Source organism: Ruegeria sp. YTSA135, from assembly GCF_059610165.1.
Window position 1 is genome coordinate 226,877 of sequence record NZ_JBXWNC010000001.1, and the last position, 55,504, is coordinate 282,380.

Sequence of the window (55,504 nt, forward strand, 5' to 3'; positions counted from 1 at the left end):
CATCACCCGGCAAAATGTAAACCGGATATGTTACCGCTAACACAGATAAATACGAGGGTTTAGGGCTAACAGTTTATCGTTTTTGTCTGCCTGTGGCGATCCATCAGACCACGGTCGCAAGCTCACGGGCCAACTTGCGCTCTCTCATGAAGGTGTACATGCCCGACCCCATGATCAACGTGGCACCGGCCAGTGTCATCAGATCAGGACGCTCGCCAAACATCAGCATCCCCGCCGCAATCGAAAAGACCAACCGCGTGTAGCGAAACGGGGTCAGCGCCGAAGCCTCACCAATCCGCATGGCGGTGACGATCCCATAGTAAGCGACGACACCAAACAAAATGGCACCCAAATACGGACCGATTTGGGCCGTTTGTAGTGGCACCACGGGTTGCGCGGTAAAAACCTTTAAAACGAGGCCGGCAAGCGCAATTGCAAGATAGGCCTGAAGCGCCACAACGGAAGAGGCCACCCTGACATCCAGCTTACGCGTGATCAGGTCGCGCGCGGCAATCGCGATAACAGTGGCCACAACAAAGAGCGACTCGGGCTGAAAACCCTGAAGTCCCGGGCGGATAATCATCAAGACACCGATGAAACCCACGCCAATCGCGCTCCAACGTCGCCAGCCAACATGCTCGCCCAGAAACAGGGCAGCTCCCATAGTGACAGCCAGCGGCATTGCCTGAAACACGGCGGCCACGGTGGACAGCTCCACCAAGGACAGCGCGGTTACAAAAGTCAGCGCGCCAACCGCTTCGGCACCGGCACGTACCAAGGGAAGTGGACGCCATGCAAACGGATCAAAGATACGTTTTCGCGTGACCACCGACATCACGGCAAAAACCAGCCCGCAGACCAAGCCTAGAACAAGCATGATTTGGCCGGTCGGCACTGTGGACGACAGGTGTTTGATGAACATGTCCTCAAGAGTGAAGGCCGCCATCGCACCGACGACCAGCAATATGCCGTTTACGTTGTTCATGATCATGTCCGTTGAAACCTGCGGCCCGACTCACGGCCGCATTGTTCACCAAAAGCGCAACCAAGCCTTACGGGCAAGCGGTATCGTGCTGGAAAAGCATGAATTCCCGTGCGCCTGCCGTTCGCGAACCGTGATGGTTCAGTCCTGTTTGAGCGGAACGCCGTACAGTTCCAGCCGGTGGCCTTTCAGCTTGTAACCCAGCTTGGCGGCGATCTTTTCCTGCAAAACCTCTATTTCAGGGTCGACGAATTCGATCACTTCGCCTGACTGCATGTCGATCAGGTGGTCGTGGTGATCACGTTCGGCATCTTCATAACGCGCCCGTCCGTCTCCGAACTCCAGCCGGTCGAGAATCCCCGCCTCTTCGAACAGTTTGACGGTACGATAGACCGTAGCGATCGAGATACCCGAATCCACCTTGGACGCGCGGGCATAAAGCTCCTCGACATCGGGGTGATCGTCGCTTTGTTGCAGCACCTGGGCAATTGTGCGGCGCTGGCCCGTCATACGCAGTCCTTTTGCTTCGCATCGGGCGATAATCGTATCGGTCATGTGTGACCCTCAGAGTAATTCGGGCTTATGTCTTAATACGTCTGTGCGGATGGTGCCACAGGGGATTTGCATCTTGGGTCACACGGCGCAGGTCAGCCCAGATCGGCAAGTGATCCGAGGCGATATGCGCCGGTCGAGCATCATGCACGCCGTGCAACACAGCCTCTAGCCCCCCGCCCAGCGCGATCCGATCCAGCGCGCCCAGCGGTTGAGCAGCCGGAAAACTGGGAACCGGCGGCAGAAATCGCATATCAGGGGCCAGATGATCCAGTACCGGCTGACGTGACCATTCGTTGAAATCCCCGGCCCAGACGGTCGGTATATCGTTCAGCTTCTTGTCAAATCGGCGGATATGGGTGATCTGCTGCCGTCTGGATGCAGGCAACAGACCCAAATGCATGCCAATCACACGCAACGGCCCGATATGCGTGTCGAACTCGACCTGAACCATACCTCGCGGTTCTAGCCCCGGCAGGTCGTGGTGGCCTTTTTGGCGTACGCGGATCGCGTCTCCGCGCCAAATCACGGCATTGCCATGCCAACCCAGGCTGCCTGCCCCGCCCAGATCAACAATCTGCCACCCTGCCTCATCCAGCATGAAATGCGGTAAGGCAGCAGGGCGCGGCGGCAGCCGTTTATCGGCCTCTTGCAGCACCACGATATCTGCTTTCATGCTGTCGATAACCTGCATGATGCGCTGGGGCTGCCGTCGGAAATCAAGGCCGACGCATTTCTGAATATTGTAGCTGGCAATGCGCAGCGTCGACTGGTGTTTCATAGAGCTCTGATAAAACGGTTAAGGATAAAGTGCCACGCTTTACGCCGGGTGCAACCCCCTGAGTCCCGTCGCGCGGGGCGAACCCCGATACCCTGCCCAATAAATGGGCTGAAAAAGACGGCCAATCTTGGTCGTCGCCCCGTCGACGCTCTATGCAACATCGACAAGAATACCCGGCGGCATGATGTGGGGATTGTATTGGATACCGGTGTGTTGCTTTTGTGACCTCAAGCTTGCCGGATGATTTCTGCCCTGACGTCGCAAGCCGTGACCCTCGCATGGTGCTGCGCCTCGCCTCTGCCGCGTTGCTGTCGGATGGACCGGTTTTCCTGTGCAAAGCGTTAGGCACCGCCCTTATCGTCGGTGCCGCGATTTTAAAGATTTTGCGGGATGAAATGCCATCTTTCTACCGACCGAGCCTGAAAGAGTTCAGATCAACCCTACGGCATCCTTACGTCCCGCAGAATGTCGCGTGGACCACTTCCCTTTCGGTCGGAGGCCGCGCTAAATCACTCGCATCGGGCTGATCCTCAAAGGGGTGTGCAAGCACAGCGTTGAGCCGGTGGAACGGGGCATAGTCCCCTTGAACAGCCGCCTGGATCATCTGCTCGACTCTGTGATTGCGCGGGATAAAAGCGGGGTTGGCAGCATTCATCAACGCCTGAGGGTTCTCCTCTCGCTTCAGCCGTTCCCGCCATCCCTTTGCCCAGTCATCGAATGCGTCGGGGGCAAGGAACTGTTCGCGAGCCTTCCCACTGCTTAACGCCCGGAAGGTATTGGTGAAATCGGCCGAGTTCTGCGCCATCCGGGTCAGCAGGTCAGCGATCAGCGTCTCATCGCCTTTGTCTTCCAATGACAGGCCGATCTTGGCGCGGAACTCGGCCAGCCATTCCTGCTGTATCAGACCGGGCATCGCATGCACGATCTCGGTCGCCTCTTCTACGGCGCGCTCGGGGTCCTCGAATTGCTGGATCAAAGCCGTGGCAAGCTGCGCCAGGTTCCACACGGCAATGTCGGGTTGATTGGAATACGCATAGCGCCCCATCCGATCAATCGAGCTGTAAACCGTATTGGGGTGGTAGCTATCCATAAAAGCGCAGGGACCATAATCAATCGTCTCTCCGGCGATTGAGAAGTTGTCGGTGTTCATCACCCCGTGGATAAAGCCCACACTCATCCAAAGTGCAATCAGCCGAGCCTGAGCGTCGCGCACCGCGCGCAACAGGTCCATCGGCCCCGATGCGTTTGGATAGTGTCGGGCGATGGCGTAGTCGGTCAGCCGCTTCAGGCTGTCAATCTGTCCCCGTCCGGCAAAAACCTGAAACGTTCCCACACGTAGATGACTTTGTGCGATGCGTGTCAGAACCGCCCCGGGCATCGGACCTTCGCGCAGAACAACCTCACCGGTTTCAACCGCGGCCAGCGCTCGGGTCGTGGGAATGCCCAGCGCGTGCATCGCCTCAGACACTACATATTCGCGCAGTACCGGGCCCAGCCACGCACGACCATCGCCCCGGCGGCTGAACGGGGTCTGGCCCGATCCCTTCAACTGAATGTCACGGCGCACGCCATCTGTACCAATAGTCTCACCCAGAAGCACGGCACGTCCATCTCCAAGCTGAGGGTTGTAGTTCCCGAACTGATGCCCCGAATACAGCTGCGCAATCGGTTCGGCACCTTCAGGAACAACATTCCCCGCAAAAGTCTGGGCCATGTCTTCAACTTCGCCGGGGGTTACACGCAGGATTTGCGCCAAGCCCTCATTGAATGCGACAAGGCGCGGCGCGCGCACGGGAACCGGCGCCTGCCGGGCGAAGAAGGTGTTCGGCAGCCGGGCGTAGCTGTTGTCAAAAGGGATATTCAAGGTCATGCCGCAAACATATTGTCGAAACGCCCAAATACCATAGCGGATCGCACACCCGCATGCATATTAACCCCAACACCCCCGAGGACACCATGACCGCGCAACAGATCATCGACCACCTGCGCCTCCAACCCCACCCCGAAGGCGGCTGGTTCCGCGAAACCTGGCGGGCCGACAACGCCGGTCGCGCTACAGGCACCTGCATCTATTTTCTTTTGCAAGCAGGTGAACGCAGCCACTGGCACCGCGTTGACGCAACCGAAATATGGTTGTTCCACTCTGGTGCGCCGCTGACCCTAACCCTCAGCCCTACGGATGATGGCCCAGCAACCGACCACGTGCTAACCCCTGACCTGACCAAAGGCGCGCCGCAAGTGATCGTGCCCAAGAACCACTGGCAGTCTGCGCGCACGACCGGCGACTATACTCTGGTCAGTTGCACCGTTTCGCCGGGTTTCGAGTTTGAGGGCTTCGTGTTGGCCGAGCCGGGATTTGATATACCGCGCGGTTGAAAGGTAATCTGTTGCGCGTTCAATACCGTCGATCCCGGTTTTCAAGCTTTGGCAATCGTCTGGTTTCGCCCCGGAACCATGCTCACGACCCCGCCGCCAACAAGCGCTTTGACCCCTGTTGTTCCGAGGCACGAGGTTGGCAGGCCGCGCGCAACGCGGACGGCCAGATAGGCAAAGGCTTGCGCCTCAAGCATGTCACCGTCCAGACCCACCGCCTCGACCGGTTCGACCGGACAGTCAAGTGAGACACGCAGCATTTCCATCAGCACCGGGTTGTGCCGGCCACCCCCGGTTACCAAGACGCGCGCAGGCGGTTTCGGGCAATGCTCCATCCCCTGCGCCACGCCTGCCGCACACATGGCGGTCAACGTGGCTACGGCATCGGCATCGTCCAGTTCCTTCACCAGCTTGATCATCTCGGCAAAATCGTTTCGGTCCAGAGACTTGGGCGGCATTCGGTTAAAATACGCCTCAGCCAGAAATAATTCGAGCGCGCCGGTCTCAACCGTGCCGCCTTTGGCCATTGCTCCATCGCGATCCATCGGCAGGCCGAAACGCGCTTGCATGAGGTCATCCACCGGAGCGTTGGCTGGACCGGTGTCAAATGCCAACAAGGCTCCGGGCCTCTCTGGCGCGTCAAAGCTGGGGTCTACATAGGTAAGGTTCCCCACGCCGCCCAAATTCAGGAAACACAGCGGCTGAGTCGCGCCGATCCATTTGGCGCAAGCGAAGTGAAAGAAAGGCGCCAGAGGCGCACCCTCACCACCCATCGCGATATCATCACTTCGGAAATCCCATACAACCGGCACGCCCAGCGCCTGCGCCAGCCCTTTGCCATCGCCCACCTGCAGGGTACCCCGCCCCCGCGGCTCGTGCGCCAGGGTCTGTCCGTGGAATCCGATCAGGTCAACCGCATCGAATTCCGAGAGCGCTTCGGCATGAGCAATCGTCACCAACTCAGCCGCCTTATCCACCATCGGCCCGTGCCAATGGCCCAGTGCGGCGCGCAGATCAGCTCGTTCGACTTTGGAGTAGGCGCGATACCCGCTTGGACCGAACCCGAAAATCTGGTGCCCGTCAGTTTCAACAACCGCGGCGTCCACACCATCCAGCGATGTACCCGACATCGCCCCTAAGGCCCTGATCGGCCCATGTTTCCTGATGGCCCGGTTCACACTCACCTCGTTTTTCTTGTTATGTGACGCACAACCTGCCCGTCAAACGACCGGTAAGGCAAGTGACATCGAACGCAAACCGAGTAATTTGGAATTGCATGCGCGCCGGAAACCACAAAAACTCGGAACGAAATCGTGGAACGGGTAACGATCGCGGTCACCAGCCCACGTTTTCGTGGAAAAGGTGCCTTTTCCTTGCCTGACACGCCGCCTATACAGTGCCCCGCAACATAAACCCAAAGGGCACGATATGACCTACCACCCCAAATCGGATTTCATCGCCACGATGATCGAGCGCGGCTTTCTCGCCGACTGCACCGATTATCAGGGCCTTGACGAAGCGCTGATCAGTGGGTGCAAACCGGCCTATATCGGCTTTGACGCAACAGCCAAGTCGTTGCATGTGGGCAGCCTGATTCAGATCATGATGCTGCGCTGGTTCCAGAAAACCGGCCACCAGCCGATCACCCTGATGGGGGGCGGTACCACCAAGGTGGGCGACCCGTCTTTTCGTGCGGATGAACGCCCCCTGTTGGGCCCGGAACAGATCGACGAAAACATCGCAGGCATCAAGAAGGTGTTCGCGGCCTATATCGACTATGACAGCGACGCCGAAAACAAAGCGCTGATGCTGAACAATGCCGAGTGGCTCGACGGCCTGAACTACCTTGATTTCCTTAGGGATATCGGGCGGCATTTCTCGGTCAACCGGATGCTTTCGTTCGAGTCCGTGAAATCGCGGCTGGACCGTGAGCAATCGCTGAGTTTCCTTGAATTCAACTACATGATCCTGCAGGCCTATGACTTTCTGGAATTGAACCGCCGGTATGGCTGCGTTCTGCAGATGGGCGGTAGTGACCAGTGGGGCAATATCATCAACGGAATCGACCTGACCCGACGCGTGCTGGACCATGAAATCTACGGTCTGACCTCGCCACTGCTGACGACTAGCGACGGCAAGAAGATGGGCAAATCTCAGGATGGCGCGGTCTGGCTGAACGCCGACATGCGCTCCCCCTACGAGTTCTGGCAGTTCTGGCGCAATACCACCGATGCGGATGTGGGAAGGTTCCTGAAGCTATACACCGAACTGCCCGTGGATGAGTGTGACCGTCTGGGTGCGCTGCAAGGGTCCGAGATCAACGAGGCCAAGATTCGCCTTGCCAATGAAGTGACAACTCTGGCACACGGAGCCCAGGCTGCTGAGACCGCCGAGGCCACCGCACGCGAGGTATTTGAAAAAGGTGGTGTGGGCGGGGATCTTCCCACGCTGACCCTCAGCGCGGATGAACTGGGTGCTGGCATGTCCATCGTGCAGATCATCGTTAAATCAGGGCTGGCAAAATCGGGCAAAGAGGCCAAGCGTCTGATTGCCGAAAACGGCGCCAAGCTGGATGACGCACCACTGACTGATGCGGGACTTATGATTGACGCTGGCGCGCTGTCCTCCCCGATCAAGCTGAGCGCTGGGAAAAAGCGGCACGCTCTGGTTCAGTTGGGCTAAACTAAACGTCAAATAAGAAAAAAACGGCCACCTGATTGGGTGGCCGTTTTTGTTGGACGTAAGCAAGGGCGCGATTATCGCTTGCCGCCTTTACCGCCGCCGTTGTTTCCACCATTGCCGTTGCCGTGGTTGCCACCACCGCCGCCGTTATTGCCGCCGTTGCCGTTGCCGGAACCACCGCCATCACCGGGGTCGCCTCCGCCACCCTCACCCGGACCGCTTCCTCCTCCATTACCGGGGCCACTTCCTCCGTCAGAGTCGCCTCCGTAGTCCACGCCCGACGATGCAAACTCTTCACCTCCGCGGGACTCGCCTAAATTACCTGACGCAGTGATTGATGCGGTAGGCAAGTCCGTTAACAAAGCTGCTAACCCAGGGCATTGCGCAGACGTGTTTTGTAGTGTTGTTGCAAAATCCGACCGCGATCGTAGGCGCTCCAAGAAGCTGGGCGTAACCTGCTGACACTCGCATAACGTCCTGTAATCACATCGGTTTGCAGCATCCCGCGCAGTTTTCCAATTGCAGACCTCTGGTGCCGCTGCGACGCTGCCTGCTGCCGTCACGGTCAGAAAAGGTGCTGCTATCAGCGCGGGAACGCTGACCCTTGAACTCCTGAACATATTGCTTGTCTCCTTGCTTGGCGTTCGTGCCACGCCTCATTGCATTCGATATCGATGTGAGACTCGCGTATTAAGCGCGGTTAAAGATTGCCTGAGATTGCCTTGAGAAACGCTTTGAAAACTGCCTCCGAAGCATCAAAACCGTGGACAGAACCCGAACCCTTGCATTAAATGAACATACGTTCATATCCCGAAGGAAAGGATCCGCCATGCAATTGTCTTCCACATCCGCGGTCATCACTGGTGGCGCTTCGGGGCTTGGCGAAGCTACCGCCCGGTATTTTGCTGAACAGGGCGCGCAAGTTACGATTCTTGACCGCGATTCCGAGCGGGGCGAAAGGGTTGCATCCGAAATTGGCGGCTATTTCGTGCAAACAGACGTAACTGACGAAGGATCGGTTGCCGCGGCCATTGCGCAGGCGATGGACAAAATGGGGCGAATCACGGCCACGGTGAACTGCGCGGGGGTCGCGTTTGGGATCAAGACCGTTGGTAAGGACGGCCCCCACCCTTTAGACGCCTTCCAACGCACCATTGACATCAACCTGGTCGGAACCTTCAACGTCTCGCGCCTGGCTGCGGCCGAAATGGCAAAGAACGAACCCGAACCGGACGGCGCGCGTGGCGTGATCATCAATACCGCTTCAATCGCGGCTTTTGATGGGCAAAAGGGTCAGGCGGCTTATGCGGCCTCGAAAGGCGGTGTCGTAGGAATGACACTGCCCATGGCGCGCGATCTGGCCTCGACCGGTATCCGGGTTATGGCCATCGCACCGGGCATATTCATGACCCCCATGCTTGCCGGGCTGCCCGAAGAGGTACAACAACAACTGGCCGCCGATGTTCCCAACCCTGCGCGACTGGGTGATCCGCGTGAATACGGCAAGCTGGCCGGTTTCATCGTCGAGATGGGGTATCTGAACGGTGAAGTTATCCGTATCGACGGCGCACTGCGCATGCGATAGGGCTGCCTCATGACCGAAAGAGAAAAGATGCAGGCCGGGCAATGGTATTGCTGTCTGGACCCCGAGCTTGACGACTTGCGCGCCCATGCCCGACGCGCAGTACACGCCCACAACACCTGCGCCCCGGATGCGCGGGGAGCGATGGCCCCGGAGTTACTGGCGCTGTTCGCAAGCGTTGGATCGGATTGCTTTTTCGAAGCTCCGTTTCACTGCGCGTACGGGATCAACATACACCTTGGCGCGCGGGTGTTCTTCAATGCGGGTTGCGTGATTCTGGATACTGCACCCGTGCGGGTCGGAGATGACTCGATGTTCGGCCCACATGTTCAAATCTATTGCGCCCAACATGCCAAAGACGCCGATGAGCGCGCGCAAGGGCTGGAAATCGGGCTGCCCGTAACGATTGGCCGAAACGTCTGGGTCGGCGGTGGGGCTATTCTGATGCCCGGCATAACTATTGGCGATAATGCGACGATCGGCGCGGGTAGCATCGTAACCAAAGACGTTGCCGCCGGAGATACAGTTGTGGGTAATCCCGCCCGACCGCTTCGGCGCCCCTAGGCACCCTCGGCCTTTTCTTCGAGCGTTAGCCACTCATCCTCAGCCGCGGCCAGTTTCTCTTGCCGCTCGACCAAAGCTTCGGTGGCTTTTTGGAACTTGACCGGCTCGCGAGTAAAGAGTTCGGGATCAGACATGAGCTCTTCCAGCTTGCCGATCTCGGCCTCAAGCCGGGCAATCTCGGCGGGCAGTTTTTCAAGCCGGTGTTTTTCCGAGAATGACAAGCCTGATTTCGGCTGGCTTTCCGACTTCACCTTCGGAGCGGAAGACTTTGTTTTTTCAGTCTTCTTCTCGACAACATCACCCCGTTGGGCGATGTAGTCGGACCAGCCGCCCGCGTAAACGGTTGCACGGCCATTGCCTTCCATAGCTATTGTCGTTGTGGCGACCCGATCCAGAAAATCCCGGTCGTGACTGACCAGCAGAACAGTGCCGTCATAATCGTCCAGCAGTTCTTGCAGCAGATCCAGTGTTTCGACATCCAGATCATTGGTTGGTTCGTCCAGCACCAGCAGGTTCGAAGGTTTCGCCATCAGCTTCGCCAGAAGTAAACGCGCTTTCTCACCACCTGACAAAGACTTAACAGCCGCCCTTGCCTGCGCTTCATCGAACAAAAACTCCTTGAGGTAACCGACCACGTGCTTAGGTTGACCTCCGACCATGACCTGGTCAGCCTTGCCAGATACCCGCATTTCCGGGTCACCGGTCAGACTGTCCCAAAGGGTCATTTCCGGGTCCAGTTGCGCGCGGGTTTGGTCGAACACGGCGATCTCGAGGTTGGTGCCCAGGGTTACGGAGCCCTCATCCGGCTGTTCCTGACCCAACAGTATTTTCAGGAGCGTCGTCTTGCCCACTCCGTTTGGCCCGACAAAGGCCACCCGGTCGCTGCGTTGCACCAACAGGTCCAGGCTCCGTACAATCTGCGTTTCGCCAAAAGACTTCGACACGCCCTTGGCTTCGATCACTTTTCTACCGGATTTTGGCCCCGCCTCCAGCGCCATAGCAGCCGCACCCTGACGCTTGATCTGAGCCGCCTTTTCGGCGCGAAGGGCTTGTAAGGCGCGCACCCGACCCTGGTTGCGTTTTCGCCGCGCGCTGATGCCCTCGACGGCCCATTTGGCCTCAGACTTGATTAGGCGATTCAGCTTGTGGCGCTGCTGGTCCTCTTCTTCCCAGACCTTGTCACGCCATGCTTCGAACGCTTCGAATCCCTGTTCCTGCCGCCGCACCATTCCACGGTCGATCCACAAGGTTGCGCGAGTCAGGGCACGCAGGAATGCGCGGTCGTGCGAGATCAACACAAAAGCCGCCCGGGTCGATCCCAACTCGCGTTCGAGCCATGTGATGGCTTCGATGTCCAGATGGTTGGTTGGTTCGTCCAACAACATCAGATCGGGCGCTTCGGCCATCAGCTTGGCCAGCGCCGCCCGCCGACGCTCACCACCCGAGGCAGTTTCAACCGCGCGTGCGGGATCGAACTTCAACCCTTCTCCGGCGCGCTCAACCTTATACAATTCGCCCGGCTCTAACCCGCTGGAGGCATAATCACCCAGCGTGGCGAACCCCTCCATGCCCGGATCCTGCTCCATGTATCCGACGGATTTTCCAGGCGGCACCACGATGTCACCGTGGTCAGCCTCAACCAACCCGGCCATGACTTTCATCAGGGTGGATTTTCCCGAACCGTTCCGCCCAACCAGTGCTACGCGATCACCAGGCTGAACCACCAAATCAAGTTCGGAAAACACCGGATCACCCCCGAAAGTCAGGGAAATACCGGACATCTGCAACAAAGGAATTCTCGCCATGCCCGCCAGCTAAACCGGTAAGGCCAAAGCGTCAACGGCGATTACCCGACCACAGCCCGCAGCAGACGTTTCCGCGCCGGGGGAATCGCGTCAATCTCAAGCCCGGTGAAGACATGCAGCGTGTTCATGTGGCGATCTACCACCGCGTGATCGCTGACCCAACCGCCCATCATCAAATAGGTGCGTAGCAAAGGCGGCATCCGCAGCATCGCCTTTTTTACGTCCGGTCTGCGGCGCAGACGCGCGGCGAACCGAAAGACATCTGGGGCCTTCACCCGCGGCAACCAGCGTTTTGGCGCAAGATGGCGATGTTTCAGCATGGCGAAGGCGTCCAGATACTCTTTGGTCTCGGTCCCTGCGAAAGAGGAACAGCCAAACAGCATCTCAACCCCGTTTTGATCGACATAGGCGGTCATCGCCCCCCAAGCGACGCGCAGGATGTCCGGGTCGGTCCAGTCAGGATGGATGCAGAACCGCCCCATTTCGACCATCCGGCCTTGGAACCCTTCCAGAGCAGACAGGTCATAGAATTGCGCCGAATAGCTTTGGCCAATCTCGGACCCATCTTCCATGGTCAACATGCGGAAGCAGCAGACTATCTGCCCGCCCTCCCGCATATCTTCAACGAGGATATGAGCGCAGATCGGATCGAACTGATCCTCGTCAGTCTGTTCCGTACCGAAGGCCAACGTCCGAAGCCGCTGCGCCAACGCCAGATCGTGTTGCGACTGCGCAAGAAGGGCGCGGTACCGCCCTTTCCAGAGCAATAATGCCATGGTCGCACCTCCACGGTTGCTGACCGGTTTCCTCTTGCCGCGTCCTTACCACAGACTGCATGACTGTCGTATGACTATCGCGAGATGTGGCTGTTACTCCTGCGATGCACCCGGAATGTTGGCCGGGTTGAAGTTGCCGATGTTACCCAGCAACTGACGAATGAAACCCTGCCCCTGAATTGTGGATTCGGTCACGCGGCGGTCCAATTGGACAACGATACCGTCTTCAAGCCCGAACCGTTCGATGTTCCGAACAACTCCGCTGTCATCAAAGCTGATCGCCACCAGCTCGCGCGAGACCACCTCGGGCTTTTTCGGGCCGTAGTGCCGAACACGGGACCGCACGTAGTAATAGCCCGAATCCCGAACCACACCTGATGAGCTTGGGGCACCAACCGCTTCGGCCACACTTTCGCGGGTGTCCACGCCCACCGTGATCTCGGCCAGGTCCTCGGGGGGCGGGATATATCCATGATTCTTGAACACGGGCGTACACGCACTGGCCGCCGCCAGACAGGCCACAAAGACAAGCGTTTTCGACGCCGGTTTCAACCTGTTCACAAGCTTCAACATTTACACCCTCTTGCCTTGGCCCCGTACGGACCCTATCCGATTACAGAAACCGCAGCCCCGGTTCAACACAGGAAAGGGTCACGAATGAGCAACCAGACATCTCTGCGGGTGGCCGACCTGCCCCAAAACGCACCAACACCGTTTGACTTGCGCCCTGACGCCAAGGCACTAGAGACTATTAAAGACGATCTTGGCCTGCTTGGTCTACGCAAGCTCAGTTTCGTAGGTGATGTGAGGGTACAAGGCAAGCGGGACTGGGCCCTGAACGGCAAACTGGGTGCCACGGTGATTCAGCCTTGCGTCGTCACACTTGAACCGGTGACAACCCGGATCGACATCCCGGTGACCCGAATCTTTGTGGCTAATTGGGTCGATCCCACGGAAGCTGAGTTTGAAATTCCCGAAGGCGACGACACCGAACAGCTTGAAACCGAGATCGACCCAACACTTGTCATGGTCGAGGCATTGTCGCTGGCCCTGCCCCAATATCCGCGCAAAGACGGTGCTGAACTAGGTCAGGCTGACTTTACCGAGCCCGGCAAGCAGGCGATGACGGACGAAGATGTCAAACCGTTTGCAGGTCTGGCTGGTTTGCGTGACGCGCTGAAAAAAGACGAGTGACACAGGCTGGTTTTCCTGTCATAGCAAGCCCTCAGAAAAATCGCTTGAACATGACGAGAATCGCAGTATTTTCGCGCGCTCAACAGAATTTGGGTTGGACAACGTGGGGCTTGTGTCCTAAACGCGCGTCGAACCACGAAAAAAACGAAGAATGAAACCCGGCCCTCAGCGAATCTGTTGGCCCATAGTTATACAAAGGTTGAGACCATGGCCGTCCAACAGAACAAAGTTTCCAAGTCGCGTCGCAACAATCGCCGCGCACACGACGCTCTGGTTGCTGCAAACCCGAACGAATGCCCGAACTGTGGCGAGCTGAAGCGCCCGCACCATGTTTGTGCAGCCTGCGGCCACTACGATGACCGCGAAGTCGTCGCACAGGCCGACGAAATCGATCTGGACGAAGACGCGGCCTAAGCCTTTAAAACAGCAGGCAAGGCATGACTGAACAGCCCTCGCACGCCGGACGGATTACCATCTCGGTTGACGCTATGGGCGGAGATTCGGGGCCCGCAACCGTGGTTGCGGGCATTACCAAATCGGCGAATAAAAACCCCGACATCGCGTTCATCCTGCACGGGCCTGAGCAGACGTTGCGCAAACTTGTCGCAAAACGGCGTGTCCTTGAGGGTCGCGTCGTTTTTCGTGATTGCCCCGATGTGGTCACGATGGAAGACAAGCCCAGTCAGGTGGTCCGCAGTAGCAAGCAGACGTCGATGTGGTCGGCGCTCGAGTCTGTGCGACAGAAAGAGGCGCACGGCGCCGTTTCCTGCGGCAACACGGGCGCGTTGATGGCCCTGTCGATGATACGGCTGCGTAAATTACCGGGTGTGAACCGCCCGGCAATTGCGATTCTGTGGCCATCCCGCAACCCGCAGGGGTTCAACGTTATGCTGGACGTAGGCGCGGATGTGCGTGCCGACGCCAAAGATCTGCTGCAATATGCGCTGATGGGTGCGTCTTACGCTCGAAACGGGATGGCACTTGAACGCCCTCGGATCGGCCTGCTGAATGTGGGTACCGAAGAACACAAAGGCCGCGCTGAACTGAAAGAGGCGCACGCCTTGATCGCAGAGTTTGCTGAGCAAGCAAATTTTGACTTCGTGGGCTTTGTCGAGGGCAGCGATATTCCCGGTGACAAAGCAGATGTCGTTGTAACCGATGGATTTACGGGCAACGTCGCAATCAAGACCGGTGAAGGTACGGCAAGCCTGATCGGCGAGCTCCTGCGCCAGGCTTTTAAGTACTCTCCACTATCCCGTCTGGCCTCGGTGCTGGCCATCACGTCACTCAATCGTCTAAAAAAGCGCATTGATCCGCGCCGCGTGAATGGTGGGGTCTTCCTGGGCCTCAATGGAACAGTGGTAAAATCACATGGTGGCGCTGATGCCACCGGAGTCTCGGCAGCAGTCAAACTGGCCTATACCCTGGCACAGTCTGGTTTCGCCGAAAAATTGGCGGCACGGGTTGCATCGACAGCCGAGCTTGCACAAGATGCCGCCCACACGCCGTCAAAGGCCGGCGAATAACAAAAAAGGCAGTACCCCCGAATGGCAGGCCGTTCAGTTGTCGTAGGTGTCGGACATTATTTGCCAGAGCGCATCGTTCCGAATTCCGAGTTTGAAAAGACGCTTGATACAACGGATGAGTGGATCAGAACCCGCTCGGGGATCGAACGTCGGCATTTTGCCGCAGATGATGAAAAGACGTCGGATCTGGCCGCAAAAGCAGCCAAAGCCGCGTTGGACGATGCTGGTCTGACCGCTGACGATATCGATGCGATTGTTCTGGCCACTTCGACAGCCGACCTGACCTTTCCCTCTGCTGCCACCATGGTTCAGGCGCAGTTGGGCATGACCAAAGGGTTCGCTTTTGATGTTCAGGCGGTATGCGCCGGATTTGTCTTTGCGCTCAGCAATGCCAACGCCCTGATCTTGTCAGGACAGGCCAAGCGCGTGCTTGTCATAGGGGCCGAAACCTTTTCACGAATCATGGACTGGACAGACCGGTCGACCTGCGTGCTGTTTGGCGATGGTGCGGGCGCCTTGGTGTTGGAACTGCAAGAGGGCGAAGGAACCGCACAGGATCGGGGCATTCTTGCGATCGACCTTAACTCGGACGGACGATACAAGGATCTGCTTTATGTCGATGGCGGCGTGTCCACCCAGTCGACAGGTCATTTGCGTATGCAAGGCAATCAGGTCTTCCGCCATGCCGTTGAAAAACTTGCAAAAACGGCTGAAACCGCCTTGGATTCCGCTGGCCTCAGCAGTGCTGATGTTGACTGGATCGTGCCCCATCAGGCCAATATCCGGATTATTCAGGGCACTGCCAAGAAAATGGGTCTGTCGATGGATAACGTGGTCGTCACCGTGCAAGATCACGGTAATACATCGGCTGCGTCTATCCCGCTTGCCCTGTCCGTGGGCAAACAGCGTGGCCAGATCAAACAAGGCGATCTTGTCGTGACCGAGGCCATTGGCGGCGGCTTGGCCTGGGGCGCGGTGGTTCTGCGCTGGTAACCGGCGCAAATCAGCTTACACACAGGCGCGCAATTCATTGATATTGACAGCGAATTTCCCCTCGCCATATTCTCGGTAAGCAACAGGGGAAAAGGTATGGGCGATAAAACACTGACCCGAATGGATCTGAGCGAGGCTGTCTTTCGTGAGGTTGGCCTGTCACGCAACGAAAGCGCGCAACTCGTTGAAAGCGTTTTGAATCATATGTCCGACGCACTGGTGCGTGGTGAACAAGTGAAAATCTCGTCTTTCGGCACGTTCAGCGTTCGGGACAAGACCGCCCGCATCGGCCGCAATCCCAAAACCGGTGAAGAAGTTCCGATTCAACCGCGCCGCGTTCTGACCTTTCGACCGTCGCACCTGATGAAGGATCGCGTCGCCGCAGGGAATCGAAAGTAAGATCGGGGCGGCACGGTCATGAGCAAGTCCCCCGACGCGTTTCGCACCATCAGTGAGGTTGCGGTCTGGCTGGACGTTCAGGCTCATGTATTGCGATTCTGGGAAAGCCGTTTCAGTCAGGTCAAACCGGTCAAGCGCGCCGGCGGGCGGCGCTATTACCGGCCTAACGATATGCGTCTTCTGGGTGGCATCAAGAAATTGCTGCATGAGGATGGGATCACCATCAAAGGTGTGCAACGTATCTTGCGCGAAAAGGGTGTGGCATATGTCGCCGCACTTTCCCCAAGCTTGGACGACGTGGGAGAGGCGGACACCGCAGCAGACGAAAATGTTGTTGTACCGTTCACTTCGAAACCTGTACAGACGGGCGAACAGGTCAAAATGGACTTGGGCGAGAGTGAACCCGCCATTGGAACAGTTGCACCCGCAGCGCGGGCAAAAGCTGCATCGCCCGAACCTGAGACAAGACCCGAGCCCACCAGACCGGACGGTCAGGATAAGGCACCTCAGAAGCGCGGTATTGCAACGCAAGCTTGGACCCGAATGGATTTCGATGACCAGCTTTTGAAGCAGATTGCTCCTATGGCAAAGGACCTGCGCGCCATTCTGGAGCGTATGGAAAACCGAACGGCGGGATAAGAAAAAAAGGCGATGATTTCCTCTTGCCCCTGCCGGGAAAGTCTTTATGAACACCTCAACGTCGGGCTATGGCGCAGCCTGGTAGCGCGTCCGTCTGGGGGACGGAAGGTCGCAGGTTCGAGTCCTGCTAGCCCGACCAAATCACACCGACGTTTATGGCAGACAGGCCAGATCCCGCTCTGGCATCAGGGGGGATCGGAATGACAGGTGTATGCCCGAACCAGCAGATCGAAGCGATGATCGCGCGTGGTGAGATCACCGCCACCCCCGAGGTGATCTCTGCACAAGTTCAACCCGCGAGCCTTGATTTGCGTTTGGGAACAGTCGCTTACCGGATCCGTGCGTCGTTTCTGGCAGGCGAAGGACGCTCGGTCGTAGATCGGCTGGCCGAGTTTGAGATGCACCGAATCGATATCTCGAACGGGGCGGTTCTTGAAAAAGGGTGCGTCTATCTGGTGCCTTTGATGGAGTCGCTGGCGCTGCCCAAAAGCGTAACTGCAGTCGCCAACGCCAAAAGCTCGACCGGGCGGCTGGACCTGTTAACCCGTGCAATCACCGATGGCGGAACAGAGTTCGACCGCGTGCCTGCGGGCTATGCTGGCCCTTTGTACGCCGAAATCTGCCCCCGTTCCTTCTCGGTGCTGGTCCGGCCGGGAATGCGGCTGAACCAGATTCGGTTCCGCCAAGGGCAGGCCGTGCTGAGCGACGCAGAACTGACCGCGTTGCACCGTGACTCGCCATTAGTTGACGGGCCGGCGGTGATTCAGGACGGGCTGGGCTTTTCGGTCGACCTGCAACTGCCCGACACTGATCTCGTCGGCTATCGTGCCAAGCCACATACAGGCGTGATCGATCTTGACCGGATCGGAGAGTACGATCCGCAGGAATACTGGGAAGAGGTGCGGACAACGGATGGCCGCATCATTCTGGACCCCGGCGCATTCTATATACTGGTCAGTCGTGAGGCGGTGCACATCCCGCCCATGTATGCCGCAGAGATGGCCCCCTATCTTGCCATGGTTGGTGAGTTTCGGGTGCATTATGCCGGTTTCTTCGACCCCGGCTTTGGCCACGCCGCAGCAGGTGGTGCGGGATCACGCGGTGTGCTGGAAGTACGCTGCCACGAAGCACCGTTTGTTCTGGAACACGGTCAGGTCGTTGGTCGACTGGTCTACGAAAAAATGGCCGAGATGCCCACGCAGCTTTATGGCTCGGGCATCGCGTCAAACTATCAAGGTCAAGGCTTGAAGCTTTCCAAACACTTCAAAGTTGACTGATCAGAATTTCATAAACCGACGCATCTGACGCGTTACTTTCTGTGCCTGTCCCAGTTGTTGTGACGGGCGTGGTCCTGTGGTGTTGCCGCGCTTGGGTGCATCGGCGCCTTGCTCCGACCCGCCACCCATTCGGCTTGCCACGTCAAAGCCCTTGTCGACGCCTTTGTTGATGAGGCGACGCATGACCTGACGGACGATCATGTCAATGATCCGATTGGCGTTCATAGTTCAACTCCATTTCCTGAACCCTAACATAAGCGATCAGTGTGGCAACAAAAGGCCCCGCTGATCACTCTTCCTCGAACAGCTCCGTCTGATCTTCGTCTTCTTCGTTTTCCCCTCCCTCGCCTAAGGGAATAGTGCCGGGCGGTGGGCGGTTTTCCAGCAACCCCGCTGCACGCAGTTCTTTGAGCCCAGGCAGGTCGCGGGCGTTTTCAAGCCCGAAATGGTCAAGGAACTGCGGCGTCACCACAAACGTCACCGGTCGGCCCGGCGTCATGCGGCGGCGACCCAGCCTGATCCACTCCATCTCAAGCAATTGATCGATGGTCCCGCGCGAAACCGAAACGCCGCGTATTTCCTCGATCTCGGCCCGGGTGCAGGGTTGGTGGTATGCCACGATGGCCAGCGTCTCGATCGCGGCACGGCTCAACTTGCGGGTCTCAACCGTTTCTTTTTGCATCAGAAAACCCAAATCCGGGGCCGTTCGAATGGCCCAGGCTTCGCCAACACGGGTAACCCGAACACCGCGACCCTCATAGCGTTTCTGAAGCATTTCAACGGCTTGCGCTGCGTCGCTACCATGCGGCATACGGGCCTCAAGATCGGCGATCGTCACCGGTTCGGCGCTGGCGAACAACACGGCTTCGACCATGCGTTCCTGCTCTGCCATTGGGGGCGCTTCGAACAGGGTGCCGGTGCCTTCGTCTTCGGGGGCTTCAGTCACGGTTGTCAGTCCTCTTGCGCAGTTGGATTGGGGCAAAGGTTTCGGCCTGCTTGATCTCCATATGTCCTTCTTTCACCAATTCCAGCGAGGCCGCGAACGTCGCCGCGGTGGCTGACCTGCGACGCACTGGGTCAGCATCCCAGCCTTGAGGCAGATAAGTCTCCATATCCGTCCACGTACCTGCAAACCCGATCAAAGGGCGCATCCGTTCCAGCGCCTGTTCCATGGTAAACACCGCATCGCGATCCATGACAAAGGGGCGGAATTCGTCACGTGTTCGAATACGCGCATATCCCTGCATGAGGTCCAGCAAAGTGGCCGAATACGTCACCGTGCGGATGCGAGTGACATCCTCACCCTGCCCGCGTTTGAAGAAATCGCGCCCCAGTTGGTCCCGCGCCATCAGACGCGCGGCGGCGTCACGCATGGCCTGAAGGCGTTCAAGCTGAAACGCCAGATGCGCGGCCAGCTCTTCACCAGATGGTCCATCGTCATCGGGATCAGGGGGCAACAGCAGGCGAGACTTCAGAAAGGCCAGCCAAGCCGCCATCACCAGATAATCTGCGGCCAGTTCGATGCGCAGCGCACGCGCTTTCTCCACAAAGGCAAGATATTGATGCGCCAGTGCCAAGACCGAGATTTTCCGCAGGTCGACTTTTTGTGTGCGGGACAAGGTGAGCAATACGTCCAACGGGCCTTCGAACCCGTCGACATCAACGATCAGCGCTTCGGCCGCAAGGCGATCCGCGACCGAGACCGGGTCTTCGCTGAAAAGGTTATCGTTCATACACCTGCCCGCCCATTAGGGCAGATAGTTCCGCTTCGGCAGCTTGGATGTCAAGTTCCACAGGCTTTTGACGCATAGCCAGCGCCCTTTCTGCGCGTTTCTGTGCCTGTGCAGTCATTTCTCCGGCCGCAATCAGAACCTTTTGGCGGGCGGCGAACGATCCGTTGCAATGCAATACGACGTCGCACCCGGCGCTCAGCGCCTTGCGCGCAATATCCTCGGGCGCGCCGCTGAGGGCTTTCATCGAGATATCGTCCGTCATGATCAACCCATCAAAACCGATCTTGTTGCGGATCAAGCTGATCATGGCGGATGAAATCGTGGCTGGTTGCGGGTCGATAGCGTCATAGACCAAATGCGCGGTCATCCCCATCGGCAAGGCGTTGAGGGCGCGAAACGGCGCAAAATCCGCTTGTTCCAGCGCTTCTTGCGTCAGGCTCACATGCGGCAGATCGTGGTGGCTGTCCAAGGTCGAAAAGCCATGCCCAGGCATATGCTTGAGGACTGGCAAAACACCCCCGTCCAGATGCCCTTGTGCGACTGCGCTTCCGATTCTGGAAACCACTAACGGATCAGAGCCATAGCATCGGTTTTTCAGGAACGCGTGGGTGTCCTGGCGCGCCAGATCGACCATCGGGGCGCAGTTGCTGTCAATTCCAAGCGCAAAAAGTTCGTGGGCAATCAGGCGATAGCGTAGATACATGGCCCGTTCGGCATGATCCCCGGCACGCTGGACGTGATCAAGCGGTGGCTTCCAGTCCCGTGCCAACGGGGCGCGCAAGCGTTGAACCCGGCCGCCCTCCTGATCGATCGTGATAAGGCAGTTGCGGCCAACAGCGTTGCGGAAGTCATCGCAGAGAGCACGCACCTGATCCGCGGTATCAATGTTTCGGGCGAACAGAATGAACCCAAAGGGGTTCATTTCACGAAACAGGCTTTTTTCTTCGGGCGTCAGGCGAAAACCTTCCGCATCGCTGATCGCCGCGCCGAACGTCACCGAGCGGCGACCGGAATACAATCAGCGCCCTGCGCCTCAAGCGCCGCACAGAACTGGCGCGAGTCGCTCAGGTCGTCAAAACCGACAACGCGCAGGCGGTAAAATGTCCGCCCGCCACGTGAAGTCTTCTGGATAACCCTCTGCTTGCCAACCATATATTCTCCAAATCGACCATTCAATCTACCCCATTCAGCCGATGCAACATCAGGGCTTTCATACGCCCCCAGCTGGGCCATTCTTGTGCCCTTGGTCAACGTGTTTGGGTCCACATCCAGACCCACCGCCGCCTTTACGGCAGCGTTGATCGCATCCTCAGTGCTCTTGCTGGTCGAAAACCCACTCGGTCTGGAACGCGCCGGGCGGGTAATCGGCCGCAGCGACCGGCGAACACCCGGCAGGGCTGCCAGTTCTGGATCGGGCAGAAGCGCCGCCAAATCGGCGGGATCAATTGCGGGCTCTTCTTCGGGTGTTACCAGTGCTGCAAGCTGCACTCCATCTTCGGTCGTGTTGTCGATTTTTGCCGCCTCGCCTGCCAGTTCAGCGACCAGAGCATCCACGTTGCCTTGGCGCAACCGCGCAGCTTCCTGATCGGAAATCTCTTCCTGCACGACATGCACGGCCGGAGTGGCACTCAAGGGTTCAACCGGAATATCCTCATCCGCCAAAGAAACCGGGCGGGGCGCAAGGATCAACCTATCCGCCGGAGGCGCTGCAGTCCCGACTGCAGCCACAGTATTCACAGCAAGCCCTTGGTGATCCGCAGGCGTTCCGCCCGGGTTTTCAGGCTGAATTCGCATCGGTCCTTCGATGGCTCGCACCACCGGCACGCCGCTGACGTCCCGCATGACAAGCTTGTAGCCCCAGACACCGATCCCGGCGACCAACGCAAGCGATGCAACCGCTCCCATAGCATTCAGGATACGACCCAGCCCCGCAACACGCGGTGCCTCATCATAGTCCGGCAAATCCTCGGGGTACTCATACCCATCCTGCGGATACGGTTGATTCGTATAATGCATATGCTCGGGGCGCGCCTGCCCCGCGTAATCGTAACGTGCCATGTCCGCCTCACCGCCCGTTTCGCGCCGGAAAATAAGGCGCGCGGGTCATTTCTTGCCTACCTCAAACCGGCGCGTCGGGCGGAGTTTGTTACCGCATCTCCTGCGCCGGAGTGACACCAAGAATACCCAAGCCTGCTGAAATCACAACAGAAACAGCCCGGGCCAATGCGATTTTCGACTGGCTTGTGGCAACATCGCCATCTTGAATGAAGCGCAGTTGGGTTTCATCGTTGCCCTTGTTCCACAGCGCGTGGAAATCGCCTGCAAGCTCGTACAGGTAAAATGCAACGCGATGCGGCTCGTTTGTGCGCGCCGCGATTTCGACCAGACGCGGCCATTCTGCAAGCTTCTTGGCAACCGTCAGTTCAGAGGCGTGGTCATTCTTGCTCAGGTCCGCGCTGGCAAGGGTGGCGTCATCGGCGGCGATACCGGCTTCGGCAGCACGGCGCAGCACGCTCATGACGCGGGCATGCGCGTATTGAACATAAAACACGGGATTTTCACGGCTCTGCTCAAGCACCTTGTCAAAATCGAAGTCAAGCGACGCGTCGTTCTTGCGGGTCAGCATGACAAAGCGCGTCACATCCGGGCCGACCTGATCCACCACGTCGCGCAGGGTGACAAAGTTCCCTGCCCGCTTGGACATCTTGAAAGGCTCGCCATTCTTCCACAACTTCACCAGCTGGGTCAGCTTGATATCCAGCGGCACCTTGCCGTCCGACAACGCTGACACGGCTGCTTTCATCCGTTTGACATAGCCACCATGGTCTGCACCGAATACGTCGATCAGCGCGTCAAAACCACGGGTGACCTTGTCATAGTGATAAGCGATATCTGGGGCGAAATAGGTCCAGCTGCCATCCGACTTCTTGACCGGGCGATCTACGTCGTCGCCATGTTCAGTGGATTTGAACAGCGTCTGCTCGCGCGGTTCCCAATCTTCGGGCTTTTTGCCCTTGGGCGGCTCCAGAACGCCTTCGTAGATCAGGCCTTTGTCGGATAGCGATTTCAGCGCGGCTTCGATCTTGCCAGTGCCGTAGAGCGATTTTTCTGAGAAGAACACATCCATCTCAACGCCCAGCGCCTTCAGGTCATCGCGGATCAGATCCATCATCGCGTCGGTGGCAAAGTTGCGCAGCTCTTCCAACCACTCGCTTTCCGGTTTGTCGATCAGGCTGTCGCCGTATTTCTCTTTCAGGGCTTCACCAATCGGGATCAGATAGTCGCCGGGATAGAGCCCTTCGGCAATCTCAGGGCTTAGACCGTTCGCCTCACGGTAGCGTTCATAAGCCGAGCGCGCCAGGACATCCACCTGCGCGCCACCGTCATTGATGTAGTATTCACGCGTCACGTCATGGCCGGAATACGCCAGCAAGCTCGCTAGCGCGTCCCCGAACACCGCCCCCCGCGTGTGACCCACATGCAGCGGTCCGGTTGGGTTGGCCGAAACATATTCCACGTTGACCTTCTGCCCATGGCCCATGGTCGAGCGGCCATAGTCGGTGCCCTTTTCCAACACTGCCGCCAGAACGCCCTGCCACACCGTCGGTGCAAGTCGCAGGTTCAGGAACCCCGGCCCGGCCACCTCGGCACTGATGATCCGGTCATCCGCTGCCAGCTTCCCGGCCAGCACATCAGCAATGTCGCGCGGCTTCATCTTGGCGGGTTTTGCCAGCACCATTGCTGCGTTCGTCGCCATGTCGCCATGCGCCGCGTCGCGCGGCGGTTCGACCGCCACGTTGTCAAAATTCAGCCCCTCAGGCAATGTACCTTCGGACTGCATCTGCGCCAGCGCGTCCAGCACAAGGCCGCGGATCTCGGAAAACAGGTTCATTTCGGATGTCCTTTTGCTTGTCGGGCGGTTTAACACGCGATGCAGCAAGGTCAATGGAAGCAGTCAGTTTCCGACCCGATAACCAGTCAACAACAGCAAGGCAGGTCGTGTGCAGGCACGTCTAGGTGCGCTCGGACAGCTAGCGGCCCGTCAACTTTTTGTGGTCCTGAAGGGCAAAGCGGTCAGTCATTCCTGCAATATAGTCCGACACAATCCGGGCCAACGCAGTTTCATCTTGGGCAGCCTCGATATCACCGTGCCACCGTGTTGGCATCTGTTTGGGATCAGCAAGGTAGATCGGAAAGAGCTCCTCAACAACTTTGCTGACCTCGGCCCTAACTTTCATCACACTGGGGGCGCGATACATGCGCGAAAACAAAAACGTCCGGATCTCTTTAAGCTGCGACCACAGGCCGACTGAGAACTGAATCACGGGATAGCTCAGGTGCCGAATATCCTCGACACGTTGCGCGCCTGATGTGGCGATAAGGCTGTGCGACGTGTCAATCACGTCTGAAACCATGACACCAAAAACACGACGCAACGCCTCGTGCCTGCGGCGGTATGGGTCAAGCCCGGGGTATTTTCGGTCTACTTCGGCGTAACAATCACCCACGATGGGCAATTCCCGGATTTCTTCATCGGTGAACAGATTGGCGCGCAACCCATCCAGCAGATCGTGGTTATTGTAAGCAATGTCATCAGACAGCGCCGCCACCTGCGCCTCGGCGCTAGCATGCGTGTGCAGTTCCAGATCAAAGCTGCTGTTACATTCGGCCAAAGCCCAAGGCAGCGCACCGACTACAGGGCCGTTATGCTTGGCAATTCCCTCCAAGCACTCCCACGTCAGGTTACAGCCATCGAACTCGGCGTAATGGCGTTCCAGCTTGGTAACGATACGAATGGCCTGAGCGTTGTGGTCAAATCCTCCATAGGGCTCCATCAGCGCGTGCAGCGCATCTTCTCCGGTATGACCGAAAGGCGTGTGTCCAAGATCATGTGCCAAAGCGACAGCTTCAGTCAGCTCGGGGTTGAGACCCAAAGCACCGGCAATCGTGCGGGCCACCTGGGCGACCTCAATGGAATGGGTCAGACGGGTTCGGTAACTGTCCCCTTCATGCTCAACAAAAACCTGCGTCTTGTGTTTGAGCCTCCGAAACGCGCTGGCATGAATGATCCGGTCCCTGTCACGCTGGAAACATGATCGGAAACTGCTTTCTTCCTCGGGCACAAGCCGCCCCTTCGCGCGGCCCGGGTCCGAGGCAAATCCCGCTCTTTCCAAAGGTCTTATCCTTGTCGCCTGTCCTAAGGTTTCATATATTGTAGCGTGGTCGAGAAATAAACCTTTGGAGTCCGGCATGAATCTGCCCCCAACAGTCACAGAACGCGCTTTTGAACGGTTAGCCGAAATTGGCGCCGCGGATCAGGGTCAGGCCCTGCGGATCGCAGTTGAAGGCGGCGGTTGCTCCGGTTTTCAGTACGAAATCGCGCTGGACAAACCGAAGGAGGACGACCTTGTATTAGAAGGCAAAGGGCAAAAGGTCATTGTCGACTCGGTTTCCCTGCCATTTCTTGAAAATGCCGTTATTGACTTTACCCAGGAACTGATTGGTGCACGGTTTGTCATTGAAAATCCGAATGCGACCTCTTCCTGTGGCTGCGGCACGTCCTTTTCTATGTAATCGCCAGCGGGGGCTTTGCCCCCACACCCCCAGGATATTTCCAGCCAGATGAAGCAGGGGTCCGCTCTCCGACCCTTTCGCCGGAGAGCTTCACCTGGCGCGGTCATCGGCGTCCCCGCCTGTACCGCAGAACTTTTATTGCTCAAAACAGTTAAGGATCCGTTACTTCATTTGGCCAAAAATATCCCGGAGCGCGAGGCAGAGCCTCGCAAACCCTCTCTTCGACTTGCCGTTAGGGCGGTTCTGCGCGATAGGTTGCCATAAGGCTTCGGAGGATCGCGCATGAAAATCGCCACGTTCAACATTAACGGCATCAAAGCGCGGGCCGAGACTCTGCCGCGGTGGCTGGACGAGGCGCAGCCCGATGTCGTTTTATTGCAGGAAATCAAATCGGTTGATGAGAACTTCCCGCGTGAGATGTTCGAGGAACGCGGGTACAATGTCGAAACCCACGGCCAGAAAAGCTTTAACGGCGTTGCGATCCTGTCGAAGCTGCCGCTCGAGGATGTGACGCGCGGGCTGCCCGGAGATAACGAGGACGAGCAGGCGCGCTGGATCGAAGCCACGGTAATTGGCAAAAGCGCCTTGCGCATTTGCGGGTTGTACCTACCCAATGGTAACCCCGTACCGGGCCCGAAATACGACTATAAACTAGCTTGGATGGAGCGGCTTTATCATCGCGCAGCTGATCTTCTGACCAGCGAAGAGCTGGCGCTGATGGCCGGTGACTATAACATCATTCCACAAGCTGAAGACGCCGCCCGCCCAGACGCCTGGCGCGAGGATGCCTTGTTTCGCCTTGAAAGCCGCGCGGCTTTTCGTAAAATCCTGAACCTTGGGTTTACCGAAGCATTCCGGGCACGCGTTCAGGGTCTTGGCCACTACTCATTCTGGGATTATCAGGCAGGTGCCTGGAACAAGAATGACGGTATCCGGATTGATCACTTTTTGCTGACACCGCAAGCCGCAGACCTAATGCGCGATTGCCAGATTGATGCCGCAGTGCGCGGACACGAGAAACCGTCGGATCACGTTCCGGTCTGGGTCGATCTTGACGTTTAAGGCGTCAGGCCGTCGCGTCGTAGGCGTAGATCCACTCGTATCTCTTGGAAAGCCGGGGGCCGATGGCCTTCAGCGCCAATTGTGCCGCCAGACGCATTGGACCGCGCAGGTGAAAATTCCGCGCGTTTGACCCTGCGGTGGCAACCACCTTTTTTGTTCTTGTAAGACGGCGGGATTCATAAGCGGCCAGCGCCTGTGCTGCTCCGGATTGCTCTTCAAAGGATTGCGCCAGCACCCAGGCGTCCTCGAGTGCCAGACAAGCCCCTTGCGCCATGAAGGGCAGCGTTGGATGCGCGGCATCGCCAAGCAGGGCCAACTGCCCGTTCTGCCAGTTTTTCGCCACGGGACGCAGAAACAAAGCCCAGAGGTGTGTCTCGGTCACATCCGACAGGATATCTCGCACGCTCCCTCCGAAATCTGCAAAACGCGCGCGCAGTTCGTCGGGGTCACCCTGCAGACGCCAGCCTTCCTCTTGCCAGTCCGAACGTTCTTCGATCGCGACCACGTTCATCAACTGTTGATCGCGCAGAGGATAGGTCACCACATGACGTCCCGGCCCCATCGTTAGCGAGGCGCACGGCATCAGTTCGCTGATCGCCCAAGGAATAACCGCGCGCCATGCGACTTGATTGGTAAACTGCGGTGTCTCCGCTCCGTTCAGGATAGGGCGTATGGCGCTGCGGCCCCCGTCAGCCGCAATCGCGCAGTCACAGCGCAGAGACTCGCCCGTGTCTAAAACCAATTCGGCTTCGGTCGGATGCTCGTGAACCTGCACCACACGCGCACCAAGGCGAATTTCTACGCCAGCCTCTGTTGCCGCCCGATGCAGCAGGTCAAGAAGGTCCGCACGGTGATAGTAGTAGGTCGGTCCAGCGTCGGGCGCAGGGATGCGGCTGATGACGCGACACTCGCGATAATCCCGTATGATCGTCCCATGGGAAATCTGCGCATCTTCCGGCACGTCTTCCACGACACCTAGCGCGCGCAGAACCGCAAACCCATTGGCGCTTATCTGTAACCCCGCCCCGACTTCGCTCAAGGCCGGGGCTTGTTCCAGCACCGTGACCTGCGCCCCGCGTTGCTGCAGCGCCAAAGCCGACGCCAGCCCCCCTATTCCACCACCAATGACGTTAAACTTTAAGCCTTTAAGTTTCATAGTGTGGATTTAACGCAAAAACGCCAGAGCAACAGGCCCTGGCGTTCGTGTTTTCCAGAATTGTGCAGCGATCAATCGTCGCGGTGCACCTTCTCGCGGCGCTCGTGCCGTTCCTGCGCCTCAAGCGTCATGGTTGCGATCGGACGCGCGTCGAGACGTTTCAGCGAAATCGGATCGCCGGTCATCTCGCAATAGCCGTACTCACCTTCTTCGATGCGGCGCAGGGCCGAATCGATCTTGGCAACCAGTTTACGCTGACGGTCCCTGGTCCGCAGTTCCAGCGCGCGGTCTGTTTCCTCGCTCGCCCGGTCTGCAACGTCCGGAATGTTGCGTGTGTTGTCCTGTAGCCCTTCGATCGTATCGCGGCTACCAGCCAAAAGTTCGTTCTTCCAATCCAGCAGCTTGCGGCGGAAATACTCAAGCTGGCGGTCATTCATGAAAGGTTCATCTTCGGCCGGGCGATAATCTTCCGGCAGAAAAACTTCCTGCTTCATCTTTGCTCCCTCGGTATAGCCAGTGACGTCGGTTGCTGATGTTTCACCTGACATTTGGCACCCCCTTCTGCGGAGCGTGTATCCGACGCGCGTGCGAATGTCACTACACAAACGTCAACGTGATACTTTATGGCTCAGACCTGTTATTTATTGAGACACAGAACACCAAAACCTTGTTTTTCTATGGAAAATATCGGGCAAAATTTGGGCGGCACAAGACCGTCATGGCACGTCAGAATGCTGTGATCGCCAGAAAAAGGTGGACTCACTGTGAATTTCCGATCACGGGACGTCGCGGCCCGCTTGTCAAAATCATCGCCCCTCTGTAACCCGAACAGCACAGTTTGCGCCAAACCACACGAGGGGCCCATGACCGCACGCTTTCAAGGCACAGCAGAATATGTCGCCACAGATGATCTGACTATCGCGGTAAATGCTGCCGTAACGCTCGAGCGGCCCTTGCTTGTGAAAGGTGAGCCTGGCACCGGCAAGACCGAGTTGGCCAGGCAGGTAGCCGGAGCACTGAACCTGAAGATGATCGAATGGAACGTCAAATCGACAACCCGCGCGCAGCAGGGTTTGTACGAATACGATGCGGTCAGCCGGTTGCGCGACAGCCAGCTTGGCGAAGAACGTGTGCATGATGTGTCGAACTATATCCGCAAGGGGAAACTGTGGCAGGCGTTCGAGGCAGATGAAAAAGTCGTTCTTCTGATCGATGAGATCGACAAGGCCGATATCGAGTTTCCCAATGACCTGTTACAGGAGCTCGATAAGATGGAGTTCCACGTCTATGAGACAGGTGAGACGATCCGCGCCAAGCACCGCCCCATCGTCATCATCACGTCGAACAACGAAAAAGAACTGCCCGACGCCTTCCTGCGCCGCTGTTTCTTTCATTACATCCGCTTCCCGGACGAGGCGACCATGCGTCGGATCGTCGAGGTTCACCATCCGGGTATCAAAGACGCGCTTTTGACCACCGCACTGACACAGTTCTATGAGCTTCGCGACACGCAGGGGCTGAAGAAAAAACCGTCTACCTCTGAGGTACTGGATTGGTTGAAGTTGTTGTTGGCGGAAGACCTGAGCGCAGAGGACCTGAAACGCGATGGCGTCAATGCCCTTCCCAAGCTGCACGGTGCGTTGCTGAAGAATGAGCAGGACGTGCACTTGTTCGAAAGGCTTGCCTTTATGGCACGCAGCAAACGCTAAACAACAGACCATATTCAGATCGCCGCTTGCGTTGGACGGGTCTGGCTGTCAGCATTGCAGGTGGCGGTCCGGTCGAACCGGACCAGGTTGGATCGGGACAGAACGGGACACTGTGATTGGCTGACACTTTGACCATCCGCGCGCTGCGGCCCGAAGACCGACCACAGTGGTCCGAGATGTGGCGCGACTATCTGGCCTTCTACGAGACCACCGTCTCGGACGAGGTGTATGCCACCACATTCGCGCGACTGCTTGGCGACGACCCACATGATTTTTCATGCTTTGTTGCGGAACGCGACGGTCAATTGCTGGGTCTGACGCATTATCTGTTTCATCGTCACGCGTGGAAAATCGAAGACGTCTGCTATCTGCAAGACCTTTTCGCCCGCCCCGAGGCGCGTGGCACGGGTGTTGGGCGCGCGCTTATTCAGGCCGTGTATGACGAGGCTGACCGCCGGGGTGCCCCTTCGGTCTATTGGCTGACGCAGGAATTCAACCACACCGCCCGCAAGCTTTATGACCGCATCGGCAAGCAAACGCCGTTCATCCGGTACCAGCGCTCATGATACGTTGGGCTGCTCTTCTTTCAGCAGCGGTGCTGGCTGGCTGCGCAACGGTTGAACCGGTCGGAGTTCCCACCCGCGTCAAGGCGATTGAAGAGACGTTGCCACCGGCAAAGACCTTCGCGCGCGCGTCGCCAACGCCTCCGGTCCGGTCAAACGCGAATATCGCGTCGGATTTCGTGTCGTTGCATTTTGCGCTGGAAGGTGGCGCGCAATTGCCGGTTTTCACGCGGTTTGAAACGTCTATCACCGTACGTCTCACCGGCTTGCCCACGCCCTCGATGCAGCGGGACCTAACTCTGTTGCTGAACCGGCTGCGGCGCGAGGCCGGGATCGACATCCTCCAAATCTCGGACGGCACCGCCAACATCACGATCGAGGCCGTCAGCCAGGATCAAATCCACGAAATTCTGCCGCAGGCCGCCTGTTTCGTGGTGCCCAATTCTTCAAGTTTCGAAGAATATCGCCGCGACCGCCGCAAACAGAAAAGCAGTTGGAGCCGCCTGAACAGCCGCGAGCGCCTGGGTATTTTTGTCCCGTATGACGTCAGTCCGCAGGAAAAACGCGATTGCTTGCATGAAGAGGTTGCGCAGGCGCTGGGGCCGCTGAACGATCTCTATCACCTGCCGGACTCGGTGTTCAACGATGATAACATCCACACCGTTCTGACGGGGTTTGACATGCTGATACTACGCACCGCTTATGCGCCCGAGTTGCGCAGCGGCATGACGCGCGAACAGGTTGAAGCCGTCCTGCCGGGCGTGCTGAACCGTCTGAACCCGCGCGGAAATACCCTGCCGGCACAGCCGCTTTCCGACACGCCGAGAGAATGGATCAATGCGATTCAAAAATCACTGCGCCCGCAAGTGAGCACCCAGCGGCGCATGCGGGCCGCGCAGAGGGCCGCGCAAATCGGACAGGAACAAGGCTGGACCGACCACCGTCGCGCCTATCCGTATTACGTGATGGGACGCATGGCGCAGTTCGACAACCCGCAGAAGGCTTTGCAGAACTATCAGCTTGCCCTGCAATACCTGCGCGCCGCACCCGGCACCGAGGTGCATCAGGCATATGTTACGACCCAAACTGCTGCCTTTGCCCTTGCACGTGGCAAAGGACCGGAGTTTCTGCCGGAACTGGACAAAGCCATCGGTGTCATGACACGGGCCGAGAACGCCTCGCAACTGGCGACGTTGCTGCTGTTGAAATCCGAAGCGCTCAATCAGGCCGGGCGTTCCGCTCAGGCACGTTCCGTCAGGCTGGACAGTCTTGGGTGGGCGCGCTACGGGTTCGGCTCGGAAACAGTGGTCCGGTCGTTGATGCAAAACGTTGCCGAAGGACCCGCCAACAGCAGGGGCGGATAGCGCATGGTCGTAGTTCTGGGAATGGCGTTACTGGGGGCAATCCTTGGGGCGATAACAGCGCGCAAACGCAAGGGCAGCGGTGCAGACATCGCACAATATGCCGCTGGCTACGGTATCGCCTTTGCTCTGCTGGGGTTGGTTTTGTCGCTACTCCTAGTGCGGTTTGTGGCCTGACCGATGTTTCTGCCCTTCTTCGAAAACCTCAGGAAATCCGGCGTTCCCGTTTCATTGCGCGAATACCTGACCTTTCTGGAGGGCATGAAAAAGGGTCTGGCGACCTATGATGTTGAGGCGTTCTACTACCTCGCGCGTGTCTCGATGGTGAAAGACGAACGCAACATCGACAAGTTCGATCGCGCCTTTGCCGCCAGTTTCGAAGGCTTGGATGCGATAAGCTTCGAACAGGTGCTAGAGGCGGTCGACATCCCTTCTGACTGGTTGGCCAAGATGGCTGAAAAGCACCTCTCCGATGAAGAAAAAGCCGAGATCGAAGCCCTTGGTGGTTTTGACAAGCTGATGGAAACGCTGCGCGACCGGCTAAGCGAGCAGCAAGGCCGTCATCAGGGCGGCAACAAGTGGATCGGGACGGCCGGAACCTCTCCGTTCGGCGCGTATGGGTATAATCCCGAAGGTGTCCGCATCGGCCAGAAAGAAAGCCGCCATAAGCGTGCGGTCAAAGTCTGGGACAAGCGGGAGTTCAAGAACCTGGACGACACGGTTGAACTGGGCACCCGCAACATCAAGGTCGCGCTGAAACGCCTGCGCCGCTGGGTGCGCGAAGGCGCGGCGGAAGAGCTTGACCTTGATGGTACGATCCGCGCCACCGCCGAACATGGCTATCTGGATGTCAAAACACGACCCGAACGACACAACGCGGTAAAGGTTCTGCTGTTCCTGGATGTGGGCGGTTCGATGGACCCGCATGTCAAGGTGGTCGAGGAATTGTTCTCGGCCGCCCGGACCGAGTTCAAGCATCTGGAATATTATTATTTCCACAACTGCCTGTATGAGGGTGTCTGGCGTGACAACCGCCGACGCTGGGATCAACAAATACCCACGTATGAGGTGTTGCGGACGTATGGCTCGGATTACAAGTGCATCTTTGTCGGCGATGCCTCAATGAGCCCCTATGAAATTGCCTATCCGGGCGGTGCGAACGAGCACTGGAACCAGGAGTCCGGTCAGATCTGGCTGCAGCGCGCGCGCGAGCAGTGGCCGTCAAACCTGTGGATCAATCCGGTGCCGGAAAAACACTGGAATTACACCCACTCCATCGGCATGATTCAGGACATCTTCGAGGACAGAATGGTGCCTATGACATTGGCCGGGCTTGAGCAGGGAATGCGTGAGCTGACACGTTAATCGACGGCATCTGATTGTTAAGTGACAGGGCCACTCAGCAACTGCTGTTCGTGGGCACGAATGGCGCACCCAACGATTGCCTTGCCTTCATTGCTTGCGATGACAGATGCGATATCGCACATGCAAATTTATGCTTCATGGTTTTCCATGTTGATTTGAGTGGCCTCAGGATTTTCTGGGTGGATCCATATTCGAATAACCTAGGCGTCGTAGGACACGCCAACCGTGCCCAAGTAGAACTTACGACTTTTTGATTGCCCTTGTCGCCAGACGCACCCATATCTTAGGCATGTTTCGATTTACCCCCATCCTGCTGGCAATCGCCTATGCCCTTGTGATGTATCGGGTTTCCGTCTGGCGCACGCATCGCGAGCTGGATGCAAAATCAACCGAACTGGCAGATCCGGCGCTGAAACGCATGACCGATCGGCTGGCAGCGGCGTTGGAGATCGAACGCGTTCCCGTCTATATCTACGAAATCGACCCCGTGAATGGCCTTGCTGCGCCTGATGGTCGAATTTTCATCACGCGTGGCTTTTATCGCAAGTTTCGCAGCGGAGAGGTCTCGGCCGAGGAAATGGCAAGCGTGATCGCACACGAGTTGGGGCATGTGGCCTTGGGTCACGCGCGTCGACGCATGATTGATTTTTCGGGCCAAAACGCGATGCGGGCGGCGTTGATGATGCTTCTGAACCGTTTCATCCCCTTCATCGGGGTGTGGATTGCCAATGCTCTGACCCATCTTCTCGCGTCGCGTCTGTCACGCGGGGATGAATATGAGGCCGATGAATATGCCGCCGCCCTGCTGACAAAGGCAGGGATCGGGATCGGGCCGCAGAAGTCCCTGTTTCACAAGCTGGAAGACCTGACCCAGCAGCGGGCCGGTGTCGTTCCTGCTTGGCTGATGAGCCACCCCAAAACCGACGAACGCATCGCCGCGCTTGAGGCGCTTGAGCAACGTTGGGGCACAGAAGCCTAGACAGGCGCGGCAATTCGCTTGCCTCGGGATAGGCCTTTAGCTGGCCAACGCCTTCCCCAAACGCGGCAAGCGCGCCTTTTTCATCAACGCCCGCATGGCCCATTGGTCGCCGGACAATCGATTAGCCTCTGACAGCACACGCGCGGCAACATCCCCCATTCCGGCGGGGTCAATTCGCCAGAACCCGAGTAACAAGCCGTCAGGGTCGCGGCGGTCAAGACCTTCTTCCGACAGAATGTTCCTTGGAAAATCCTTTGCATTGACGGTTACGATAACGTCCGCCGATGCCCCCACTGCCGTTGCAAGAACGTGAATATCGGCGCTGTCAGGCAGCCACAGCCGCTGTTCAAGCCCCGGATTCGCGTTGCGTTCGGCCTCTGGCCATTGTGATTGGGTCAAGGCGATCTCGGCACGGGCCTGAACCTCACCTTCCGGTCCCAGTTTGCGGGCTGCGCGAGCCCATTCTTCGAGGATTCGTGCAGACCACACCGGCGTAAAATGGCCCAGCCTGGCGGCGCCCAGCAGCATCTCTCGCATCACCGTGGGATAGATGACGCAGGTATCAAGAACTGCCTTCATAGCCGATAGAACACGGCCTTGAGGTAGCCACTTTCAGCCAGTTGCGGCAGTTGCGGATGGTCAGGGCCAGCGAAACCCGTATGGATCAGTTGAGCCTGTCGCCCTGCCCGACCAATCCCACGTGAGGACGCATCGCGGAACCGGCCCAGATCAGCCGCATGCGAGCATGAACAGAGACCCAGATAGCCACCGGGCGCCACCAGTGGCGCAGCAAGGCGCGCGATGCGTTCATAGGCGCGCAACCCTGCATCCAACGCCTGTTTCGACGGCGCAAAGGCGGGTGGGTCGCAGATGACCACGTCGAATTGCGCGCCCTCCTCACCCAGTTGCGTCAGCACGTCGAAGGCATCGCCTTGGCGAGTCTGCAAACGATCTGCAAAGCCCGAGGCCCGCGCGCCTTCCGTGGCCAGCTCAAGCGCCGCAACCGAACCATCAACGCACAAGGCGTGTTCGGCCCCTCCGGCCAGCATGGCCAAACCGAAGCCCCCCACATGGCTGAACACGTCAAGCACTTTTGCACTCGGCTGCACCAACCGTGCGGCGAAGGCATGGTTTGGGCGCTGGTCGTAAAACAAGCCGGTTTTCTGGCCACCGGTCAGGTCCGCCATGTAGATCGCCCCATTCATCGGCACAGAAAGCGGCGCGTCAGGTGCCGTTCCTCGCAAAACCTGGTTTACGTCATCTAACCCTTCAAGCCCGCGTGTGCGACCCGAGGCGTTTTTCAGAACAGTGGTCACACCTGTCACAGCAACCAGCGCGTTGGTCAGGGTTTCCAGATGCACCTCGGCCCAGGCGGCGTTGGGCTGAATCACGCAAGCCTCACCAAAGCGGTCGATAATCACACCGGGAAAGCCATCCGCCTCGGCATGGATCAGGCGGTAGTACGGCGCGTCGAATAGGCGTTCGCGCATCTCGAGCGCGCGGCGCAGGCGGGTTTCGAACCAATCGGCATCCAGTTGCGCATCCAGATCGCGGTCCAGCACACGGCACATAATCTTCGAATCTGGGTTCACGGCGACCAACGCGATTGGGGTGCGTTTGTCGTCTTCGAGCACCGCCAAAGCGCCCGAGGGGATTTTGCGTGTCCGGCGGTCGGTCACGATGTCATTGGCGTAGACCCACGGGAAACCATGGCGCAGGCCGCGCGCGTTGGCTTTGGGTTTCAGTCGAATACGGGGGCGGTCGGTGGTTTGGCTCATGGCGCCCTCTTAGTGGCGAACGCCTCCGGGGAAAAGCCCTAGCGGGGCCTAGACCGCCACCCGCCGCGCCGTTTCGGTACCTTGGCCGATTGCAACCCCTCGGCCAGAACCTGCGTCATAGGATGATCTGCCTCTTGCGCGGCATAGGCGGCGTGAAGATCGTTCAGCGCTTGCGATTGATCCCGATCAGCAGGCAGGCTAAGTGCCCAGTCCAGAAAGATACTGCGGCATTCGGGCAGCGTGATCCCTTCGATACGATAGGCTTCGCGGATCAGACCCTTGTGATCGTTTGGATCATTATTGCGCGGCATCCTGCCCCTCCTCGATCACGCGGCCGATGATATCGGCGGCGGCGGTATAACTCTCTTGCAGCGCTGCCTGCAACTGTTCGACCTGCTCAAAGCCAGTGGCCCGGCACAGGAAGGCCGTGCCGCCCTCGCCGATCTTGTCAGCCTCAATAACTTTGCCAGACAACAACCGGGCAGCGCATTGCACGGACCAGCATAGATCATAGCACGCCTTGAGATTTTGCGCCTGAGCGACGTCCAGTAATCCGGCTGCGACAGCACCGTCCAACCCGCTGGAGACATCACGCTGCGCAACACCGGATAGCAGGGCGCCGGTTTCCGCCACCAACTCGATATCCATCATTCGCCCTGCACCATTCTTGACATCCCAGATGCCCGCAGGAGACTTGGCTGCCGCCAGACGCGCCCGCATCTCGGCCACTTCGCGCAGAACCTTATGGCGATCTACGGGCTCAGACAGAAAGGCGGCGCGGAAAGTCTCAATATTCTGCGCCAACCCTGAATCACCGGCAACCACGCGGGCACGGGTCAGGGCCAGATGCTCCCACACCCAGGCCTTGTTTTGCTGGTAGCTGATGAAACTGGCCAAGCTGGTCGCCACTGGCCCCTGATTGCCCGAGGGGCGCAGGCGCATATCGACCTCGTACAGCCGCCCCTGCGACATCGGCGCTGACAGTGCTGTGATCAACGCCTGCGTGAACCGGGCATAGTATGTGCGTGTAGCAATCGGGCGCGGTCCGTCAGACATCTCCTGATCCAGCGGGTCATAAATCACGATCATGTCCAGATCGGATTGCGAATTGATCCGCCCTGCCCCCAACGATCCCATACCCAGAACCGCGGCCCCGCGTCCCGGCGCAGGCCCGTGTTTCTTTGCGAATTGTTCGGTAACGCAAGGCAGGATCGCTGCGATTACGGCGCTGGCCAGTTCGGCATAGTATTGCCCGGCCTTTACGCCGTCGATCAACCCGCGCAGGTGGTGAACACCGATACGGAAATGCCACTCCTTGCACCAGCGGCGCGCAAAATCCAGTTTCGTTTCATAGTCATGCTCTTGCTCAAGCGCCTGTTCCAACTCGGCCTGCAAGACTGATCGCCCGGGCCAAGCGGCAAAGAAGCTGCCACCGATCACCGCATCAAAAACCGATGCGTTGCGCGACAGATGCGCCGCCAGCGTGTGTGAAGTACCCACAATATCAACCAGTAGATCGATCAAATGCGGGTTTGCTTCGAATAGGGAAAACAGTTGCACGCCAGCAGGCAGACCTGACAAGAACCCGTCCAGCGCCAGCAACGCCTCATCCGGTTTCGCCGTTTTCGAAAGACGCGTAAGAAGCTCGGGCTTCAACCGTTCGAATATCCGCCGCCCGCGTTGCGAGCGGAGCGCTGGATACGTGGTCCAGCGGGCCAGAACACCTTGGTCGAAATCGGCCTCTCTGGCCGGTGCAGGCGTCGATGAGCCGGGGGCAAAGAACCCTTCGGTCAGCTCATGTACCTCGGTCAGACGACGGGTTAGATCGGCAGACAGCTCTGCGCCGTCAATCCCCATCAGACAGGCCACCCGCTCAATCCCGTCTGCAGACTGCGGGACCTTGTGGGTCTGCGCATCATGGACCATCTGAATGCGGTGTTCGACCTGACGATGCGCGCGGTAGTGATCGGTCAGTTTTTCCGCTGCGGCCTGAGGGATCCAGTTTTTTTCAGCCAGCGCAGACAGACCGGGCACGGTGCCGCGCACCCGCAGGTCGGGGTCGCGCCCCCCGGCGATCAACTGACGGGTCTGAGTGAAGAACTCGATCTCCCGGATACCGCCCTGCCCCAGTTTCATGTCGTGGCCCGGTATGGTCAGTGCGCCACCGGTTCCTTTGTTCTCGCGAATGCGCAGGCGCATGTCATGGGCGTCCTGAATGGCCGCAAAGTCCAGATGGCGACGCCAGACAAACGGGCGCAGCGTATCAAGGAATCGCTGCCCGGCAGCGATGTCACCCGCGCAGGGGCGTGCCTTGATGTAGGCTGCCCGCTCCCACGTGCGGCCCAGACTTTCGTAATAACGTTCAGCCGCTTCAGCCGCCATGCAGACCGGTGTTACCGCTGGATCAGGGCGCAGGCGCAGGTCGGTGCGGAACACATAGCCACCTGCGGTTTTATCGCTGAGCGTGGCGCAGAAATTACGCGTAGCACGCACCATACCGTGCCGCGCCTCGTAGAAATCATCCGGGTCAAACCGAGTTTCGTCAAACAGCACAATCAGGTCGATGTCCGAGCTGTAGTTCAACTCAAACGCGCCCATCTTGCCCATAGCCAGGATGATCATCCCAGCGGCTGTTTCCACGTCGTCCGGCCCCATCCCTGGCAGTTTGCCACGACGGATGAGTGCTGCGATTTCGGCCTTTGCGGCCACATCCGCAGCCAGCGCCCCAAACTCCGTCAACGCCCCAGTCACCTTTTCCAGCGGCCATGCGCCCGCCAGATCGGCCAGCGCGGTCAGCAGCGCCAGCCGCCGTTTGGCCTGTCGCAATCCGGGTTTGAGCTGGTCCGGCGGAAGACGGCGCGCGGCGTCCATCAAATCAGCCAATGCCTGGTCGGGGTGCAGCAAGGCACCGGGCAGCCAATCACGCTCTCTCTCAATCAACCCTTTTAGATAAGGGCTGCTACCCGCTGCGCCTGTGATCAATTCGCACTGTTCCGGCGTAACGTCCGCCACGGCGCGCAAGGCTTCCTCGCCAAGCGAGGCATCGAAGGCGCGCGGTACGCGGTGAATTGTCAGCGGCGCAGTCATCGGAACTCCAACGGGGTGTCCTGACTGAAGCTGTTGACCCAAACGTCATTGCGGCGCTCCCACAGGGATGAGATCAACATCGCCTCTTGCACATCAAGTCCTGTGCGCTGGTAGTCGGCGCGGTAGCTCAGTAACACCATGTCCGGGGTCAAAACCCGAAGCTTAGCTTGGCTCAATTCGTACCGGGCCATTGTTGGCGCATCGGCAAACTGACTGACGTGATCATCCCGATTTGCAAACCCGGTGGGGTACACTCCCAGAAAATCCACACTCAACAGTGCACGATCAGCCGACGCATTGCCATCGACCAGCGCGTTCCAAACCTGCTTTTCCAGTGAAAGTATATCGTCAAGCGCAGGAGTGGGCTTATCTTCATTGATTTGCATGTCCGAAACCTGCGCCCGATAACGGCGAAGGTCAACCAGAGACCGCTCTTGATCTGTCAATGTAAATCTTTTTCACATAGACCCCTTGCAACTGGCCTTGTACATCCCATCTTTAGAATGTGAAGACGATTTACATCAACCCCGGAGATACGAAATGACCGCACTGTCCGACCACGCCGTCCCTGCAAACCCGGGATGGCTTTACCGTGCCGAGGCCTGGATGGATGACAAGGGCAAAGGCGCCTGGATCGCCGCCATGGTGCTGGGTTTCATCTTTTTTTGGCCTGTTGGCCTTGCCCTTCTGGCCTATATGATCTGGAGCAAACGCATGTTCAGCAAATCCTGCAACCGCCGCAAGTCGTGGCAGAGTCACATGAGCGCCATGAAACCGTCGGGTAACAGCGCCTTTGACGCCTACAAGTCGGATACACTCGCCCGGTTAGAACGGGAACAGCAAGATTTCGAAGCTTTCCTGCATCGCCTGCGCGAAGCCAAAGACAAGGCTGAATTCGACCAGTTCATGGACGAGCGCGCCCGCGAAAATCGCGATGAAGGCGACAACGGCGAACGCGCCTGATCCGATCTTGCCCTGTCCCGGATTTAGGGACAGGGTATTCCCGCACAACTATTCGGAAAAACTGAATGACCCACCTACCCGATCCAGACAGCCAGCCCGAATTCTATCAGTCGGTGGTGACCAAACGCTTTGTAGCGTGGCTTTTTGATATCGCTTTTGTCTCACTGCTGTGCATCGTGCCGGTCTTCCTGACGCTCGGCTTTGGACTTTTCTTTCTACCGCTGATCTACGCTGTCCTCAGCTTTATCTATCGCGTGGTTACGATCGCAAACGGATCCGCCACGTTGGGCATGCGCTTTATGGGCATCGAGTTGCGCGATGCGTTCGGATCGCGCCTGGATATGGGCAAGGCCGTGGCCCATACGGCCGGATACTTTGTCAGCATGGCGTTTTTTGTGGTGCAAATCATCTCGGTCATCATGATGCTAACGAACGCACGTTGCCAGGGTTTGACGGACTCGTTCCTTGGAACAGTCATGATCAACCAACGGGCATAAATTCAATCAAGTGAATCACTTGGCGGCTCAAGGAACCGTTGCTATCATCCCGTTTCAGGAGAGACGGGACCTTCATGCGACACACGCTGCCAATTGCGCCGCAATTCTATGTAACCGCACCCCAACCCTGCCCTTACCTTGAGGGCAGGATGGAGCGTAAGTTGTTCACAGCCCTTCAGGGGGAAGGCGCTGATCAGTTGAACAATTCCCTGTCGCAACAAGGGTTTCGCCGGTCGCAAAACGTGCTTTATCGCCCATCATGCACCGATTGCGCCGCCTGTTTGTCGGCGAGGATCGACGTCTCGGCCTTCCGCCCCAGCAAGAGCCAGAAACGCACGGCCAAGCGCAATTCTTACCTGCAGCGCCGGGCAAATTCTCCGTGGGCGACAGACGAGCAATACGAGTTGTTTCGTCGTTATCTTGACACGCGCCATGCCGATGGCGGCATGGCCGATATGGATGTGTTCGAGTTCGCAGCGATGATCGAGGAAACCCCGATCCGCAGCCGCGTCGTCGAGTATGCCGATCCCGACACCAAAGAACTGATCGCGGTTAGCCTTACGGATGTTCTGGATGACGGTCTGAGCATGGTTTATTCGTTCTATGACCCCGAGCAGCCGCAAAGCTCATTGGGGACATACATGATTCTGGATCACATTGATATCGCGCGCGAGGCTGGCCTGCCTTATGTCTATTTGGGTTATTGGGTTCCGGGCAGCCCCAAGATGGGTTACAAGGCGCGGTTCGCTGGTCTTGAGGCTTACATGCAGGGTGAATGGCGCCGTATCAAAAACCCTGACGATTTGAACGAATCCACCCATCACCCGCTGTCCACAGCCCCCATTGCCGAACAGGTTGCGGGTATCCAATTACCTGATCGTCACCCCACCAAAGGCTAATCACACATGCATCAAACGCTTCATGCCGTCACCCTTGTGGTGCCGGACTACGATGCCGCTATTGCCTTCTATACCCAGACGCTCAATTTCACGTTAACGAAGGACATCGACCTTGGCGGCGGCAAACGTTGGGTGCTGGTGACGCCTCCGGGAGCCGACTCAGGCTCATTGCTGTTGGCGCGTGCACAAGGCCCTGATCAGGTCGCCGCCGTCGGAAACCAGACCGGAGGTCGCGTCGGCTTTTTCCTGCAAACAGATAATTTTGAACGCGATCACGCGGCGATGTTGGCCAACGGCGTCCATTTCGAAGAAGAGCCACGCCATGAACCCTATGGCACGGTGGCTGTCTGGCGCGATCCATTTGGCAACCGATGGGATTTGCTCCAATTCTCTGAGTGAGCCGCTCCCCTTACCCAAGCTGGAGCGGGTTTGCGTTGTCGCCTAAACTATCGGGCGTGACGAATCTGGTGTCTCAGCCTGCTGACCGAACCTAACCAAATCGCAGCAACAAAAAAAGCCGGAGACCCGAAGGCCCCCGGCTGTGTTCTTTTATTCCGAACGGATCAATTCGGGATCAGATCCGGAATGATCGTGACAATCGACGGGAAGCTCCACAGAATACCAATCCCAACCACCTGGATAATCACGAACGGTATGATCCCTCGATAGATATGACCGGTTGTCACCTCTTTCGGCGCGACGCCTCGCAGATAGAACAAGGCAAACCCGAACGGTGGCGTTAGGAACGAGGTCTGCAAGTTCACGGCCACCATGATCGTCACCCATTTCGGGTCAAACGAGCCGCCATAAATCACCGGGCCCACGATTGGGATCACGATGTAAATGATCTCAAGGAAATCCAGCACGAAACCCAGGATGAACAGCACGAGCATCACGATCAGGAAGACAGTGAACTCATTGTCGAAACTGCGCAGGAACTGCTGGATATAGTGCTCACCACCGAAGGAGATCACAACCAGGTTCAAAAGCTGTGACCCAATAAGGATGGTGAAAACCATCGAGGTCACCTTGGCCGTCTCACGCACGATTGGGGTCAGAACACCGCCTGAATACAGCACCCAGCACGCAAAAATCAGACCGAACAGCGCGTAGAGATACGCTGCGTAGGCAATGAAGAAGGCGATCCAGCTTTCAACTGACACACCATCCTGATTGATCCGCAGGTCAAAGTTGATCCCCATCAGCATGCAAATGATGATGGCAAGAGTTGACCAGATGATCACCTTGCCCGTCAGGCCCTGATCCTGAAGCTTGCGATAGGCCGCCAGCATGATCGCACCACCCGCACCCAGCGCTGCGGCAGGAGTTGGGTTGGTGATACCACCCAGGATCGAGCCAAGCACCGCGATGATCAGAACCAGCGGCGGGAACACCACCCGGATCAGATCATTGGTGGCGCAGCGTTCGGCCGCGAATTTGCAGCCATAGATTGCCAGCGCAAATGGCACCGCCAAGAGAAGGAAAGTGGTTCCGGACGACGTTGTCGGAGAGATCGCCACAAGGTCAACCAGCAGCATCAGCAGAAGTCCAATGGCCCCCACGATCAGCGGCTGCGTCGATTGTGAAGGGGCAATGCCGCGGCCCATCAGCAAAGTCAGACCCAGCAGTACGACGATGACCGCAACACCAGTACCAATCGGAGCTGCCGCAGCAATCTTGGCATCCTGTGCGGCGGCCAGTTCTTCCTCGGACAGGCGTTGTGCCTGCGTGACGCCACCGGCTTCGTCCAGCGCCTGTTGCTCGGTCACGGCCTGATCCCAGGCGGATTGACCGTGAAGTTCGATCATCGAGGCCTTACATTCTTCCGATACGTTTGTACGCAGCGAAGCGCCCTCACCAATATCCGAAAACGCCGAGACAGTGATGTTCTGGCTACCAATGATACCCATATTGCCCAACAACAGGACGCCAACAATCAGAGCAACAGGCGCACCCAAAAGCCAGGTCAGACCTTCGCTGCGGGTAATCGGCTCACCACCGCCGCCGCCAAGCTCAACCGCCGGGGCTTTCTCGGGGTTCAGTAGCGCGTAGCCAAAGGCATAGAGCGCATATAGCAACGCAAGCATGATACCCGGAAGCAAAGCCGCCTGGAACAATGTCCCTACCGAAACAACCGCAGGCTCACCCAGGTAAGTCAGTGCGTCCGTACACCCGGCTTCAACCGCGCGGGTTTCCTGTGCAGTTGAATAGAGATCGCCCGCCAAAGTCCCCAACAGAACAATCACGATTGACGGCGGGATGATCTGCCCAAGCGTTCCCGACGCCGCGATAACACCTGTCGCCAGTTCCGGCGCATAGTTGTTCCGCAACATGGTCGGCAGCGCCAGAAGGCCCATCGTCACAACGGTCGCGCCCACGATCCCGGTCGATGCTGCCAGAAACGCGCCAACGACAACGATCGAAACGGCCAGACCGCCCGGCAAAGGACCGAAGACGCGCGCCATTGTGGTCAGCAGATCATTGGCGATCTTCGACCGCTCCAGCGTGATCCCCATCAGGACGAACATCAGGACGGCCAGCAGTGTCTCGATCGCTTGCCCCGCCAAGACGCGTTCGTTGATACGGTTGACGATAAAGGACACGTTACGATCCAGCGCGAATTCCCAACCCGAGGGGAAGACCGGCTCGCCTATCCTTGGTAATTCCGGGAATCGGAATATGGATATCGACTCGGGTTTTACCCCCGAGTTCACCAGATCCCGATAGGCTTGCGTGCCTGTGTCGATCGCTTGGTGTATCAACAACCCGGCGCTGTCCAATGCCGCGATGATCCCGAATGAGATGATACCGGCCCCACCGATGGCAAAAGCCACCGGGAACCCGGAAAGGATACCTCCGAAAAGGCAGAAAAATACGATAATGAGGCCTATTTCGACGCCATCAAGTCCGAATAGCATTGTCTTGGTCTCCGTCCTTAATGAGCGCCTTCGTAGGCTTCTTCGCCCTCGCCAAGGCTGTCCTTGTCAAGGTATTTTCCATCACTCTCCGGCCCTTCGACATATTCAAGATACGACCGGTACAAGAATGCGACTGCCTGCAGAAACACCAGCCCGGCAAACGCCACCAGCATGATCTTGAACAGGAAGTACGCGGTGAATCCGTTGGGGCTGAAGCCGATGGTCTCGACATTCCATCGCATTGCCCTGGCCTTCATCAAAAGACGATCCAGTGTGTCGCTGGCCGATGGTTTCGGCACGATCAAATGCCGCCACATGAAATACCAGCCATACATCCAGACCAAAACCGCTAGTGGCATCATGAAGAAGACAGAGCCCAGCATGTCGACCACCTTTTTGGTGCCGAACCGCGCTGGCGCATACAGCAGGTCAACGCGCACGTGTCCGCCTTGGACAAACGTGTAACCCACACAAAAGGACACCACCAACGCGTTGTAAAACTTCAGCATTTCTGCATACCAGCTGATGTCAAATTGCACCGGAATACCAAACGCGATCACAATGTCGGGCCTTGTGAAAATGCGCTGCATGATCACGATGATGATCTGTTGCAGCACCATCAGCAGACCGGCCCATGCAAAGAACCTGCCAAGGGTATTTGTGAATCCTTCAAGCACCCTGACACAGCCCCACATGAAGGGGTTGCGAATTATACCGATGACCGTGATGACCAGAAGAATTGCAAAAACGGCAAAGAAGAACTCAACCGACCCGCCATAGTAGACGAAGCGCATGACAGCTTCTTTGTCGGACCAATCCAGCCAAAGGCCCGGATGGGTCACCGCGTAGCCGATATTGTAAAAGGCTTGCGCCAGATTTTGCAGAACCCAGACTATCCCGCCGCCGATTGCGGCAAGAGCGTCGGTCAAACCAACCGAGCTGCTATCGTCCATGATGTCCCTCACTCATCTGAATGTCCGTGGCCTCTACTTTAGCAGGGGTCCCCAGATTCAGAGAATATCTATTGAAAAGAGGCCCCACATGCGTGAGGCCTCAAGGATTTCAGGCTGTTACTTAGCCACCCAGAACGCGAACACGTTGTTGGACATAGTAGCCGTCGGATTTGTTGATCCACGACGCCGATGTTGCCAGCGATTCCTCGAACGAACCGCGGATTTTGGCGAACAGTTCGTCACCCATGTTCTCGTCCATGACTTCGGCAGATGCTTTTCCGAACGCATCCCAGACATCATCCGAGAATTGCAGCGTCTTGACGCCCTGCGACTGCAGGCGTGCCAGCGCGGCACCGTTGTTGGCCAGCGTTTCTGCCAGCTGATAGTGGGTCGTGGCCATCGACGCGTAACGCATGATTGCCTGTTGCGCAGGGGTCAGCTCGTTCCAGACGTCCAGGTTAACGGACGACGACAGACCCGAGCCCGGCTCATGGAAGCCAGCGGTGTAGTAGACCTTGGCAACTTCCTGGAACCCGGCGCGTTCGTCGGCCATCGGGCCAACCCACTCCAAACCATCCAGCGCACCCGAAGACAGCGCCTGATACAGTTCACCACCGGGAATGTTCTGAACGGATGCGCCCAGTTTACCCAAAACCTTACCGCCCAGACCGGGCATACGGAACTTCAATCCGTTGAAATCCGCGGCCGAGTTGATCTCGTTGCGGAACCAGCCACCGGACTGCGAACCCGAGTTACCTGCCAGCAAGCCTTTGAGGTTAAATATCTGGCCCAGCTCGTCATGCAGCTCTTCACCGCCGCCGTGATAGTACCAGTTGGTCAGTTCCTGTGCGGTTCCGCCAAACGGAACAGCGGTGAAATAGGCGTAACCGGGGTGCTGACCGATAAAGTAGTAGTCGGCCGAGTGATACATATCAGCCTGACCCGATGAAACGGCGTCGAAAACTTCCAGCGCGCCCACCAGTTCGCCCGGTGCTTTCTTTTCAATGGTCAACTGACCGTCGGACATCTCGCCGACCATCTGCTCCATATAGGTGGCGGCGTCATCCAGAACGGCAAAGCCGCGCGGCCAGGATGTCACCATTGTCAGGGTCCGCTTACCCTGAGCATAGGCAGGTGCGGCCAGCGCCGTCGCTGCCGCCGCGCTGCTGCCCAGTGCGGTGGTTTTCAAAAATGAACGACGATCCATTTAGTCAGTCCTCCCAAAGTCGTGGTCTGCCCGTTGGGGCAGTTGATCGTTTTCAGTGTCGGGCATCATATCGCTGCGACCAGTGAAGAAAATACCTATTACTACGTAGAAACCGCCTTTCTTTGGGCCAAACCGTTGGATTTGCCCCTGATTATTTCGGTTTTGGCCCCACCTCCGTGTCCTCGGACGGCTGGACTTTGCTTTTTGCGCAAAATTTGCATATCGCAGGGGTATGGGGAGATTCCGGAACGTCTTTCGACCAAACTATGCGCAGAAGCTGTCACTGCTGGCCACGTTGCCGCTCATCGTTGCGGTGGCCGCGATTGCGATCCTTGTGGCGGACCAATCCCGCAAACTCGCCGAAGGCGAAATTGTTCAGCTTGAGGCACAGCTTATCGAAGCCAAGAAGGCAGAATTGCGTAACTACGTGACCCAAGCCCGCAACGGATTCTATTTCGTCTACGGTTCTGCTCAACCCGATGATCAAGAGGCAAAGGATCAGGTGACGCAGATCCTGTCGGCCATGATCTATGGCGATGACGGGTTTTTCTTTGTCTATGACTATGATGGTAACAATCTTGTCAGCCCACGCCAGACCGAGTTCATCAACAAGAACTGGAGCGGCCTGACCGATAGCGAAGGCACGCCGATTGTGGACGAATTGATTCGTGTCGCCAGGCAGGGTGCTGGGTATCACACCTATCTTTGGCCGAAACCCTCAACCGGGGAAGAGGCGCAGATGATCACCTACGTGACCAGTTTTCCCAATTGGCAATGGGCGGTCGGCACCGGTGTTTTCATAGACGATGTCGTCGCCTCGATCGCCGCAGCCCGAGCCGAGGTCGAGGCCCGCGTGCAGCGGACATTCTACTATATTGGCGGGATCACGCTGGCCGCAGTCCTGATTGTTTTTGCCTCAGGTATGTTCCTGAATTTTCGCGAGCGGCGACTGGCGGACGCCAAGCTGAAAGAGTTGACGCAGCGGGTGCTCGACACGCAAGAGGAAGAACGCGGTCGCGTCGCGCGGGAACTGCATGACGGTATCAGTCAGATGTTGGTTGGCGTGCGCTATGCATTGGACAACGCTCGTCGTCGGCTTGAGCGCGGGGACGACGAGGCCGCCCGCGACCCTCTCTATAAAGGCATAGAAAATCTGGGCACTGCCATCATCGAGGTCCGCCGCATCAGCCGCGATCTGCGCCCTGGTGTCTTGGACGATCTGGGCCTCGGTCCTGCGTTACAGGCGCTGACAGATGATTTTAGTGAGCGTACCGGCATCGAAACAGAATTCTCAACTGTAGTTTTCCGCAACCGGCTGGATCAAGAGGCCAAGATCGCGCTTTACAGGATAGCGCAGGAAGCCCTCACCAATATCGAGCGTCACGCAGATGCGACCCGCGTTACCATTGACCTGCGCGGCCACAAGAAAGGTGCAACGATGCGGATCACGGATAATGGCCGCGGTCTTCCGCGCGAGCCGGGTCATGCAAGCTCGGGCATCGGGTTGCGCAATATGCAAGAGCGGATCGAACAGCTTGACGGCTCCCTGCGGATTCTGTCATCACGCGGCCCGCAAGGCGGCACCGTGATCGAAGTCACCCTACCCCTCAGCCATCTGCTGCCGCCACAGGAAGAAGCCACACCGAACCGAAAGGCCGGCACATGATGATTAGAGTTCTGATAGTCGATGACCACCCGATGGTGGCCGAAGGGATTCAGTCGATCCTTGAAAGCTATCCCGAGATCGAAGTCGTCGGCACGCTCGGAACCGGGCAAGAGGCCGTCGATCAGGCCGCTGATCTGGCCCCTGATGTCATCCTGATGGATTTAAACATGCCCGGCCTTGGCGGGCTGGGTGCCACCGAGATCATTCTCGAACGCCTGCCGGATACGCGCATCCTGATCCTGTCGATGCATGACAGCCCGGAATATATCTCAACCGCGCTCAGTCATGGCGCAAAGGGCTACGTGCTGAAGGACGTCCCTACGGACGAGATTAAACAGGCTATCGACGCAGTGATGCGGGGTGAGCGGTACCTGTGCACCGGCGCCAGCGGCTCGCTGCAACCCAAACTGGACGGCACGCGTGATGCACTGACGGGGCGTGAACAGACAATTCTGCTCGAACTGGCGCAGGGCAAATCCAACAAGGAAGTTGCGCTGGTCCTCGACATATCGGTTCGCACGGTTGAGACGCATCGCAAGAATATCAAGCGCAAGCTCGGCATTTCTTCAACCGCTGGCCTGACCCGATACGCGATGGAGCACGGCGTGCTTCAGGGCACCAGCCCGGGCTTCTAGACGCCACCGCAGCGCGCAGCGCTGCCCGGCCCAACCGGCGGACATGCGCCCCCGGCGCATCGACAACGGGCGGGAGTGTTCATGGCCAGAGATTTACGATCTTGGCCGAATATCCTGACCAAAAAACACCAGCGTTCCATCTTCGTCGATAACGTGAAACTCGCGCTGTTGATACGGCTGGTCGAAAGGCGGACGCACACGCCCCTCGGGCAAATCCACCAATGACAAAACGCTTGGCAATCTTTTCGGAAGCTGCAGAAAAACCCCACGCGGTCACAATAGAAACCAATCTGCTTTGCAAGGGCGCGCACAAAACAAACGGCGTAAGCTGCAAAATCTTAGGTATCCGAGCCTCTGGTTTGTCTAACATCAGCCTGACACAGCTTAGTCCAGTAGTTGGTCGTTTCTCATCCCTTCCCGTTCATGATGATGAGGCAATACTCGCCCGTAAAGCTGCCGCGTGCGCTCAACCCCACCACACATCCCCTGGGCTTCGACAAATGAAAAAATGCCAACGTATCGGCTGCGTTCACCGGATACCGGCGCGACCCTGTGCAACGCATAGCGCCCTTTGAAAATCTGCAGATCACCCGGCTTTAACTCCAGTTCGCGCACCTGTGTTCTGTCCCCATCGAGGATCGAGGCCACAGCCGCGAAGTTTTCATTCTCCGGCGTTCTCAGATTGGGCACGTATTCAAATGCGCCACCGGCCTCTCCATTCTGAATAGCGAGGGTGACAGTGTAATTGTTGGTATCGAAATGCCATGGAAAGCCCTGCCCTTCTTCGACCACGTTTACGATGACGTCCGCCAGTGGGTCATCGTAGCGAAAGAACTGGTCTTCGGGCTCATTCAGCGCGTCCCGGATAAACGGCATAAACCACGCGTACTCGTATATCCGGCGCAGAGGGCCAGACGCAGGGAAATTATCAGCCGGCACAAATGCGTTTGAACGATCATAAAATCGGCGTAACGGATGACCAATGCCAAGGCTGGGATCATCTTTGGTGAAATAGGCATTTGTCCGGTTAAAGGACCGATGGGCTTTCGGGGCAACCTTGTCAGCCTCGCGCACCAAAAGGTTCAGCCCGTCCTTGTGCACAAATCCGGGAAGTACTGCACAGCCATCCTGGTCCAGCGCGCGCCTCAAATCGGTGATCATCTGATCATAAGCCCGAGACCCCTGCCGATCGATTGGATACCGTCCAAGATCAACCAAGTCGTGTAGCATCATTCGCCTCCCTGAACTGTCCGCCTGCTATAAGCGTGAAACAGAGAAACGCGCCGCTCATGTCTGTTTCTGACATCGCGCTGACGCTTTTTGACCTGCCAAAATCCCCTCGGCGCCCTTCAATCAGGATGAAATTCTCGAAAATTCCCTGCCTGCGGCAATCTGCGCAATAAAATGTCGCAAAATCAGCAACTGAGGTTACAAAATTGGTACGATTGCCTGTTGACGACCTCAGCGCCCGCCCATAATGTCCCTCCAAGCTGAAAAGGAGCCTCTGGCGATGAAAACGCTAGTCGTAATCGTAGGAACAACGCGCATGGGCCGGTAACGGTAAACCATAATCGAACCCATGCGCCTCCGAAAAATCTCGGGGGCTTTTTTTATGCGAAACGCAAGACACATGTCGCGAACGGAGCAAAGCAGATGACACGTGAGATGACCGGCGCAAAGATGGTGGTTCAAGCCCTCAAGGATCAGGGCGTGGACACGGTATTCGGATACCCTGGTGGCGCCGTCCTACCGATCTATGATGAGATCTTTCTGCAAAACGACATTCGTCACATTCTGGTGCGCCATGAACAGGGTGCGGTACACGCCGCCGAGGGGTATGCCCGCTCGACCGGCAAGCCGGGCGTTGCGCTTGTGACCTCGGGTCCCGGTGCCACCAACGCGGTGACCGGCCTGACGGATGCATTGATGGACTCGATCCCGATTGTGGTTCTGACCGGTCAGGTGCCGACCTTCATGATCGGGTCGGACGCGTTTCAAGAGGCTGACACTGTAGGCATCACCCGCCCTTGCACCAAGCACAACTGGCTCGTCAAGGAAACGGACACGCTGGCCGAAACCGTGCACGAGGCGTTTCATGTCGCCACCTCGGGTCGCCCGGGGCCGGTATTGATCGACATTCCCAAGGACGTTCAGTTTGCGTCCGGGAAATACAGCCCGCCGAAACCATCAACCTCGCATTACCAGCCGGTTCTGAAAGGCGATCTTGAAGAGATCACAGAGCTGGTTGCCGCGATGGAGACGGCGAAAAAGCCCGTCTTTTATACCGGTGGGGGTGTCATCAACTCGGGTCCTGCGGCCAGCCAATTGCTGCGCGAACTTGTTGACGCGACGGGCTTTCCTATCACCTCGACCCTTATGGGTCTTGGCGCGTATCCGGCGTCCGGCGAAAACTGGTTGGGCATGCTGGGCATGCACGGTCTGTACGAGGCTAACCTCGCGATGCATGACTGCGACCTGATGATCAACATTGGCGCGCGGTTCGATGACCGGATCACCGGACGGATTGATGCGTTCTCGCCAAAGTCAAAAAAGGCGCATATCGACATTGATCCATCGTCGATCAACAAGGTTATCCGCGTGGACATACCGATTGTCGGCGACGTCGCTCATGTGCTCGAGGACATCCTGAAGGTCTGGAAGGCGCGCGGGCGCAAGACCAATGCAGCCGCTGTCAAGAAATGGCAGGCGCAGATCAGCGAATGGCGCAAGGTGAATTGCCTTGCCTATACCAACAGCGAAAAGTCGATCAAACCACAATACGCGCTGCAACGCCTTGAAGAACTGAGCAAAAACCACGATCGCTACATCGCGACTGAGGTTGGCCAGCATCAGATGTGGGCGGCCCAGTATTTGGGTTTCGAGAATCCTAACCGCTGGATGACATCTGGCGGATTAGGGACGATGGGTTACGGCTTTCCGGCCTCCATTGGCGTGCAAATGGCCCATCCGGACGCGCTGGTCATCAACGTGGCGGGCGAAGCATCGTGGCTGATGAACATGCAAGAGATGGGCACAGCCGTTCAATACCGCCTGCCCGTTAAACAGTTCATCCTGAACAACGAACGCCTTGGCATGGTGCGGCAGTGGCAGGAACTGCTGCATGGCGAGCGGTATTCGCATTCCTGGTCCGAGGCCCTGCCCGATTTCGTCAAACTCGCCGAAGCGTTTGGGGCCAAGGGCATCTTGTGCTCGGACCCTGCCGATCTGGATGATGCGATCATGGAAATGATCAACTATGACGGCCCGGTGATCTTTGACTGCCTGGTTGAAAAGCACGAAAACTGCTTCCCCATGATCCCATCAGGCAAGGCGCATAACGAGATGCTGCTGGGCGAGGCCGAAACGCAGGGCGTGATCGATAGCAAGGGCTCGGTTCTGGTTTAAAGCATGCGACGAATTTTGTCGGGCGTCCTTGCGCCCGACACCACAAGGATGATGAAAGGGACATAAATGTCTGCCCTACATATCAAAAAAGGCGCCACACGCCATTCTGCCTATAACCTACGCCCAACATTTTCCGACCTGCAGGAACGCCACACGATTGCGCTTTTGGTCGAGAATGAACCCGGTGTCCTGGCACGCGTGATCGGGCTGTTCTCGGGCCGTGGCTACAACATTGAAAGCCTGACCGTGGCAGAGGTGGACCATACCGGGCATCTCAGCCGTATCACCATCGTGACTGTCGGCACACCGCAAGTTATTGAGCAGATCAAGGCGCAGCTGGGCCGGATCGTTCCAGTGCATGAGGTGCATGACCTGACTGTTGAAGGCGATGCAGTCGAACGTGAGCTGGCCATCATCAAGGTTGTGGGTGCTGGCGACAAACGGGTTGAAGCGCTGCGGCTGGCTGATATTTTTCGCGCCAACGTCGTCGACAGTACGCTGGGCTCCTTCATCTTTGAGATCACCGGCGCACCGGACAAAATCGATGCGTTTGCCGACCTGATGCGCCCGCTGGGTCTGGTTGAGGTGGCGCGCACCGGTGTCGCTGCACTGCTTCGCGGAGAATAACCCGCACCCCACCCTTTCGAATTTCACGCTAAGGGTGGGGTATTGCGTCGTTTGACCGCCATACATTTGCCACTTTTCGAAAATGCGGCGTTTATTCGTGAAATAGAGCTAAAAAGATCACACAAAATAGGATAAAGCCTATTGCGTTTGTAGTATTGAACGTTAGCCTCAGGGACTGTCGTGGCGTAGGGATGCGCCCGACCGTGTAGTATTTGCGTGCTTATGCGTTGTTTCGGCCACCGGGTCAAAGCCGCGATGTACGCTAGTCAAGTCGCTGGAACCTGAGACGCTTATGACCAAAGATTTTCGTAACCCGGACGAACTACGTAGGATGTTCGGCGCGAATCTTAGGCAGCTTGCCAAGCAATACAGTTCCATTTCAGAACTTTGCCGACACTTGGGCGTCAACCGAACCCAATTCAACAGATATCTTGGCGGTGAAAGCTTTCCGCGGCCCGATGTTCTAGACCGAATTTGTCGTTTTTTTGAGGTCGACGCCCGCATATTGCTGCAACCACTGGACGAAATCGACAGATCACCGCCGCACCCTGCCGCAGCCGCCTTGACCGAATTCTTAGGGTCAGGCCCAAAAACACTGACCGAGAACCTGCTTCCGGCAGGGTTTTACTATGCGACGGAAACCGAGGTGGATGAACATCAACCCTCGCGTCACAGGCTGTATTACGTTCGCCGGTTACCGCAATGCACGCTGGTGCGCGGGTTTGAGCCCAGGGCCAGCATGCCCGGCGCTACCCCGAACGAGCGCGAAGTGCAGGGCATCGCAGCCAGTGCCGGGCGACAAATATATATCCTTATGTCCAGCCGTGCGGCGCAAAACAGTCGGATCTACTTGGTAACGCGCGGGTCAGATGAAAATTCTGACCACTGGCGCGGGGTGGCAATCTGTCTGTCGAAAACCACAGCTAATGTTGCGACGACCCGACGTATTCTTTTACGCCATCTAGGAAATGATACGTCATCCGTACTGGCCGCAGCGCGAACCGCCCAGCGGGCCGAGCGGACCTTCCAGCAAGGGACGAAATAGACATCACGCGGTGCTTGCCTCGGATGCCTGTGTGATCAACCGGTACAAATGCCAGCTTGCGTGCCCCAGTAGCGGCAACACAACCAACAAGCCCAAAAACCACGGAATCATGGCCACAAAGGTCAAAACCGCGATAAATGCACCCCATGACAGCATGATGATCAGGTGGTCGCGGACATAGCTGAAGCTGGCGATCATGGCTGACACGAAATCCAGCTCTCGGTCCAGAAGCATCGGGATCGAAAGTACAGTGATCATGTACAGCACGGTGGCAAATACGGCCCCGACCGCGGTGCCCACTGCGAGCATCGTCAGGCCGTTCGGGGTCAGATAAACCTCGGCAGAGGTCGACACGTTGGTCATCGTTGACAGGCCCATAAACAGGGCAAAAATCATGTGTCCCAGAAAGAACCAGAACAGGAACATCACGACGATGATCGCACAGATCGAAGGCAATTGACGGCGCCCCTGCTGCACCACAACACCGAATATCGCACCAAAATCCAGCTTCTCGCCCTGCTCCAACCGGTGCGAGACCTCATACATCCCGACCGCCACAAACGGTCCGAGAAGCGGAAATCCGATGGCAGCCAGCACCAACCAATAGGACGTACCGGTCTGAATCGTGATCCATGCCATTGCCCAGCCCGCAAGCACGTAGAAGCCCGCGAACAGCAGCCCAAACAGCGGTGCCCGACGATAATCAGCCCAGGCGCGGCGCAGAGCCTCACGCAGCATCTCGATGCTCACCGGACCCATGTCCGGTACACCAAATGGTTTGTCCATGTTAATCCTCCTCCCCTCCATTCCAAAATCAGGCCGGTCTTTTCTGTGGCCAGCCAGTCGCCGCATGATAAGCAGCGCCCATTGACAATATACGGGCATCCGATCCACGCGGGCCAAAGACCTGCATTCCCATCGGAAGCCCCCGCGCGCCGAAACCGACAGGAACCGACAAGCACGGCAAGCCAATCAGACTGACAGGCACCACAACCTGCATCCACCTGTGATAGGTGTCCATCTGTGTCCCGGCGATGGCTGTCGGGTACGGCGTTTCAATATCGAATGGCCAGACCTGCGCTGATGGCAGGATCAATGCATCATATTCCTCGAACAATTGAGCGGCTCGGCGAAACCACTCGGATCGCACGACACTGGCGTCATGAACCTGCATCGCGGTCAGACTCATACCGCGGTCCAATTCCCATTGCGCGGTCTCTTTCAGCGCGTCTCGTTGCCCCGATAGCGAGGCAAGGCTTGCGGCCACGCTCCACGCGCGGAGTGTAACCCAACTCTCCCACAGCCGCTCTGCCTCGAAAGGCGGCGTAACCGGGATTATGTCGGCCCCGAGTCGCTCGAATACCGTCAAAGCATCCCGGCACAGACCAAGTATACCATCCTCAAACGGGAATGCCCCGCCCCAGTCTTTCAGCCACCCAATCCTTAGCCCTTGCAAACTGGCCGTCTGGACCGGAGACACAGCCGCGTCGGAGCATCCATGAGGTTGCCGCGGATCAGGCCCCGAAATCACGTCCAACAACAGGCCCAGATCCTCGGGGCTCCGTGCCATTGGGCCAAGGGTCGAGAGCTGATGCAAGAACCCGTCGCCCACAGGTTCGGACGGCACCCGCCCCCAACTGGGTCGGAACCCGTACACATTGTTCCACGCGGCGGGGTTGCGCAGACTGCCCATCATGTCCGATCCATCCGCCAATGCGACCATTCCCGTCGCAAGCGCCACGGCAGCACCCCCCGATGACCCACCGCATGAACGCGTCGGATCGTAAGCATTGCGCGTCGCCCCGTAGACCGGATTGAACGTATGAGAGCCCAAACCGAATTCCGGCGTATTGGTCTTGCCAATCAGAATTGCCCCCGCAGCACGCATACGCGCGGCGATCAGGTCGTCTTTCTCTGGCACATGGTTCCGAAAAATCGGCGAGCCCTGAGAGGACACCACCCCAGCGACGTTTACCAGATCCTTAACCGCAATCGGCAATCCGTGGAGCGAGCCTTGAATTCCCCCCTCATCCAGCGCACGCGCCTCAGCCATCAACTCATCCGGGTCACGCAGGGCAACAATCGCATTCGCCGACCCGTTCACCGCTGCAATTCGGTCCAGCGTCTTTTGCATCAGTTCACGCGCCGACAACCGTCCGGCGTTCATCGCGCTCAACAGATCGCGTGCAGTCGCTTG

58 protein-coding genes and 1 tRNA gene (1 of these 59 only partly in view) are annotated in these 55,504 nt (G+C 57.8%); 29 read left to right on the top strand and 30 right to left on the bottom strand.

Annotated features, from left to right (window positions below; translation table 11 throughout):
• Positions 1-103: 103 nt before the first annotated feature.
• From AC2FIT_RS01095 to AC2FIT_RS01110, 4 genes are all read right to left on the bottom strand, one after another.
• A complete protein-coding gene (locus AC2FIT_RS01095; protein ID WP_496825834.1) occupies positions 104-985 on the bottom strand; it encodes a DMT family transporter in 882 nt (293 codons plus the stop codon).
• Positions 986-1,123: 138 nt separating this feature from the next.
• The gene (locus AC2FIT_RS01100; RefSeq protein ID WP_224889198.1) at positions 1,124-1,537 is read right to left on the bottom strand and encodes a Fur family transcriptional regulator; all 414 of its coding nucleotides are present in this window, start codon (positions 1,535-1,537) and stop codon (positions 1,124-1,126) included.
• A 25-nt stretch (positions 1,538-1,562) separates the two neighbouring features.
• Complete coding sequence (locus tag AC2FIT_RS01105) at positions 1,563-2,315, bottom strand: endonuclease/exonuclease/phosphatase family protein (RefSeq protein ID WP_496825836.1); 753 nt, start codon at positions 2,313-2,315, stop codon at positions 1,563-1,565.
• Between the two features lie 451 nt (positions 2,316-2,766).
• Positions 2,767-4,185, bottom strand: coding sequence for a protein adenylyltransferase SelO (locus AC2FIT_RS01110; protein WP_496825838.1), 1,419 nt, complete (start codon positions 4,183-4,185; stop codon positions 2,767-2,769).
• 86 nt (positions 4,186-4,271) lie between these two features.
• Between AC2FIT_RS01110 and AC2FIT_RS01115 the strand changes: the two genes are divergently transcribed.
• The gene (locus tag AC2FIT_RS01115) at positions 4,272-4,691 is read left to right on the top strand and encodes a cupin domain-containing protein (RefSeq protein ID WP_496826482.1); all 420 of its coding nucleotides are present in this window, start codon (positions 4,272-4,274) and stop codon (positions 4,689-4,691) included.
• Between the two features lie 41 nt (positions 4,692-4,732).
• Here the strand turns inward: AC2FIT_RS01115 and AC2FIT_RS01120 are convergent, their stop codons facing one another.
• Positions 4,733-5,866 carry an anhydro-N-acetylmuramic acid kinase gene (locus tag AC2FIT_RS01120; RefSeq protein ID WP_496825840.1) on the bottom strand — a complete coding sequence of 378 codons (1,134 nt, stop codon included), beginning with the start codon at positions 5,864-5,866 and terminating at the stop codon, positions 4,733-4,735.
• Between the two features lie 250 nt (positions 5,867-6,116).
• Between AC2FIT_RS01120 and tyrS the strand changes: the two genes are divergently transcribed.
• Positions 6,117-7,370: a tyrosine--tRNA ligase gene (tyrS, locus tag AC2FIT_RS01125; protein ID WP_496825842.1), complete on the top strand. Its 1,254-nt coding sequence runs from the start codon at positions 6,117-6,119 to the stop codon at positions 7,368-7,370.
• A gap of 1 nt (position 7,371) precedes the next feature.
• On the opposite strand, the gene AC2FIT_RS01130 is transcribed toward tyrS, so the two are convergent.
• Positions 7,372-7,602 carry a hypothetical protein gene (locus tag AC2FIT_RS01130; RefSeq protein WP_496825844.1) on the bottom strand — a complete coding sequence of 77 codons (231 nt, stop codon included), beginning with the start codon at positions 7,600-7,602 and terminating at the stop codon, positions 7,372-7,374.
• A gap of 597 nt (positions 7,603-8,199) precedes the next feature.
• Here AC2FIT_RS01130 and AC2FIT_RS01135 point away from each other — a divergent pair.
• Together AC2FIT_RS01135 and AC2FIT_RS01140 are read left to right on the top strand one after the other, a co-directional pair.
• Positions 8,200-8,955 (top strand): 3-hydroxyacyl-CoA dehydrogenase, encoded by a 756-nt coding sequence (locus AC2FIT_RS01135; RefSeq protein WP_496825846.1) that lies wholly within the window; start codon positions 8,200-8,202, stop codon positions 8,953-8,955.
• Positions 8,956-8,964: 9 nt separating this feature from the next.
• Positions 8,965-9,516, top strand: a complete 552-nt coding sequence (locus tag AC2FIT_RS01140; protein ID WP_496825847.1) for a sugar O-acetyltransferase — start codon at positions 8,965-8,967, stop codon at positions 9,514-9,516.
• Here AC2FIT_RS01140 and AC2FIT_RS01145 read toward each other — a convergent pair.
• From AC2FIT_RS01145 to AC2FIT_RS01155, 3 genes are all read right to left on the bottom strand, one after another.
• Positions 9,513-11,321, bottom strand: a complete 1,809-nt coding sequence (locus AC2FIT_RS01145; RefSeq protein WP_496825849.1) for an ABC-F family ATP-binding cassette domain-containing protein — start codon at positions 11,319-11,321, stop codon at positions 9,513-9,515. The two genes, AC2FIT_RS01140 and AC2FIT_RS01145, sit on opposite strands and share 4 nt — an antisense overlap.
• 41 nt (positions 11,322-11,362) lie before the next feature.
• On the bottom strand, positions 11,363-12,097 hold the full coding sequence (locus AC2FIT_RS01150; protein WP_496825851.1) for a GNAT family N-acetyltransferase: 735 nt from the start codon (positions 12,095-12,097) through the stop codon (positions 11,363-11,365).
• 93 nt (positions 12,098-12,190) lie between these two features.
• Positions 12,191-12,670, bottom strand: coding sequence for an outer membrane protein assembly factor BamE (locus AC2FIT_RS01155; protein ID WP_496825853.1), 480 nt, complete (start codon positions 12,668-12,670; stop codon positions 12,191-12,193).
• Positions 12,671-12,754: 84 nt separating this feature from the next.
• Here AC2FIT_RS01155 and AC2FIT_RS01160 point away from each other — a divergent pair, with 84 nt between their 5' ends.
• From AC2FIT_RS01160 to AC2FIT_RS01195, 8 genes are all read left to right on the top strand, one after another.
• Positions 12,755-13,291: a YceD family protein gene (locus AC2FIT_RS01160; RefSeq protein ID WP_496825855.1), complete on the top strand. Its 537-nt coding sequence runs from the start codon at positions 12,755-12,757 to the stop codon at positions 13,289-13,291.
• A 207-nt stretch (positions 13,292-13,498) separates the two neighbouring features.
• Positions 13,499-13,705: a 50S ribosomal protein L32 gene (rpmF, locus tag AC2FIT_RS01165; protein ID WP_068331762.1), complete on the top strand. Its 207-nt coding sequence runs from the start codon at positions 13,499-13,501 to the stop codon at positions 13,703-13,705.
• A 23-nt stretch (positions 13,706-13,728) separates the two neighbouring features.
• Positions 13,729-14,817: a phosphate acyltransferase PlsX gene (gene plsX / locus AC2FIT_RS01170; RefSeq protein WP_496825857.1), complete on the top strand. Its 1,089-nt coding sequence runs from the start codon at positions 13,729-13,731 to the stop codon at positions 14,815-14,817.
• 21 nt (positions 14,818-14,838) lie between these two features.
• On the top strand, positions 14,839-15,810 hold the full coding sequence (locus AC2FIT_RS01175; protein WP_496825859.1) for a beta-ketoacyl-ACP synthase III: 972 nt from the start codon (positions 14,839-14,841) through the stop codon (positions 15,808-15,810).
• 96 nt (positions 15,811-15,906) lie between these two features.
• Positions 15,907-16,209 carry an integration host factor subunit alpha gene (gene ihfA / locus AC2FIT_RS01180; RefSeq protein WP_008755922.1) on the top strand — a complete coding sequence of 101 codons (303 nt, stop codon included), beginning with the start codon at positions 15,907-15,909 and terminating at the stop codon, positions 16,207-16,209.
• Positions 16,210-16,227: 18 nt separating this feature from the next.
• Positions 16,228-16,848, top strand: coding sequence for a MerR family transcriptional regulator (locus tag AC2FIT_RS01185; RefSeq protein WP_496825861.1), 621 nt, complete (start codon positions 16,228-16,230; stop codon positions 16,846-16,848).
• A gap of 62 nt (positions 16,849-16,910) precedes the next feature.
• A tRNA-Pro gene (locus tag AC2FIT_RS01190) sits at positions 16,911-16,987 on the top strand.
• A 61-nt stretch (positions 16,988-17,048) separates the two neighbouring features.
• Positions 17,049-18,125 (top strand): 2'-deoxycytidine 5'-triphosphate deaminase, encoded by a 1,077-nt coding sequence (locus AC2FIT_RS01195; RefSeq protein WP_496825863.1) that lies wholly within the window; start codon positions 17,049-17,051, stop codon positions 18,123-18,125.
• Here the strand turns inward: AC2FIT_RS01195 and AC2FIT_RS01200 are convergent, their stop codons facing one another.
• The 7 genes from AC2FIT_RS01200 to AC2FIT_RS01230 form a co-directional block, all read right to left on the bottom strand.
• Positions 18,126-18,350 carry a hypothetical protein gene (locus AC2FIT_RS01200; protein WP_496825865.1) on the bottom strand — a complete coding sequence of 75 codons (225 nt, stop codon included), beginning with the start codon at positions 18,348-18,350 and terminating at the stop codon, positions 18,126-18,128.
• A gap of 64 nt (positions 18,351-18,414) precedes the next feature.
• Complete coding sequence (scpB, locus tag AC2FIT_RS01205; protein WP_496825867.1) at positions 18,415-19,071, bottom strand: SMC-Scp complex subunit ScpB; 657 nt, start codon at positions 19,069-19,071, stop codon at positions 18,415-18,417.
• Complete coding sequence (locus AC2FIT_RS01210) at positions 19,064-19,858, bottom strand: segregation and condensation protein A (RefSeq protein WP_496825869.1); 795 nt, start codon at positions 19,856-19,858, stop codon at positions 19,064-19,066. The genes scpB and AC2FIT_RS01210 overlap by 8 nt, the downstream gene beginning before the upstream one ends.
• The gene (gene nagZ, locus AC2FIT_RS01215; RefSeq protein ID WP_496826484.1) at positions 19,848-20,855 is read right to left on the bottom strand and encodes a beta-N-acetylhexosaminidase; all 1,008 of its coding nucleotides are present in this window, start codon (positions 20,853-20,855) and stop codon (positions 19,848-19,850) included. The genes AC2FIT_RS01210 and nagZ overlap by 11 nt, the downstream gene beginning before the upstream one ends.
• Positions 20,852-21,916, bottom strand: a complete 1,065-nt coding sequence (locus AC2FIT_RS01220) for an SPOR domain-containing protein (protein WP_496825871.1) — start codon at positions 21,914-21,916, stop codon at positions 20,852-20,854. Before AC2FIT_RS01220 ends, nagZ begins: the two co-directional genes overlap by 4 nt.
• A gap of 88 nt (positions 21,917-22,004) precedes the next feature.
• A complete protein-coding gene (gene argS / locus AC2FIT_RS01225) occupies positions 22,005-23,750 on the bottom strand; it encodes an arginine--tRNA ligase (RefSeq protein ID WP_496825873.1) in 1,746 nt (581 codons plus the stop codon).
• A gap of 139 nt (positions 23,751-23,889) precedes the next feature.
• Positions 23,890-25,032 (bottom strand): deoxyguanosinetriphosphate triphosphohydrolase, encoded by a 1,143-nt coding sequence (locus AC2FIT_RS01230; RefSeq protein WP_496825875.1) that lies wholly within the window; start codon positions 25,030-25,032, stop codon positions 23,890-23,892.
• Between the two features lie 76 nt (positions 25,033-25,108).
• Between AC2FIT_RS01230 and AC2FIT_RS01235 the strand changes: the two genes are divergently transcribed.
• Positions 25,109-25,432 (top strand): HesB/IscA family protein, encoded by a 324-nt coding sequence (locus AC2FIT_RS01235; protein WP_496825877.1) that lies wholly within the window; start codon positions 25,109-25,111, stop codon positions 25,430-25,432.
• A 282-nt stretch (positions 25,433-25,714) separates the two neighbouring features.
• Complete coding sequence (xth, locus tag AC2FIT_RS01240) at positions 25,715-26,494, top strand: exodeoxyribonuclease III (RefSeq protein WP_496825879.1); 780 nt, start codon at positions 25,715-25,717, stop codon at positions 26,492-26,494.
• Between the two features lie 4 nt (positions 26,495-26,498).
• On the opposite strand, the gene AC2FIT_RS01245 is transcribed toward xth, so the two are convergent.
• On the bottom strand, positions 26,499-27,650 hold the full coding sequence (locus AC2FIT_RS01245; protein ID WP_496825881.1) for an FAD-dependent oxidoreductase: 1,152 nt from the start codon (positions 27,648-27,650) through the stop codon (positions 26,499-26,501).
• Positions 27,651-27,721: 71 nt separating this feature from the next.
• Positions 27,722-28,144, bottom strand: coding sequence for an RNA polymerase-binding protein DksA (gene dksA / locus AC2FIT_RS01250; RefSeq protein WP_068332636.1), 423 nt, complete (start codon positions 28,142-28,144; stop codon positions 27,722-27,724).
• A gap of 369 nt (positions 28,145-28,513) precedes the next feature.
• On the opposite strand from dksA, the gene AC2FIT_RS01255 reads away from it, so the two are divergent.
• The 6 genes from AC2FIT_RS01255 to AC2FIT_RS01280 all read left to right on the top strand — a co-directional run bounded on the left by AC2FIT_RS01255 (position 28,514) and on the right by AC2FIT_RS01280 (position 33,627).
• Entirely contained in the window at positions 28,514-29,359 is an 846-nt protein-coding gene (locus AC2FIT_RS01255) for an AAA family ATPase (RefSeq protein WP_068331792.1), read from the top strand.
• A 176-nt stretch (positions 29,360-29,535) separates the two neighbouring features.
• Entirely contained in the window at positions 29,536-29,925 is a 390-nt protein-coding gene (locus AC2FIT_RS01260; protein WP_496826487.1) for a GNAT family N-acetyltransferase, read from the top strand.
• Positions 29,922-31,286, top strand: a complete 1,365-nt coding sequence (locus AC2FIT_RS01265) for a DUF2927 domain-containing protein (protein ID WP_496825883.1) — start codon at positions 29,922-29,924, stop codon at positions 31,284-31,286. Before AC2FIT_RS01260 ends, AC2FIT_RS01265 begins: the two co-directional genes overlap by 4 nt.
• A 3-nt stretch (positions 31,287-31,289) precedes the next feature.
• Positions 31,290-31,460 carry a hypothetical protein gene (locus AC2FIT_RS01270; RefSeq protein WP_496825885.1) on the top strand — a complete coding sequence of 57 codons (171 nt, stop codon included), beginning with the start codon at positions 31,290-31,292 and terminating at the stop codon, positions 31,458-31,460.
• Between the two features lie 3 nt (positions 31,461-31,463).
• Positions 31,464-32,648, top strand: a complete 1,185-nt coding sequence (locus AC2FIT_RS01275; RefSeq protein ID WP_496825887.1) for a vWA domain-containing protein — start codon at positions 31,464-31,466, stop codon at positions 32,646-32,648.
• 289 nt (positions 32,649-32,937) lie between these two features.
• Entirely contained in the window at positions 32,938-33,627 is a 690-nt protein-coding gene (locus AC2FIT_RS01280; RefSeq protein WP_496825889.1) for a M48 family metallopeptidase, read from the top strand.
• Between the two features lie 36 nt (positions 33,628-33,663).
• Here AC2FIT_RS01280 and AC2FIT_RS01285 read toward each other — a convergent pair whose 3' ends face one another.
• Genes AC2FIT_RS01285 through AC2FIT_RS01305 form a run of 5 tightly spaced genes read right to left on the bottom strand, consistent with a single transcriptional unit; the run spans position 33,664 to position 38,938 of the window.
• Positions 33,664-34,206 carry an RSP_2648 family PIN domain-containing protein gene (locus tag AC2FIT_RS01285; protein ID WP_496825891.1) on the bottom strand — a complete coding sequence of 181 codons (543 nt, stop codon included), beginning with the start codon at positions 34,204-34,206 and terminating at the stop codon, positions 33,664-33,666.
• Positions 34,203-35,405, bottom strand: coding sequence for an RSP_2647 family RNA methyltransferase (locus AC2FIT_RS01290; RefSeq protein WP_496825893.1), 1,203 nt, complete (start codon positions 35,403-35,405; stop codon positions 34,203-34,205). Before AC2FIT_RS01290 ends, AC2FIT_RS01285 begins: the two co-directional genes overlap by 4 nt.
• Positions 35,406-35,443: 38 nt before the next feature.
• On the bottom strand, positions 35,444-35,716 hold the full coding sequence (locus tag AC2FIT_RS01295) for a hypothetical protein (RefSeq protein WP_496825895.1): 273 nt from the start codon (positions 35,714-35,716) through the stop codon (positions 35,444-35,446).
• On the bottom strand, positions 35,703-38,492 hold the full coding sequence (locus AC2FIT_RS01300) for a [protein-PII] uridylyltransferase family protein (protein ID WP_496825897.1): 2,790 nt from the start codon (positions 38,490-38,492) through the stop codon (positions 35,703-35,705). Before AC2FIT_RS01300 ends, AC2FIT_RS01295 begins: the two co-directional genes overlap by 14 nt.
• Positions 38,489-38,938 (bottom strand): DUF4440 domain-containing protein, encoded by a 450-nt coding sequence (locus AC2FIT_RS01305; protein WP_496825899.1) that lies wholly within the window; start codon positions 38,936-38,938, stop codon positions 38,489-38,491. Before AC2FIT_RS01305 ends, AC2FIT_RS01300 begins: the two co-directional genes overlap by 4 nt.
• Positions 38,939-39,032: 94 nt before the next feature.
• Here AC2FIT_RS01305 and AC2FIT_RS01310 point away from each other — a divergent pair, with 94 nt between their 5' ends.
• The 4 genes from AC2FIT_RS01310 (at position 39,033) to AC2FIT_RS01325 (ending at position 41,250) form a co-directional block, all read left to right on the top strand.
• Positions 39,033-39,455 carry a DUF2852 domain-containing protein gene (locus AC2FIT_RS01310; protein ID WP_496825901.1) on the top strand — a complete coding sequence of 141 codons (423 nt, stop codon included), beginning with the start codon at positions 39,033-39,035 and terminating at the stop codon, positions 39,453-39,455.
• 65 nt (positions 39,456-39,520) lie between these two features.
• Entirely contained in the window at positions 39,521-39,952 is a 432-nt protein-coding gene (locus tag AC2FIT_RS01315; protein WP_496825903.1) for an RDD family protein, read from the top strand.
• Positions 39,953-40,026: 74 nt separating this feature from the next.
• Positions 40,027-40,851, top strand: coding sequence for an arginyltransferase (locus tag AC2FIT_RS01320; protein ID WP_496825905.1), 825 nt, complete (start codon positions 40,027-40,029; stop codon positions 40,849-40,851).
• A gap of 6 nt (positions 40,852-40,857) precedes the next feature.
• Complete coding sequence (locus AC2FIT_RS01325; protein ID WP_496825907.1) at positions 40,858-41,250, top strand: VOC family protein; 393 nt, start codon at positions 40,858-40,860, stop codon at positions 41,248-41,250.
• A gap of 164 nt (positions 41,251-41,414) precedes the next feature.
• Here AC2FIT_RS01325 and AC2FIT_RS01330 read toward each other — a convergent pair whose 3' ends face one another.
• The 3 genes from AC2FIT_RS01330 to AC2FIT_RS01340 form a co-directional block, all read right to left on the bottom strand.
• Complete coding sequence (locus AC2FIT_RS01330) at positions 41,415-43,769, bottom strand: TRAP transporter large permease (protein WP_496825909.1); 2,355 nt, start codon at positions 43,767-43,769, stop codon at positions 41,415-41,417.
• A 17-nt stretch (positions 43,770-43,786) separates the two neighbouring features.
• Entirely contained in the window at positions 43,787-44,722 is a 936-nt protein-coding gene (locus AC2FIT_RS01335) for a TRAP transporter small permease subunit (RefSeq protein ID WP_496825911.1), read from the bottom strand.
• 121 nt (positions 44,723-44,843) lie between these two features.
• Positions 44,844-45,929, bottom strand: a complete 1,086-nt coding sequence (locus AC2FIT_RS01340; protein WP_496825913.1) for a TRAP transporter substrate-binding protein — start codon at positions 45,927-45,929, stop codon at positions 44,844-44,846.
• 232 nt (positions 45,930-46,161) lie between these two features.
• On the opposite strand from AC2FIT_RS01340, the gene AC2FIT_RS01345 reads away from it, so the two are divergent.
• Together AC2FIT_RS01345 and AC2FIT_RS01350 are read left to right on the top strand one after the other, a co-directional pair.
• Entirely contained in the window at positions 46,162-47,595 is a 1,434-nt protein-coding gene (locus tag AC2FIT_RS01345) for a cache domain-containing protein (RefSeq protein WP_496825915.1), read from the top strand.
• The gene (locus tag AC2FIT_RS01350; protein WP_496825917.1) at positions 47,592-48,230 is read left to right on the top strand and encodes a response regulator transcription factor; all 639 of its coding nucleotides are present in this window, start codon (positions 47,592-47,594) and stop codon (positions 48,228-48,230) included. Before AC2FIT_RS01345 ends, AC2FIT_RS01350 begins: the two co-directional genes overlap by 4 nt.
• A 93-nt stretch (positions 48,231-48,323) precedes the next feature.
• On the opposite strand, the gene AC2FIT_RS01355 is transcribed toward AC2FIT_RS01350, so the two are convergent.
• Together AC2FIT_RS01355 and AC2FIT_RS01360 are read right to left on the bottom strand one after the other, a co-directional pair.
• Positions 48,324-48,470, bottom strand: a complete 147-nt coding sequence (locus AC2FIT_RS01355) for a hypothetical protein (protein WP_496825919.1) — start codon at positions 48,468-48,470, stop codon at positions 48,324-48,326.
• 144 nt (positions 48,471-48,614) lie between these two features.
• On the bottom strand, positions 48,615-49,460 hold the full coding sequence (locus AC2FIT_RS01360; protein ID WP_496826489.1) for a HalD/BesD family halogenase: 846 nt from the start codon (positions 49,458-49,460) through the stop codon (positions 48,615-48,617).
• A gap of 423 nt (positions 49,461-49,883) precedes the next feature.
• Here AC2FIT_RS01360 and AC2FIT_RS01365 point away from each other — a divergent pair, with 423 nt between their 5' ends.
• The 3 genes from AC2FIT_RS01365 (at position 49,884) to AC2FIT_RS01375 (ending at position 53,307) form a co-directional block, all read left to right on the top strand.
• Positions 49,884-51,635 carry an acetolactate synthase 3 large subunit gene (locus tag AC2FIT_RS01365; RefSeq protein WP_496825921.1) on the top strand — a complete coding sequence of 584 codons (1,752 nt, stop codon included), beginning with the start codon at positions 49,884-49,886 and terminating at the stop codon, positions 51,633-51,635.
• 66 nt (positions 51,636-51,701) lie between these two features.
• Positions 51,702-52,262 (top strand): acetolactate synthase small subunit, encoded by a 561-nt coding sequence (gene ilvN / locus AC2FIT_RS01370; RefSeq protein ID WP_068331841.1) that lies wholly within the window; start codon positions 51,702-51,704, stop codon positions 52,260-52,262.
• Positions 52,263-52,554: 292 nt separating this feature from the next.
• A complete protein-coding gene (locus AC2FIT_RS01375) occupies positions 52,555-53,307 on the top strand; it encodes a helix-turn-helix domain-containing protein (RefSeq protein ID WP_496825924.1) in 753 nt (250 codons plus the stop codon).
• A gap of 3 nt (positions 53,308-53,310) precedes the next feature.
• Here the strand turns inward: AC2FIT_RS01375 and AC2FIT_RS01380 are convergent, their stop codons facing one another.
• Positions 53,311-54,093 (bottom strand): DUF2189 domain-containing protein, encoded by a 783-nt coding sequence (locus tag AC2FIT_RS01380; RefSeq protein ID WP_496825926.1) that lies wholly within the window; start codon positions 54,091-54,093, stop codon positions 53,311-53,313.
• A 28-nt stretch (positions 54,094-54,121) separates the two neighbouring features.
• Positions 54,122-55,504 carry the 3' portion of an amidase gene (locus tag AC2FIT_RS01385; RefSeq protein ID WP_496825928.1) on the bottom strand. Its footprint extends 12 nt past the window's final position, so the window shows 1,383 of its 1,395 coding nt (coding positions 13-1,395); the start codon falls outside the window, past its right edge; its stop codon occupies positions 54,122-54,124.

Excerpts from the sequence above, each read along its gene's own strand:
- AC2FIT_RS01095 (WP_496825834.1), bottom strand. The coding sequence starts at position 985 with ATGAACAACGTAAACGGCATATTGCTGGTCGTCGGTGCGATGGCGGCC.
- AC2FIT_RS01100 (WP_224889198.1), bottom strand. The coding sequence starts at position 1,537 with ATGACCGATACGATTATCGCCCGATGCGAAGCAAAAGGACTGCGTATG.
- AC2FIT_RS01105 (WP_496825836.1), bottom strand. The coding sequence starts at position 2,315 with ATGAAACACCAGTCGACGCTGCGCATTGCCAGCTACAATATTCAGAAA.
- AC2FIT_RS01110 (WP_496825838.1), bottom strand. The coding sequence starts at position 4,185 with ATGACCTTGAATATCCCTTTTGACAACAGCTACGCCCGGCTGCCGAAC.
- AC2FIT_RS01115 (WP_496826482.1), top strand. The coding sequence starts at position 4,272 with ATGACCGCGCAACAGATCATCGACCACCTGCGCCTCCAACCCCACCCC.
- tyrS (WP_496825842.1), top strand. The coding sequence starts at position 6,117 with ATGACCTACCACCCCAAATCGGATTTCATCGCCACGATGATCGAGCGC.
- AC2FIT_RS01130 (WP_496825844.1), bottom strand. The coding sequence starts at position 7,602 with ATGGAGGAGGAAGCGGTCCGGGTGAGGGTGGCGGAGGCGACCCCGGTG.
- AC2FIT_RS01135 (WP_496825846.1), top strand. The coding sequence starts at position 8,200 with ATGCAATTGTCTTCCACATCCGCGGTCATCACTGGTGGCGCTTCGGGG.
- AC2FIT_RS01140 (WP_496825847.1), top strand. The coding sequence starts at position 8,965 with ATGACCGAAAGAGAAAAGATGCAGGCCGGGCAATGGTATTGCTGTCTG.
- AC2FIT_RS01145 (WP_496825849.1), bottom strand. The coding sequence starts at position 11,321 with ATGGCGAGAATTCCTTTGTTGCAGATGTCCGGTATTTCCCTGACTTTC.
- AC2FIT_RS01150 (WP_496825851.1), bottom strand. The coding sequence starts at position 12,097 with ATGGCATTATTGCTCTGGAAAGGGCGGTACCGCGCCCTTCTTGCGCAG.
- AC2FIT_RS01155 (WP_496825853.1), bottom strand. The coding sequence starts at position 12,670 with ATGTTGAAGCTTGTGAACAGGTTGAAACCGGCGTCGAAAACGCTTGTC.
- AC2FIT_RS01160 (WP_496825855.1), top strand. The coding sequence starts at position 12,755 with ATGAGCAACCAGACATCTCTGCGGGTGGCCGACCTGCCCCAAAACGCA.
- rpmF (WP_068331762.1), top strand. The coding sequence starts at position 13,499 with ATGGCCGTCCAACAGAACAAAGTTTCCAAGTCGCGTCGCAACAATCGC.
- plsX (WP_496825857.1), top strand. The coding sequence starts at position 13,729 with ATGACTGAACAGCCCTCGCACGCCGGACGGATTACCATCTCGGTTGAC.
- AC2FIT_RS01175 (WP_496825859.1), top strand. The coding sequence starts at position 14,839 with ATGGCAGGCCGTTCAGTTGTCGTAGGTGTCGGACATTATTTGCCAGAG.
- ihfA (WP_008755922.1), top strand. The coding sequence starts at position 15,907 with ATGGGCGATAAAACACTGACCCGAATGGATCTGAGCGAGGCTGTCTTT.
- AC2FIT_RS01185 (WP_496825861.1), top strand. The coding sequence starts at position 16,228 with ATGAGCAAGTCCCCCGACGCGTTTCGCACCATCAGTGAGGTTGCGGTC.
- AC2FIT_RS01195 (WP_496825863.1), top strand. The coding sequence starts at position 17,049 with ATGACAGGTGTATGCCCGAACCAGCAGATCGAAGCGATGATCGCGCGT.
- AC2FIT_RS01200 (WP_496825865.1), bottom strand. The coding sequence starts at position 18,350 with ATGAACGCCAATCGGATCATTGACATGATCGTCCGTCAGGTCATGCGT.
- AC2FIT_RS01210 (WP_496825869.1), bottom strand. The coding sequence starts at position 19,858 with ATGAACGATAACCTTTTCAGCGAAGACCCGGTCTCGGTCGCGGATCGC.
- AC2FIT_RS01220 (WP_496825871.1), bottom strand. The coding sequence starts at position 21,916 with ATGGCACGTTACGATTACGCGGGGCAGGCGCGCCCCGAGCATATGCAT.
- argS (WP_496825873.1), bottom strand. The coding sequence starts at position 23,750 with ATGAACCTGTTTTCCGAGATCCGCGGCCTTGTGCTGGACGCGCTGGCG.
- AC2FIT_RS01235 (WP_496825877.1), top strand. The coding sequence starts at position 25,109 with ATGAATCTGCCCCCAACAGTCACAGAACGCGCTTTTGAACGGTTAGCC.
- xth (WP_496825879.1), top strand. The coding sequence starts at position 25,715 with ATGAAAATCGCCACGTTCAACATTAACGGCATCAAAGCGCGGGCCGAG.
- AC2FIT_RS01245 (WP_496825881.1), bottom strand. The coding sequence starts at position 27,650 with ATGAAACTTAAAGGCTTAAAGTTTAACGTCATTGGTGGTGGAATAGGG.
- dksA (WP_068332636.1), bottom strand. The coding sequence starts at position 28,144 with ATGAAGCAGGAAGTTTTTCTGCCGGAAGATTATCGCCCGGCCGAAGAT.
- AC2FIT_RS01255 (WP_068331792.1), top strand. The coding sequence starts at position 28,514 with ATGACCGCACGCTTTCAAGGCACAGCAGAATATGTCGCCACAGATGAT.
- AC2FIT_RS01260 (WP_496826487.1), top strand. The coding sequence starts at position 29,536 with ATGTGGCGCGACTATCTGGCCTTCTACGAGACCACCGTCTCGGACGAG.
- AC2FIT_RS01265 (WP_496825883.1), top strand. The coding sequence starts at position 29,922 with ATGATACGTTGGGCTGCTCTTCTTTCAGCAGCGGTGCTGGCTGGCTGC.
- AC2FIT_RS01270 (WP_496825885.1), top strand. The coding sequence starts at position 31,290 with ATGGTCGTAGTTCTGGGAATGGCGTTACTGGGGGCAATCCTTGGGGCG.
- AC2FIT_RS01275 (WP_496825887.1), top strand. The coding sequence starts at position 31,464 with ATGTTTCTGCCCTTCTTCGAAAACCTCAGGAAATCCGGCGTTCCCGTT.
- AC2FIT_RS01280 (WP_496825889.1), top strand. The coding sequence starts at position 32,938 with ATGTTTCGATTTACCCCCATCCTGCTGGCAATCGCCTATGCCCTTGTG.
- AC2FIT_RS01285 (WP_496825891.1), bottom strand. The coding sequence starts at position 34,206 with ATGAAGGCAGTTCTTGATACCTGCGTCATCTATCCCACGGTGATGCGA.
- AC2FIT_RS01290 (WP_496825893.1), bottom strand. The coding sequence starts at position 35,405 with ATGAGCCAAACCACCGACCGCCCCCGTATTCGACTGAAACCCAAAGCC.
- AC2FIT_RS01295 (WP_496825895.1), bottom strand. The coding sequence starts at position 35,716 with ATGCCGCGCAATAATGATCCAAACGATCACAAGGGTCTGATCCGCGAA.
- AC2FIT_RS01300 (WP_496825897.1), bottom strand. The coding sequence starts at position 38,492 with ATGACTGCGCCGCTGACAATTCACCGCGTACCGCGCGCCTTCGATGCC.
- AC2FIT_RS01310 (WP_496825901.1), top strand. The coding sequence starts at position 39,033 with ATGACCGCACTGTCCGACCACGCCGTCCCTGCAAACCCGGGATGGCTT.
- AC2FIT_RS01315 (WP_496825903.1), top strand. The coding sequence starts at position 39,521 with ATGACCCACCTACCCGATCCAGACAGCCAGCCCGAATTCTATCAGTCG.
- AC2FIT_RS01320 (WP_496825905.1), top strand. The coding sequence starts at position 40,027 with ATGCGACACACGCTGCCAATTGCGCCGCAATTCTATGTAACCGCACCC.
- AC2FIT_RS01325 (WP_496825907.1), top strand. The coding sequence starts at position 40,858 with ATGCATCAAACGCTTCATGCCGTCACCCTTGTGGTGCCGGACTACGAT.
- AC2FIT_RS01330 (WP_496825909.1), bottom strand. The coding sequence starts at position 43,769 with ATGCTATTCGGACTTGATGGCGTCGAAATAGGCCTCATTATCGTATTT.
- AC2FIT_RS01335 (WP_496825911.1), bottom strand. The coding sequence starts at position 44,722 with ATGGACGATAGCAGCTCGGTTGGTTTGACCGACGCTCTTGCCGCAATC.
- AC2FIT_RS01340 (WP_496825913.1), bottom strand. The coding sequence starts at position 45,929 with ATGGATCGTCGTTCATTTTTGAAAACCACCGCACTGGGCAGCAGCGCG.
- AC2FIT_RS01345 (WP_496825915.1), top strand. The coding sequence starts at position 46,162 with ATGGGGAGATTCCGGAACGTCTTTCGACCAAACTATGCGCAGAAGCTG.
- AC2FIT_RS01350 (WP_496825917.1), top strand. The coding sequence starts at position 47,592 with ATGATGATTAGAGTTCTGATAGTCGATGACCACCCGATGGTGGCCGAA.
- AC2FIT_RS01360 (WP_496826489.1), bottom strand. The coding sequence starts at position 49,460 with ATGCTACACGACTTGGTTGATCTTGGACGGTATCCAATCGATCGGCAG.
- AC2FIT_RS01365 (WP_496825921.1), top strand. The coding sequence starts at position 49,884 with ATGACACGTGAGATGACCGGCGCAAAGATGGTGGTTCAAGCCCTCAAG.
- ilvN (WP_068331841.1), top strand. The coding sequence starts at position 51,702 with ATGTCTGCCCTACATATCAAAAAAGGCGCCACACGCCATTCTGCCTAT.
- AC2FIT_RS01375 (WP_496825924.1), top strand. The coding sequence starts at position 52,555 with ATGACCAAAGATTTTCGTAACCCGGACGAACTACGTAGGATGTTCGGC.
- AC2FIT_RS01380 (WP_496825926.1), bottom strand. The coding sequence starts at position 54,093 with ATGGACAAACCATTTGGTGTACCGGACATGGGTCCGGTGAGCATCGAG.